Origin of the sequence: Acinetobacter sp. 1294243, assembly GCF_000588015.1 — a bacterium.
GTDB lineage: Bacteria > Pseudomonadota > Gammaproteobacteria > Pseudomonadales > Moraxellaceae > Acinetobacter > Acinetobacter pittii.
Genome location: NZ_JFXG01000025.1, coordinates 1 through 41145, shown reverse-complemented (window position 1 = coordinate 41145; position 41145 = coordinate 1). Strand labels below are relative to the sequence as shown.

Annotated in this window: 32 protein-coding genes, 4 tRNA genes, 6 rRNA genes and 1 pseudogene; 24 read left to right on the top strand and 19 right to left on the bottom strand. The window is 41.3% G+C overall.

Features of this window, described 5'->3' with window-relative positions:
* Positions 1–167: 167 nt before the first annotated feature.
* The 8 genes and pseudogenes from J655_RS22545 (at position 168) to J655_RS22515 (ending at position 8059) form a co-directional block, all read left to right on the top strand.
* Positions 168–1705: ribosomal RNA gene (locus J655_RS22545) — 16S ribosomal RNA — on the top strand.
* Positions 1706–1764: 59 nt separating this feature from the next.
* A tRNA-Ile gene (locus J655_RS22540) sits at positions 1765–1841 on the top strand.
* Positions 1842–1896: 55 nt separating this feature from the next.
* Positions 1897–1972, top strand: a tRNA-Ala gene (locus tag J655_RS22535).
* A gap of 352 nt (positions 1973–2324) precedes the next feature.
* Positions 2325–5215 (top strand): 23S ribosomal RNA (locus J655_RS22530).
* Positions 5216–5401: 186 nt separating this feature from the next.
* Positions 5402–5516 (top strand): 5S ribosomal RNA (rrf, locus tag J655_RS22525).
* Together the 16S, 23S and 5S rRNA genes with 2 tRNA genes alongside form the textbook arrangement of a ribosomal RNA operon.
* 146 nt (positions 5517–5662) lie before the next feature.
* Positions 5663–6058 (top strand): DUF2007 domain-containing protein, encoded by a 396-nt coding sequence (locus J655_RS22520; protein ID WP_017482434.1) that lies wholly within the window; start codon positions 5663–5665, stop codon positions 6056–6058.
* A gap of 132 nt (positions 6059–6190) precedes the next feature.
* Positions 6191–6754, top strand: a pseudogene (locus J655_RS0104835) (DUF4256 domain-containing protein).
* A gap of 141 nt (positions 6755–6895) precedes the next feature.
* A complete protein-coding gene (locus J655_RS22515) occupies positions 6896–8059 on the top strand; it encodes an acyl-CoA dehydrogenase family protein (protein WP_032053214.1) in 1164 nt (387 codons plus the stop codon).
* Between the two features lie 27 nt (positions 8060–8086).
* Here J655_RS22515 and J655_RS22510 read toward each other — a convergent pair whose 3' ends face one another.
* A complete protein-coding gene (locus tag J655_RS22510; protein WP_032053213.1) occupies positions 8087–8605 on the bottom strand; it encodes a GNAT family N-acetyltransferase in 519 nt (172 codons plus the stop codon).
* Positions 8602–9201: a TetR/AcrR family transcriptional regulator gene (locus J655_RS22505; protein ID WP_017482430.1), complete on the bottom strand. Its 600-nt coding sequence runs from the start codon at positions 9199–9201 to the stop codon at positions 8602–8604. Before J655_RS22505 ends, J655_RS22510 begins: the two co-directional genes overlap by 4 nt.
* 186 nt (positions 9202–9387) lie before the next feature.
* Here J655_RS22505 and J655_RS22500 point away from each other — a divergent pair, with 186 nt between their 5' ends.
* The 6 genes from J655_RS22500 to J655_RS22475 are packed head-to-tail and all read left to right on the top strand — an operon-like array spanning position 9388 to position 17729.
* The gene (locus J655_RS22500) at positions 9388–11193 is read left to right on the top strand and encodes an acyclic terpene utilization AtuA family protein (RefSeq protein WP_017482429.1); all 1806 of its coding nucleotides are present in this window, start codon (positions 9388–9390) and stop codon (positions 11191–11193) included.
* A gap of 20 nt (positions 11194–11213) precedes the next feature.
* Positions 11214–12101 carry an SDR family oxidoreductase gene (locus J655_RS22495; RefSeq protein WP_032007473.1) on the top strand — a complete coding sequence of 296 codons (888 nt, stop codon included), beginning with the start codon at positions 11214–11216 and terminating at the stop codon, positions 12099–12101.
* Positions 12102–12103: 2 nt separating this feature from the next.
* The gene (locus J655_RS22490) at positions 12104–13717 is read left to right on the top strand and encodes an acyl-CoA carboxylase subunit beta (RefSeq protein ID WP_032007474.1); all 1614 of its coding nucleotides are present in this window, start codon (positions 12104–12106) and stop codon (positions 13715–13717) included.
* 42 nt (positions 13718–13759) lie between these two features.
* Positions 13760–14917 carry an acyl-CoA dehydrogenase family protein gene (locus J655_RS22485; protein ID WP_017482427.1) on the top strand — a complete coding sequence of 386 codons (1158 nt, stop codon included), beginning with the start codon at positions 13760–13762 and terminating at the stop codon, positions 14915–14917.
* A gap of 16 nt (positions 14918–14933) precedes the next feature.
* The gene (locus tag J655_RS22480) at positions 14934–15770 is read left to right on the top strand and encodes an enoyl-CoA hydratase/isomerase family protein (protein WP_032007476.1); all 837 of its coding nucleotides are present in this window, start codon (positions 14934–14936) and stop codon (positions 15768–15770) included.
* A gap of 18 nt (positions 15771–15788) precedes the next feature.
* The gene (locus J655_RS22475; RefSeq protein WP_032007477.1) at positions 15789–17729 is read left to right on the top strand and encodes an acetyl/propionyl/methylcrotonyl-CoA carboxylase subunit alpha; all 1941 of its coding nucleotides are present in this window, start codon (positions 15789–15791) and stop codon (positions 17727–17729) included.
* A 54-nt stretch (positions 17730–17783) separates the two neighbouring features.
* On the opposite strand, the gene J655_RS22470 is transcribed toward J655_RS22475, so the two are convergent.
* The 9 genes from J655_RS22470 to rplM form a co-directional block, all read right to left on the bottom strand.
* Entirely contained in the window at positions 17784–18203 is a 420-nt protein-coding gene (locus tag J655_RS22470; RefSeq protein ID WP_002117819.1) for a roadblock/LC7 domain-containing protein, read from the bottom strand.
* Positions 18196–18756 (bottom strand): GTP-binding protein, encoded by a 561-nt coding sequence (locus tag J655_RS22465; protein WP_005065256.1) that lies wholly within the window; start codon positions 18754–18756, stop codon positions 18196–18198. Before J655_RS22465 ends, J655_RS22470 begins: the two co-directional genes overlap by 8 nt.
* Positions 18757–18764: 8 nt before the next feature.
* The gene (locus J655_RS22460) at positions 18765–19730 is read right to left on the bottom strand and encodes a hypothetical protein (protein ID WP_005074839.1); all 966 of its coding nucleotides are present in this window, start codon (positions 19728–19730) and stop codon (positions 18765–18767) included.
* A gap of 83 nt (positions 19731–19813) precedes the next feature.
* On the bottom strand, positions 19814–20173 hold the full coding sequence (locus J655_RS22455; RefSeq protein ID WP_032053208.1) for a hypothetical protein: 360 nt from the start codon (positions 20171–20173) through the stop codon (positions 19814–19816).
* 338 nt (positions 20174–20511) lie between these two features.
* Complete coding sequence (locus tag J655_RS22450; protein ID WP_002117870.1) at positions 20512–21168, bottom strand: hypothetical protein; 657 nt, start codon at positions 21166–21168, stop codon at positions 20512–20514.
* Positions 21169–21186: 18 nt separating this feature from the next.
* Entirely contained in the window at positions 21187–21621 is a 435-nt protein-coding gene (locus tag J655_RS22445) for a ClpXP protease specificity-enhancing factor (protein ID WP_002117840.1), read from the bottom strand.
* A gap of 6 nt (positions 21622–21627) precedes the next feature.
* Positions 21628–22281 (bottom strand): glutathione S-transferase N-terminal domain-containing protein, encoded by a 654-nt coding sequence (locus tag J655_RS22440; RefSeq protein WP_002117854.1) that lies wholly within the window; start codon positions 22279–22281, stop codon positions 21628–21630.
* A gap of 174 nt (positions 22282–22455) precedes the next feature.
* Positions 22456–22842 carry a 30S ribosomal protein S9 gene (gene rpsI / locus J655_RS22435; protein ID WP_002048725.1) on the bottom strand — a complete coding sequence of 129 codons (387 nt, stop codon included), beginning with the start codon at positions 22840–22842 and terminating at the stop codon, positions 22456–22458.
* A 12-nt stretch (positions 22843–22854) separates the two neighbouring features.
* The gene (rplM, locus tag J655_RS22430; RefSeq protein ID WP_002117832.1) at positions 22855–23283 is read right to left on the bottom strand and encodes a 50S ribosomal protein L13; all 429 of its coding nucleotides are present in this window, start codon (positions 23281–23283) and stop codon (positions 22855–22857) included.
* A gap of 173 nt (positions 23284–23456) precedes the next feature.
* Here rplM and pdxA point away from each other — a divergent pair, with 173 nt between their 5' ends.
* The 3 genes from pdxA to J655_RS22415 are packed head-to-tail and all read left to right on the top strand — an operon-like array spanning position 23457 to position 26119.
* A complete protein-coding gene (pdxA, locus tag J655_RS22425; RefSeq protein WP_081310842.1) occupies positions 23457–24440 on the top strand; it encodes a 4-hydroxythreonine-4-phosphate dehydrogenase PdxA in 984 nt (327 codons plus the stop codon).
* A gap of 23 nt (positions 24441–24463) precedes the next feature.
* Positions 24464–25276 carry a 16S rRNA (adenine(1518)-N(6)/adenine(1519)-N(6))-dimethyltransferase RsmA gene (gene rsmA, locus J655_RS22420; protein WP_005065242.1) on the top strand — a complete coding sequence of 271 codons (813 nt, stop codon included), beginning with the start codon at positions 24464–24466 and terminating at the stop codon, positions 25274–25276.
* Positions 25277–26119: a symmetrical bis(5'-nucleosyl)-tetraphosphatase gene (locus tag J655_RS22415; protein ID WP_032053205.1), complete on the top strand. Its 843-nt coding sequence runs from the start codon at positions 25277–25279 to the stop codon at positions 26117–26119. It begins immediately after the preceding gene.
* A gap of 92 nt (positions 26120–26211) precedes the next feature.
* Here J655_RS22415 and J655_RS22410 read toward each other — a convergent pair whose 3' ends face one another.
* From J655_RS22410 to hflX, 4 genes are all read right to left on the bottom strand, one after another.
* Positions 26212–26655 carry a DUF2147 domain-containing protein gene (locus J655_RS22410; RefSeq protein ID WP_032053203.1) on the bottom strand — a complete coding sequence of 148 codons (444 nt, stop codon included), beginning with the start codon at positions 26653–26655 and terminating at the stop codon, positions 26212–26214.
* A gap of 82 nt (positions 26656–26737) precedes the next feature.
* The gene (locus tag J655_RS22405) at positions 26738–27412 is read right to left on the bottom strand and encodes an LrgB family protein (RefSeq protein WP_005804924.1); all 675 of its coding nucleotides are present in this window, start codon (positions 27410–27412) and stop codon (positions 26738–26740) included.
* A gap of 10 nt (positions 27413–27422) precedes the next feature.
* Positions 27423–27794 (bottom strand): hypothetical protein, encoded by a 372-nt coding sequence (locus J655_RS22400; protein WP_002117849.1) that lies wholly within the window; start codon positions 27792–27794, stop codon positions 27423–27425.
* Between the two features lie 33 nt (positions 27795–27827).
* Positions 27828–29171: a ribosome rescue GTPase HflX gene (gene hflX / locus J655_RS22395; protein WP_002117825.1), complete on the bottom strand. Its 1344-nt coding sequence runs from the start codon at positions 29169–29171 to the stop codon at positions 27828–27830.
* Positions 29172–29389: 218 nt separating this feature from the next.
* On the opposite strand from hflX, the gene J655_RS22390 reads away from it, so the two are divergent.
* Positions 29390–30199 (top strand): lysophospholipid acyltransferase family protein, encoded by an 810-nt coding sequence (locus J655_RS22390; RefSeq protein ID WP_005065232.1) that lies wholly within the window; start codon positions 29390–29392, stop codon positions 30197–30199.
* Here J655_RS22390 and J655_RS22385 read toward each other — a convergent pair whose 3' ends face one another.
* A complete protein-coding gene (locus J655_RS22385) occupies positions 30200–31825 on the bottom strand; it encodes a phospholipase D family protein (RefSeq protein ID WP_032053202.1) in 1626 nt (541 codons plus the stop codon).
* A gap of 106 nt (positions 31826–31931) precedes the next feature.
* Here J655_RS22385 and J655_RS22380 point away from each other — a divergent pair, with 106 nt between their 5' ends.
* A complete protein-coding gene (locus J655_RS22380) occupies positions 31932–32942 on the top strand; it encodes a metallophosphoesterase (protein WP_032053200.1) in 1011 nt (336 codons plus the stop codon).
* Between the two features lie 50 nt (positions 32943–32992).
* Here the strand turns inward: J655_RS22380 and J655_RS22375 are convergent, their stop codons facing one another.
* From J655_RS22375 to J655_RS0104830, 3 genes are read right to left on the bottom strand one after another with little or no spacing between them, the layout of a single operon-like run.
* Entirely contained in the window at positions 32993–33472 is a 480-nt protein-coding gene (locus J655_RS22375) for an OmpA family protein (protein WP_002117846.1), read from the bottom strand.
* Between the two features lie 14 nt (positions 33473–33486).
* Entirely contained in the window at positions 33487–34710 is a 1224-nt protein-coding gene (locus tag J655_RS22370) for a diguanylate cyclase domain-containing protein (RefSeq protein ID WP_005065229.1), read from the bottom strand.
* Between the two features lie 5 nt (positions 34711–34715).
* A complete protein-coding gene (locus J655_RS0104830) occupies positions 34716–35219 on the bottom strand; it encodes a YfiR family protein (RefSeq protein ID WP_002117836.1) in 504 nt (167 codons plus the stop codon).
* A gap of 541 nt (positions 35220–35760) precedes the next feature.
* On the opposite strand from J655_RS0104830, the gene J655_RS22365 reads away from it, so the two are divergent.
* From J655_RS22365 to rrf (J655_RS22345), 5 genes are all read left to right on the top strand, one after another.
* Positions 35761–37298 (top strand): 16S ribosomal RNA (locus J655_RS22365).
* A 59-nt stretch (positions 37299–37357) separates the two neighbouring features.
* A tRNA-Ile gene (locus J655_RS22360) sits at positions 37358–37434 on the top strand.
* A gap of 55 nt (positions 37435–37489) precedes the next feature.
* Positions 37490–37565, top strand: a tRNA-Ala gene (locus J655_RS22355).
* A 352-nt stretch (positions 37566–37917) separates the two neighbouring features.
* Positions 37918–40808: ribosomal RNA gene (locus J655_RS22350) — 23S ribosomal RNA — on the top strand.
* Positions 40809–40994: 186 nt separating this feature from the next.
* A 5S ribosomal RNA gene (gene rrf / locus J655_RS22345) occupies positions 40995–41109 on the top strand.
* The last annotated feature ends 36 nt before the right edge of the window (positions 41110–41145 follow it).

Sequence of the window (41145 nt, the reverse complement as noted above, 5' to 3'; positions counted from 1 at the left end):
AGAGAATTGAAGAACAACTTGTGTGGATTTTTACTGGTTGATTAATCGAAATAATTTTCATTGATTGATTGGTTTAAATTACTCGAAGTTTATTTGAGCGAAATTTAAGTCAGTAATTGATGAGCCAGAATTGGTACCTTGTCTTTAAATAAGGTACAAAATGATTTTAACTGAAGAGTTTGATCATGGCTCAGATTGAACGCTGGCGGCAGGCTTAACACATGCAAGTCGAGCGGAGAGAGGTAGCTTGCTACTGATCTTAGCGGCGGACGGGTGAGTAATGCTTAGGAATCTGCCTATTAGTGGGGGACAACATTTCGAAAGGAATGCTAATACCGCATACGTCCTACGGGAGAAAGCAGGGGATCTTCGGACCTTGCGCTAATAGATGAGCCTAAGTCGGATTAGCTAGTTGGTGGGGTAAAGGCCTACCAAGGCGACGATCTGTAGCGGGTCTGAGAGGATGATCCGCCACACTGGGACTGAGACACGGCCCAGACTCCTACGGGAGGCAGCAGTGGGGAATATTGGACAATGGGCGCAAGCCTGATCCAGCCATGCCGCGTGTGTGAAGAAGGCCTTATGGTTGTAAAGCACTTTAAGCGAGGAGGAGGCTACTTTAGTTAATACCTAGAGATAGTGGACGTTACTCGCAGAATAAGCACCGGCTAACTCTGTGCCAGCAGCCGCGGTAATACAGAGGGTGCAAGCGTTAATCGGATTTACTGGGCGTAAAGCGCGCGTAGGCGGCTAATTAAGTCAAATGTGAAATCCCCGAGCTTAACTTGGGAATTGCATTCGATACTGGTTAGCTAGAGTGTGGGAGAGGATGGTAGAATTCCAGGTGTAGCGGTGAAATGCGTAGAGATCTGGAGGAATACCGATGGCGAAGGCAGCCATCTGGCCTAACACTGACGCTGAGGTGCGAAAGCATGGGGAGCAAACAGGATTAGATACCCTGGTAGTCCATGCCGTAAACGATGTCTACTAGCCGTTGGGGCCTTTGAGGCTTTAGTGGCGCAGCTAACGCGATAAGTAGACCGCCTGGGGAGTACGGTCGCAAGACTAAAACTCAAATGAATTGACGGGGGCCCGCACAAGCGGTGGAGCATGTGGTTTAATTCGATGCAACGCGAAGAACCTTACCTGGCCTTGACATAGTAAGAACTTTCCAGAGATGGATTGGTGCCTTCGGGAACTTACATACAGGTGCTGCATGGCTGTCGTCAGCTCGTGTCGTGAGATGTTGGGTTAAGTCCCGCAACGAGCGCAACCCTTTTCCTTATTTGCCAGCGAGTAATGTCGGGAACTTTAAGGATACTGCCAGTGACAAACTGGAGGAAGGCGGGGACGACGTCAAGTCATCATGGCCCTTACGGCCAGGGCTACACACGTGCTACAATGGTCGGTACAAAGGGTTGCTACCTAGCGATAGGATGCTAATCTCAAAAAGCCGATCGTAGTCCGGATTGGAGTCTGCAACTCGACTCCATGAAGTCGGAATCGCTAGTAATCGCGGATCAGAATGCCGCGGTGAATACGTTCCCGGGCCTTGTACACACCGCCCGTCACACCATGGGAGTTTGTTGCACCAGAAGTAGCTAGCCTAACTGCAAAGAGGGCGGTTACCACGGTGTGGCCGATGACTGGGGTGAAGTCGTAACAAGGTAGCCGTAGGGGAACCTGCGGCTGGATCACCTCCTTAACGAAAGATTGACGATTGGTAAGAATCCACAACAAGTTGTTCTTCATAGATGTATCTGAGGGTCTGTAGCTCAGTTGGTTAGAGCACACGCTTGATAAGCGTGGGGTCACAAGTTCAAGTCTTGTCAGACCCACCATGACTTTGACTGGTTGAAGTTATAGATAAAAGATACATGACTGATGATGTAAGCTGGGGACTTAGCTTAGTTGGTAGAGCGCCTGCTTTGCACGCAGGAGGTCAGGAGTTCGACTCTCCTAGTCTCCACCAGAACTTAAGAGAAGTTCGGATTACAGAAATTAGTAAATAGAGATTTCGGTCTTGGTTTATTAACTTCTGTGATTTAAGTATCACGGTATTAAGCATGACCTGACGAAGGCGTGTTTATTCATTAACAGATTGGCAAAATTGAGTCTGAAATAAATTGTTCACTCAAGAGTTTAGATTAAGCAATTAATCTAGATGAATTGAGAACTAGCAAATTAACTGAATCAAGCGTTTTGGTATATGAATTTAGATTGAAGCTGTACAGTGTTTAAGTACACAAACAACAGATAGTAGCGATGAAGAATCGCACGGACAACACTCACTTGTAGGTGTTGACGACTGTTTGGGGTTGTATAGTCAAGTAATTAAGTGCATGTGGTGGATGCCTTGGCAGTCAGAGGCGATGAAAGACGTGATAGCCTGCGAAAAGCTCCGGGGAGGCGGCAAATATCCTTTGATCCGGAGATTTCTGAATGGGGGAACCCACCTACTTTAAGGTAGGTATTGCAACATGAATACATAGTGTTGCAAGGCGAACGAGGGGAAGTGAAACATCTCAGTACCCTTAGGAAAAGAAATCAATTGAGATTCCCTCAGTAGCGGCGAGCGAACGGGGATCAGCCCATTAAGTTATGTGTGTTTTAGTGGAACGCTCTGGGAAGTGCGAACGTAGAGGGTGATATTCCCGTACACGAAAGGGCACACATAATGATGACGAGTAGGGCGAGGCACGTGAAACCTTGTCTGAATATGGGGGGACCATCCTCCAAGGCTAAATACTCCTGACTGACCGATAGTGAACCAGTACCGTGAGGGAAAGGCGAAAAGAACCCCTGTGAGGGGAGTGAAATAGATCCTGAAACCGCATGCATACAAGCAGTGGGAGCACCTTCGTGGTGTGACTGCGTACCTTTTGTATAATGGGTCAGCGACTTATATTCAGTAGCGAGGTTAACCGTATAGGGGAGCCGTAGAGAAATCGAGTCTTAATAGGGCGTTTAGTTGCTGGGTATAGACCCGAAACCAGGCGATCTATCCATGAGCAGGTTGAAGGTTGGGTAACACTAACTGGAGGACCGAACCCACTGTCGTTGAAAAGCCAGGGGATGACTTGTGGATAGGGGTGAAAGGCTAATCAAGCCTGGTGATAGCTGGTTCTCCCCGAAAGCTATTTAGGTAGCGCCTCGGACGAATACCATAGGGGGTAGAGCACTGTTTCGGCTAGGGGGTCATCCCGACTTACCAAACCGATGCAAACTCCGAATACCTATGAGTACTATCCGGGAGACAGACTGCGGGTGCTAACGTCCGTAGTCAAGAGGAAAACAATCCAGACCGCCAGCTAAGGCCCCAAAATCATAGTTAAGTGGGAAACGATGTGGGAAGGCATAGACAGCTAGGAGGTTGGCTTAGAAGCAGCCACCCTTTAAAGAAAGCGTAATAGCTCACTAGTCGAGTCGGCCTGCGCGGAAGATGTAACGGGGCTAAAACTATGTGCCGAAGCTGCGGATTTGACATTAGTCAAGTGGTAGGGGAGCGTTCTGTAAGCCGATGAAGGTGTATTGAGAAGTATGCTGGAGGTATCAGAAGTGCGAATGCTGACGTGAGTAACGACAAAACGGGTGAAAAACCCGTTCGCCGAAAGACCAAGGGTTCCAGTCCAACGTTAATCGGGGCTGGGTGAGTCGACCCCTAAGGCGAGGCCGAAAGGCGTAGTCGATGGGAAATTGGTTAATATTCCAATACTTCTGTGTAATGCGATGAGAGGACGGAGAAGGTTAAGTCAGCCTGGCGTTGGTTGTCCAGGTGGAAGGATGTAGGTATGTATCTTAGGCAAATCCGGGGTACTCTATACTGAGATCCGATAGCAAGCTGTACTTGTACAGTGAAGTGGCTGATACCATGCTTCCAGGAAAAGTCTCTAAGCTTCAGTTACACAGGAATCGTACCCGAAACCGACACAGGTGGTCAGGTCGAGTAGACCAAGGCGCTTGAGAGAACTCTGCTGAAGGAACTAGGCAAAATGGTACCGTAACTTCGGGAGAAGGTACGCTGTTGTTGGTGATGGAACTTGCTTCCTGAGCTGACGACAGCCGCAGAAACCAGGCCGCTGCAACTGTTTATTAAAAACATAGCACTCTGCAAACACGAAAGTGGACGTATAGGGTGTGATGCCTGCCCGGTGCTGGAAGGTTAATTGATGGGGTTAGCGTAAGCGAAGCTCTTGATCGAAGCCCCAGTAAACGGCGGCCGTAACTATAACGGTCCTAAGGTAGCGAAATTCCTTGTCGGGTAAGTTCCGACCTGCACGAATGGCATAATGATGGCGGCGCTGTCTCCAGCAGAGGCTCAGTGAAATCGAAATCGCTGTGAAGATGCAGTGTACCCGCGGCTAGACGGAAAGACCCCGTGAACCTTTACTGCAGCTTGACACTGAACTTTGACCTTACTTGTGTAGGATAGGTGGGAGGCTTTGAAGTTGGAACGCTAGTTCCAATGGAGCCGTCCTTGAAATACCACCCTGGTAATGTTGAGGTTCTAACTCTGTCCCGTTATCCGGGACGAGGACCGTGTCTGGTGGGTAGTTTGACTGGGGCGGTCTCCTCCTAAAGAGTAACGGAGGAGTACGAAGGTGCGCTCAGCGTGGTCGGAAATCACGCGTAGAGTATAAAGGCAAAAGCGCGCTTAACTGCGAGACCCACAAGTCGAGCAGGTACGAAAGTAGGTCTTAGTGATCCGGTGGTTCTGTATGGAAGGGCCATCGCTCAACGGATAAAAGGTACTCTGGGGATAACAGGCTGATACCGCCCAAGAGTTCATATCGACGGCGGTGTTTGGCACCTCGATGTCGGCTCATCTCATCCTGGGGCTGAAGCAGGTCCCAAGGGTATGGCTGTTCGCCATTTAAAGAGGTACGCGAGCTGGGTTTAGAACGTCGTGAGACAGTTCGGTCCCTATCTACCGTGGGCGCTGGAAATTTGAGAGGATCTGCTCCTAGTACGAGAGGACCAGAGTGGACGAACCTCTGGTGTACCGGTTGTGACGCCAGTCGCATCGCCGGGTAGCTATGTTCGGAAGGGATAACCGCTGAAAGCATCTAAGCGGGAAGCCTACCTCAAGATAAGATTTCCCTAGGAATTTATTCCTCTAAAGAGCCGTTCGAGACTAGGACGTTGATAGGTTGGATGTGGAAGCATAGTGATATGTGAAGCTGACCAATACTAATTGCTCGTGAGGCTTGACTATACAACACCCAAGCAGTTGTATATGAAGCATCAATCGATTCATAAACATGCAAAGCAACTTGATTTAGTTATACTACTAGCTAAAATGAACAACGAAAAATCAGACCAATCAGCCCATCTGTAAAGATTTGGAAAACGCAACGTATCACACAGTGAATAAAACGAAGCAAGTATCCATACCAGTTGTGCTGGCGACCATAGCAAGAGTGAACCACCTGATCCCTTCCCGAACTCAGAAGTGAAACCTCTTAGCGCTGATGGTAGTGTGGGGTTACCCATGTGAGAGTAAGTCATCGCCAGCTCATTATTCTAAACACCCCCGTTCTAATGAATGGGGGGGTTTTTTATTGGGGGGAATTTGTATCCTCAATCTTTAAACATTAAAACTTATTCAAATTATAAAGAAATAAATCTACTCTAAAATTATTTACCTAATTAGAAATTTAATATGCAATGGATCGTAATTAAAACTTTCTCGTTTCCTTATGAGGCACAAATTGCAAAGACTCAACTAGAAGCATTTGGAATTCCTGTTTATATTGAAAATGAGCATACAATTAATATGGATTGGTTTTATTCTAATGCTTTAGGTGGGGTTCGTTTATTAGTTCCAGAGAACTATGTTGATGAAGCGAAGTCATTTCTTGAAAAAGACTTTAGTGATGAGCTTGAACAAAAGTTCGGGGAGAGTAAAGAATGTTGCCCTGAGTGTGGAAGTTTGGATATAGAAGTTAATACTAAAGGAAAAAAATCTGCCTTTTTAGCGTTTATGTTTTTTGGCCTACCTTTATTTTCTTTTAAAAATGGTAATAGATGTAAGCGTTGTGGACACTTTTGGAATTAAATATATAGTAAACGATTATTGATTATCTTAATTATGGAGCCTAATGAAGAGATATAGGTATGAAAGCTATTGATATTAAAAAATAAATTATTTTGATGGCCATTCAATTTAATAAATATAAGGACTTATTTAATGGTAAATAAAAAACAGCTCACTCAAAAGCAAATAGAGTTACTCCTTGAATTATGAAGGAATAGATTTGAAAAAAATACACATCGTCATACAGAAATGGATTGGTCGGATGTGCAAAATAAACTAATTAAGGTTCCTGATAAACTTTGGTCATTGCAGGAAATGGAAAATACAGGAGGAGAGCCTGATGTTATTGTTTTTGACCAGCAGAAAGACGAATATTTATTTGTAGATTGCTCTCTTGAGACACCTAAAGGTCGTAGAAGCCTTTGCTATGATCGTGAGGCTTTAGAATCTAGAAAAGATCATCCTCCTAAAAATAGCGCAATAGATGTAGCTAAGGAAATGGGAGTTGAACTTTTAACAGAAGAGCAATATTACCAACTACAAGAAATTGAAGAGTTTGATCTTAAAACATCAAGTTGGCTCAAAACCCCAAATGAGATTCGTAAACTAGATGGAGCACTTTTTGCTGATCGTCGATATGGTCGTGTCTTTATTTATCATAATGGAGCGCAGTCTTATTATGCTGCTCGTGGTTTCCGTTGTTGCTTAAGAGTATAGGCATTGCATTGTATTTGAATAAAAAGAATAGGCTTTGATGTTTTATGCCAAGAAAATGGAGATTCTTGCAACTTTTGATTAATGGCAAACATGACAAGATATGTTCTGGAATTAAATAAAAACATCAGGACACCTGTAGAAATGCAACCCAACCCAATTTACTATAATGAACAACATATTGCTTTTGCTGATAATGTTCGTCGATTTGTACAAAAAGAAATGGCTCCTTTCGTTAATGAATGGGATGAGGCTGAGACATTCCCAAGAGAGCTATATAAAAAGGCTGCTGAAATTGGTCTATTAGGTTTAGGTTTTTCTGAGGAATATGGCGGTATTCCCGATGCAGATCCATTTTATTCATTACTGGCTGGGGTAGAAATGGCAAAAGCTGGTTCGGGGGGAGGACATATTTCACTCATGGTACATACAATTGGAGCACCACCGATTCAGCATTTTGGTAGCGAAGAATTAAAGTCAAAAGTTTTACCAGGGATTATTTCTGGTGAAAAGATTTCAGCATTGGCGATTACAGAACCAGGCGGTGGTTCTGATGTGGCTGCATTACAAACTAAAGCTGTTCGTGATGGTGACTATTATGTTGTCTCGGGTGAGAAAACATTTATCACATCGGGAATTCGTGCAGATTACTATACTGTTGCAGTGCGTACAGATCCAACCAAAACAGGTGCTGAAGGCATTTCAATGTTGCTCGTTGATGCGCACAGTGAGGGAATTACTAAAACACCTTTAAAGAAAATGGGATGGTGGGCTTCTGATACAGCTCATTTGCATTTTGATCAAGTGAGAGTACCTGCATCAAATCTGCTCGGTAAAGAAAATGCTGGTTTTAAAGTTATTATGAATAATTTTAATATGGAGCGTTTTTTCTTGGGTGTAGTGGCGTATGGCTATGCTTTAGTCTGTTATGAAGAAGCTTTAGATTGGGCACAGCAACGAAAAACTTTTGGTAAGCGATTAATAGATCATCAAGTGGTTCGTCATAAATTGGTAGATATGGCAACGCAATTAACCTCAACACGTGCTTTGCTTGAAGAAACTGCATGGAAAATGACACAGCCGCAATTACAAGGCCCTGAGTTAGTCGCACAGATTTCGATGCTTAAGAATGTGGCAACACGTGCTATGCAATTTTGTGCTGATGCTGCTGTGCAAACCTTAGGTGGTATGGGCTTTATGCGTGGGACAAAATCTGAGCGTATTTACCGTGAAGTGAAGGTGAATATGATTGGTGGCGGTGCTGAAGAAATTATGAAAGATTTGATTAGTAAGCAGCTCGGTTACTGATTTATGGATTAGGTGGTTTTGTACTACCTAATCTTCTTCGAGTATTAGTTGTAACGGATCAACCCATTGTTTGTTTAAAACTGCCCATCTCTCATGATCTTTCCAAGTTTTTCCGCCAATACGAAGATATTGGCGAGAAAAGCCTTCTTTTATGAAACCGGCATTGGCAACCAGTTGAATTGAGGCAATGTTATCAGGTTGTATATTTGCTTCTAGCCGATGCAAGTTTAGTTTTTCAAAGGCCTCTTTGATTAATAACTTTAGCCCTTGTTTCATGTAGCCATGACCTTGATAGGGGTGGAATGCTTCATAGCCCAAGTAAGCTGAATAGAAATGACCTCTAATGACATTAGAGATGTTAAAAGTTCCAACAATACTGTGGTCTTGAGTTAAGCAAACAAAATAGCGATGCTCTTGTTCTAGATATCTTTGAAAGTCGGCTGGTGGATATGTCCAAGGTTGGTGTAATTGAATACTACGTTCATAGGCTGCTTGAATCTCTACAAGGTCACCTTTCTTGGGTTTACGCAAATAGACTAAACTCATTTTAATGCCATCTCCCAAACCATTTCGGTTAACTCATCAATTTTGACTTTACCTTCAGATTTATACCAAGTGACAGTCCATGAAATCGCACCACCAACTAATCTTCGCCAAATAAAGGCATCATGTTTTATCTTGCTTTGAGTGCGTAACTTTTCAATGACATCTAACCAGATTTGTTCATATTCATTACGCATTTCTAAAAGATAATCTTGTTTTTCTTTTGACAGCGCAAACCACTCATAAACCAAAACAGCCATAGCTGCACCAGTATCTCCAGTAATTGAAATGAGTTCTGCTTTAATAAGAGCTCGTAATTGATGTTCTGGATCGGTAGATTGAGCTGCTGCCTCTTCTAAACGAGCAAGATTGTGAATGATAGTTTGCTCCATTACGTGAGCGAGGATGTCATCTTTACTTTTGAAGTGGTGGAACAAGCTACCTGATTGAATCCCAATAAATTGAGCAAGTTCGCGTACAGTAGTTTTGTCATAGCCTTGCTTGTGAAATAGATAGGCAGCCCCCTGTAATAAACGACCTCGTGGACTATCATCAAAGCAAGAAATATTTGGAATCTGTTCAATTGAAGTAGCAATCATACGAAAGCTGAATCCTTTATATAAAAATATTTACGGAAAAAATTTTGCTAAATCTCACCATGTTTTAGGCTAGTTGTCGAGTTTGGCAGTTTTAGTCAATTTCACAATAACATTTTGCTCTTTACAAACCAAGCGCTTGCTTGGTAATGTTGAGTGTAATTTTTAAACAAAATAATGAGAAATAAAATGGCAAGTGATCAGCAGGATGATAAGCGTGTCGTAAAAATAGGTTGTGCCTCAGGTTTTTGGGGGGATACCAATACTGCCGCTTTCCAATTAGTACATTTAGCCGATATTAATTATTTGGTTTTTGATTACTTGTCAGAAATCACCATGTCGATTATGGCAAAAGCGAAAATGGTAGAACCGAAACATGGTTATGCTTTGGACTTTGTCAGTCGGGTGATGGCGCCTCTACTTAAAAAAATTGCAGAAAAAAAGATTAAGGTCATTAGTAATGCAGGTGGTGTTAACCCATTGGCATGTCGAGATGCTTTGCAAAAAATAATTAAAGAATATGGACTAGAGCTAAAAGTTGCCGTGGTTTTAGGTGATGATCTTTTACCGCAACATGAGCACCTCAAACAGCAAAATATTCGGGAAATGTTTAGCGGGGAAGCTTTGCCAGAACAAGTGGCGAGTAGTAATGCTTATTTAGGGGCGGTGGCTATTCGTGACGCCTTAGACTTAGGCGCTGATATTGTAATTACTGGCCGTGTAGTTGACTCTGCTGTGGTACTTGCACCCTTAGTTCATGAATATCAATGGTCACTCGATGACTATGACAAATTGGCGCAAGGTTCGTTGGCAGGTCATGTGATTGAGTGTGGTGCCCAGTGTACGGGTGGTAATTTTACCGATTGGCAATTGGTGCAGGGCTTCGACAACATGGGTTTTCCAGTGGTTGAAGTGAGTGGAGATGGCTCATTTGTTGTAACTAAGCCTCAAGGTACAGGTGGTCTAGTTTCTACCGCTACGGTTGCAGAGCAAATTGTTTATGAAATAGGCAATCCTCAAGCGTATTTACTACCCGATGTAATTGCTGATTTCAGCCAAGTGCATTTAGAACAAGTTGGGGAGCATCGAGTCCGTGTGACGGGAGCGAAAGGACAAGCACCAACTACACAATATAAAGTCAGTGCGACCTATCCAGATGGTTATCGGGTTTTAGTGAGTTTTTTAATTGCAGGACGTGAGGCACCACAAAAAGCACAAGTCATTGCTGATGCGATTTTGACTAAGTGCGAACGTGTTTTAGCAATGCGTTCGGTACCACCTTTTAGTGAAAAGTCTGTTGAGATTTTAGGTATTGAAAGTACCTATGGCGAACATGCTCGAGCATTAAATAGCCGTGAAGTTGTGATCAAAATAGCTGTAAAACACATGTTTAAAGAAGCATGTATGTTCTTTGCATCGGAAATTGCTCAGGCTTCAACAGGCATGGCTCCGGCTTTGGCAGGGATAGTGGGGGGGCGTCCAAAAGCATCGCCAGTGATTAAACTATTTTCATTTTTAATAGATAAAAATCAAGTAAGTGTCGAAATCGATTTTGAAGGAAAACGCTACCCAGTTGAGATTCCACAAGGAGTTTCTACAGAGCAATTGCCTAATTTAAAGGCAGGTGAAAATGCAATTTATCAAGGAGATGAAATTGAAGTTCCTTTGATTGAAATTGCTCATGCCCGCAGTGGTGATAAAGGCAATCATAGCAATATTGGTGTGATTGCACGTAAAGCAGAATATTTGCCATGGATTCGTGCAGCACTGACGGAAGAGGCTGTTGCAAGCTATATGCAACATGTCTTAGATGCAGAGAAAGGGCGAGTAATCCGTTATGAGTTACCGGGTTTGAATGCACTAAATTTTATGCTAGAAAATGCCTTGGGTGGCGGTGGTGTTGCAAGTCTACGTATAGATCCGCAAGGGAAGGCCTTTGCACAACAATTATTGGATATGCCTGTAAAAGTTCCGGCACATCTTTTAGAAAAATAAAATAAATGGATGAAACAAAGATGAGTTATCAATCAATATTTAGACCAGATGCTTTCGCCAATAAAGTCATTATTGTGACAGGTGGTGGCTCTGGAATAGGGCGTTGTACGGCACATGAGCTTGCAGCCCTCGGCGCTCAAGTAGTGATTACAGGACGAAAAATTGAAAAATTAGAGAAAGTAAGCCAAGAAATTATAGAAGATGGGGGCTTAGTTCATTTCATTGTTTGTAATAACCGTGAAGAAGAACAAGTGAAAAATATGATTGCCGAAGTGATTGAGAAATTCGGCAAACTAGATGGCTTGGTAAATAATGCTGGCGGCCAGTTCCCCTCAGCTTTAGAGAATATTTCAGCGAATGGTTTCGATGCAGTCGTGCGTAATAATTTACACGCAACTTTCTATCTAATGCGTGAAGCTTATAACCAATGGATGGCTAAACATGGTGGCAGTATTGTAAATATGACTGCTGATATGTGGGGCGGCATGCCGGGAATGGGACATTCTGGTGCTGCGCGTTCAGGGGTTGATAACTTAACTAAAACAGCATCGGTTGAGTGGGGCAAATCTGGCGTTCGTGTAAATGCGGTTGCACCGGGGTGGATTGTGTCATCCGGTATGGATAATTATAGCGGTGATTTTGCCAAAGTAATTATTCCAAGTCTTGCTGGCAATGTACCGCTCAAACGTATGGGAACTGAGTCAGAAGTTTCATCGGCAATTTGTTATTTACTGTCCGATGCTGCGGCTTTTGTGTCAGGAGTAACTCTGCGTATTGATGGTGCCGCATCGCAAGGAACACGAATGTATCCACTAGCTGAAGCAACAAATAGTCAGTCTTATAATGGTTTCCATCGCGCGTTTATTCCTGAAATTTTTCAGAAAAAGACTGAGGCTGAGGAGGAATAACAGTGACTATTCTCCAATCCGAAATTGCTGTTGGTAGTGAACAGTATCAAAAGAATAAAGAGGCATTGCTTACTCAACTGAGTGAAGTCCGTGCAATTCAGCAAAAAAGTATTGATAAATCATATGCTGCCAAACCGAAATTCGATAAAAAGGGCAAGATTCTACCGCATGAGCGTGTACGGTTGTTACTCGATGCTGATTCACCTTTTGTTGAGCTTTGTGGCTTGGTTGGCTACAACATGCATGATGACAAGGACGGCTCCGAAGCAGGTGGTGGCGTAATTGCCGGCATTGGTTTTGTCAGTGGTGTGCGCTGTCTGGTCTCTGCAAGTAATAGTGCGATCAAGGGCGGGACCATGTCCCCTATGGGCGTACAAAAAACTTTGCGTTTGCAAAAAATTGCCTTAGAACAAAAACTCCCGCTGATTACGCTGACCGAAAGTGGCGGCGCTAACTTAAATTATGCTGCTGAAGTATTTACCTATGGTGGAATGACTTTTGCCAATCAGGCACGTCTTTCTGCGGCGGGGATTCCCCAACTTGCAGTGGTGCATGGTAATGCAACGGCAGGAGGTGCTTATCAGCCCGGTCTTTCAGATTATGTAATTGCTGTACGTAAACAGACTGAAATGTTACTTGCAGGCCCACCTTTACTTCTGGCTGCCACGGGTGAAGTCGCTACAGCGGAGGAATTGGGTGGGGCAGAAATGCATGCGCAGGTTGCTGGAACCGCAGAATATTTGGCTGAAAATGATGCTGACGGTATTCGGCTTGCACGTGAAATTTTTGAACACCTGAACTGGAAAGAGCAAATCAAACCAGTTGATGTGACTTATAAAGAGCCTCGTTACGATACCGAGGAACTGTTGGGTGTTATTCCAAGTGATCCTAAACAACCATTCAATATGAAAGAAGTGGTTGCCCGCATTATTGACGATTCAGATTTTCTAGAATTTAAGCAGGAATATGATGATTTAACGGTATGTGGCTGGGCAAAAATTGGAGGCTTGCATACCGGTATTATTACCAATAATGGTCCGATTACCCCTCAAGGGGCAGCTAAAGCAGCTCAGTTTATTCACTTATGTGAACAGACTAATCGCCCGTTATTATTCTTACATAACACTACTGGCTTTATGGTGGGAACCGATGCCGAGCAAAATGGCATTATTAAACATGGCTCAAAACTGATTCAAGCGGTTGCCAATTGTACTGTACCTAAAATTTCGATCGTTGTGGCAGGCTCATATGGTGCTGGTAACTACGCGATGTGTGGTCGAAGCTTATCACCAGACTTTATTTTTGCTTGGCCAAATTCGCATGTTGCCGTAATGGGTGCTGCTCAAGCTGGAAAAGTGCTACGCATTGTGGCTGAAGGGAAACAAAAAGCTTCCGGTCAGGAACCGAATCCGCAAATGCTCGATTTTCTTGAGCAAAGTACAGCGATGAAATTGGAACAGCAATCTACTGCGCTTTTTAATACGGCCATGTTACATGATGATGGCATTATCGATCCGCGAGATACCCGAAAATTATTAATTTTCCTTTTACAGACCATTTATGAAGCACAGCAACGAGAGCTAAATCCAACTCGTTTTGGTGTGTCCCGTTTTTAATCAACCTTTACCGCAATTAAAAAAATTAATAGGAATAACACAATGAAATTTACTGCCGAACATGAAGCATTACGTCGCACAGCGCGTCAATTTGTTGAAAATGAACTGAATCCGAATATTCCGGAATGGGAAGAAGTTGGACGTTTCCCGATCCACGATGTATTTAAAAAGATGGGGGATCTTGGCCTATTGGGGATTTGTAAGCCTGAGGAAAATGGTGGTCTGGCTTTAGATTATTCGTATAACCTTGTGGTCGCAGAAGAAATTGGCTATGCGACTTGTGGCGGGGTGCCTTTAGCTATTGGTGTACAAACCGATATGGCAACACCTGCTTTGGCACGTTTTGGAAGTAAAGAGTTACGCGATGAATTTTTAACACCAGCGATTGCTGGGGAATATGTTGCATCCATTGCAGTATCGGAAGTACATGCTGGTTCGGATGTTGCTGCCATTAAAACGACTGCTAAAAAAGATGGCGATGACTATGTCATTAACGGCAGCAAGATGTGGATTACCAACTCATTGCAGGCCGACTTCTTTTGTCTTTTAGCCAACACATCTGATGATAAACCTCATGTTAATAAGTCGATGATTATTGTGCCGGCAAAAACTAAAGGGATTAGTTTTTCAGAACCATTAAATAAATTAGGGATGCGTTCAACGACCACAGCACAAGTTTATTTAGACAATGTACGTGTGCCTCAGCGTAACTTGGTGGGTGTCGAAGGTATGGGCTTCATGATGCAAATGATGCAATTTCAGGAAGAGCGTTTATGGGCATGTGCTAATGCGATTGGCGGCTTGCAGCATTGTATTCAGCAAACGATTAATTACACCAAAGAGCGTACTACTTTTGGTCAACCACTCATTAATAATCAATATATTCATTTCCGCTTTGCTGAACTCATGACGGAAGTGGAAGCACTTAAAGCATTAACTTATCAAGCATGCGAACAGCATATTGCGGGCGAAGATGTCACGATGTTGGCATCTATGGCAAAACTCAAAGCTGGACGTTTAACTCGTGAAGTTGCTGATAGTTGTCTGCAATACTGGGGTGCCAATGGCTTCATGTGGGATAACCCTGCATCGCAGCTGTATCGTGATGGTCGTTTAGGCTCTATTGGCGGTGGTGCAGATGAGATTATGTTGGGGATTATCTGTAAGTTGATGGACATTCTGCCTAAAAAGCAGAAATAAAAATAAGGAATACACCATGACACTTTCGATATCTTTACAAGCTTTAGATCTTGATGACAGCATTCAATTAGAACAAGACAGCAGTATTTTATACCTTTGGTTAAATCGACCAGAGAGCCGTAATGCCATGAACTTGAATATGGTGAATGCCATTCAACAAGTTTTTGCTGCTATTCGCGATGACCTTTCGATTCGTGCGGTGATTATCCGTGGTGAAGGCGGGGCTTTTTGTGCAGGTGGGGATATTAAAGACATGGCTGCCTTACGAGTTGAAGCAACTCATGTCGGCAGTCTACAACCTTATGCTGACTTTAACCGCCGTTTTGGTGCCATGCTTGAGCAAGTTGAAGCTGCACCACAGACTGTTGTGGTCATTTTAGAGGGGGCAGTGTTAGGTGGGGGATTTGGTCTTGCATGTGTTTCCGATGTTGCCATTAGTCGTGACAATACCCAGTTTGGTTTACCTGAAACGGGTCTAGGTGTAATTCCTGCGCAAATTGCTCCTTTTGTGGTGAAACGTATTGGCCTGACTCAGGCACGCCGACTTGCTTTACTCGGCATGCGTTTTGAAGGACATACAGCACTAAGTGTCGGTGTGGTTCATCAAATTGCACATAATGAAATTGAGCTTGAACAAGCTTTACAGGAAACCATTCAACACATTAAACGTGCCGCACCCGAGGCTTCCCGCGTGACTAAAGCACTGTTACATCGAACGTTCAATGAGCCTTTGAGTGATTTATTAGATGATGCTGCACAGCAGTTTGCTCAAGCGGTTGGTGGTGCCGAAGGACAAGAAGGTACGATGGCTTTTATCCAGAAACGGTTGCCGAATTGGACCGATGAATCATAAGCGATAGGAATAAAAATAATGAAATTTTCAAAAGTACTGATTGCCAATCGTGGTGAAATTGCAGTTCGAGTCATGCAAACTGCTAAGGCAATGGGCTATCAAACTGTCGCAGTTTATTCCGATGCAGACCGTCATGCTCGCCATGTGCAAGAGGCCGATGAAGCTGTCTATATTGGTGCTTCAAAAGTATCTGAGTCATATCTTTCAATTACCAAGATAATAGATGCATGCAAAAAGACAGGTGCTGATGCAGTTCACCCTGGCTATGGTTTTTTGTCAGAAAATACTGATTTTGCTCAGGCATGTATCGACAACCAGATTACATTTATTGGGCCTACCGCTTCTGCAATTGAGTTAATGGGCAGTAAACGCCTTTCAAAAATCGCCATGATTGAGGCGGGCGTTCCTTGTGTGCCGGGGGATGAAGGTGACCGACAAGACCTTGAATATTTAGCAACTCAAGCTGAGCAGATTGGCTTTCCAATTATGGTCAAAGCTTCTGCGGGTGGTGGCGGTCGTGGCATGCGTTTGGTACAGCAAGCATCCGAGTTGTTTGAGGCATTACAAACCGCACGTTCAGAAGCTGAAAATGCTTTTGGTTCGGGGGAGTTGATTTTAGAAAAAGCAGTCATTGCTCCACGCCATGTCGAAATTCAGGTTTTTGGTGATACGCATGGTAATTATATGTATTTGTTTGAGCGCGATTGTTCAATCCAGCGCCGTCATCAGAAGGTTGTTGAAGAAGCTCCATGTCCGGTCATGACTCCCGTACTGCGTCAGCAAATGGGTGAGGCTGCGGTTGCTGCCGCTAAAGCATGTGCTTATGTCGGTGCGGGAACGGTTGAATTTTTACTTGATGCATCGGGTGCATTTTACTTTTTGGAAATGAATACCCGCTTACAGGTAGAACATCCTGTGACTGAGCTTATTACAGGATTGGACTTGGTTGAATGGCAGTTGCGTATTGCCAATGGTGAGCACTTACCACTGCAACAACATGAATTGACTTTAAACGGACATGCTATTGAAGTACGTTTGTATGCAGAAGATCCACGGCAAGATTTCTTACCCCAAACAGGACAAGTTCTGCGTTGGCAGCCAGCAACTTTGCCAAATGTACGGATTGATCATGGCATGTTGGCAACTGATGAGGTTAGCCCATTTTATGACCCGATGGTGGCGAAGGTGATTGCATATGGGAAAACCCGTGAGGATGCGATTCGCTTACTCGCTCGTGCAGTTGATGACTGTGTGTTGCTAGGTGTAAATAGTAATAAGCAGTTTTTGGTCAATTTACTGCGTCATCCAATCGTGGTTGCAGGGGATACTAATACTGCATTCATTCAACAGCATTTTCAAAACGACAGCAGTCTGCATAAGCAGGTTCTATCTTTAGAAACCTTAGCTATTGCTGCGGCATTATTTAGCCAAAGAAAAGGAACTGTGGCATGGCAAACGGGTCTTGGCGTGTCGTTACCATTAAAACTTAAATATGATGATCAGCAAATTCAATTACAGCTTTCATCTGTAAATAACACGTTTACGGTAGAGCTCTGTGATCAATCAGTTTGTATTGAAGTGCTTGAGAGAATGCCAGAGCAATTAGTTTATTTAATTGATGGTGTACGTCGCCGTGTGCAATATGTATTAAATGATGATCAGCTTTATTTAGATCAAAATAATGGCAATGTCGCAATTCGCAATGTAACTTATGCTGCACCAGAAGCTGCCGATGTTGCCGGAGATGGTAAAATTCGTGCACCAATGGATGGTACTGTGGTGAATATTCTGGTCAATAAAGGTGATCAAGTCATAAAAGGCCAAACTTTATTAGTGCTTGAAGCCATGAAAATCCAACAGCAGATTAAATCGGATGTTGATGGAATAGTTGATGATGTTTTAGGTCAGCAAGGGCAGCAAGTAAAAAAACGGCAGATGTTATTTACTATTCAAATCTAGTAAAAAATACCGCTCTATATGAGCGGTATTTTACTTTAAATGAGGAGTCCTGATTTATTCTCCATCGGCCTCTGCAATTGTCTGACTTGCTTTTTTTAGGCTATATAGTAGTTGACCTAAAAGGACTTCTTTATTACTTAGCGTAACCATGACCATTGGGTGATGAACAGCAGGAATAGCAGTTAAAATGGCCTTGCCATTATCTGCATCTAAAGTAATGTTGTTACAGCCCGTCAGTTGAATCTCTTTTAAAAATGCAGTGACCATTGCCAAAATTGAGCTACTTACGGCTGCTAACTTAGTAGTGTTATGGTGGTTCTTGTGGCTCACTGTTGCTAATTCAAAACCATCAGAAGAGCAAATCATGACAAAATCTACACCACGCGTATTCATCAAAATATTATGAGCTTCGGCTTTTGCAAGTTGTAGTAACTGTGTTGGAGCGGTTCGTTTTTGAGTTGGGATACTAAGCATGATCATTCCCTTGAGATGTTGAGCCTACCTTGACTTCAAGTGATGCAATTAATGATTCAACCATCATTAAAATTTGTTCTTGCTCACGTGCATCAATAAAAAAAAGAGGGTATGGTAGTGCATTTGCTTTTATCCAATGACGATATTGTTGAAGTGATGACTCTTTATTTTCGTCAACATGAGTAATACCAATCGCAATATTGTCGTTATAATTTTTAAAGGTTTCTAAATAGCTTTCTAACTCGGCAATTGGATTAGAGCTATTATGATCTAATAATAAAATAACACCGATTGCACCTTCACAAATGACCGACCATATAAAATCAAAACGGCTTTGTCCCGGGGTGCCATAGAGTCCGATTTTGATTCCATCATCTAAAGTAATTTCACCATAATCAATACCTACAGTGGTCTGGGTTTTCTGGTGGCTCTGTACATCAGTGTTGAATGCTTCTGTTTCCAGAATTGGAATTTCAGATAGCGATTTAATCGCTTCTGTTTTACCTGCCCCCATACTACCTGCAAAGACAATTTTATATTGCTGTATAATCATAACTTCCCTTAAAGACCAAAACGCCGTCTAATTTTCCCTATAAAATTTTTAAAAAAATGATTGTCTGTATTTGAATTTTCTAAATAAAAATTTGGTGTGTAAGCACATTTATTTGCAGAAATAAATTTTCCATTATTTGCCATTAAACAAGCGGTAACGAAGCGTAAGACGTCATTGATTGATAAGTTAAGCTGTTTAGCCACATCAGTAATTTTTGCGCCTTGTATAAAGCATGCGGAGAGTTGTAGGCTCACTTTTCTATATTCTTTTTGATAGGGCTGTGGCCAATAGTCAATTTTAAAATAACTATCCTTCGAGGCTAGATTCTCAAAATTGTTTGAAGTCCAAATCAGATTCCATAACCAGTCTTGTACATAATAATCTTTTTTACGAGAAACCTTAGTAAAATCAGATGTTTTTGCAAAAGCAAAGTTAAAGCTCATATTAGTTTGTGTTTTTTGACGAGAGGGCTCCAACCAAGCAATTTGAGTTCTATTATCAATAATCGCTAAAGTGCCTTTATCATCAAAGATGTGTAGCCTAGGGTTTTCTGAACTGTGCAAATTCCTTATAAATTTATTATCAATGAATGGAGGCTCATTTGATAAATCAGAAACTACAGCAAAGTTTGTCTGATCTAAAGAGGACAATAAATTGTCCTCTAGCCATTCTAATAGAGGTTCTGTTTTTTCTACTGGTAGATGTAAGGTGTGTTCATAAATAGAATTTCTATTTTCTGAAGCTGTTTTCGTAACTTTTAAATAAAGAAATTTTTTCTTGTGAAGAATATTTTGAATATTATCTGCATCAAAAAAGTTTTCGTTAATGATTAATAAATCAATATGATTACTGGAAATATTAACCCAGTTAATACCATATTGATTTGATATTAGATTGCGGATTAATATTTTTAATTCATCTGAAACTTTTAAGCTTAAACCTGAAACTGCAATATTTATGCAATGACTATCCATAGTATCATTTTAATTTTTTATAAATTGATGTAATGATTTTTTATGCTCTTTATAATGAATATAAAGAGCATAAACTAAATCACTTAACTGAAATCGAGCTCTTTTTCAAATGACTTTAACTCATGACGAGCCATAGCCAAATTTGATTTGCTACGGTCGAGTACTAAGTAAAGGAACAAATTATTATTACTTTCTAAAGGTCGAATTAAATGGTAAGCCTTACCTAAGGTAATTAACATATCCTCAATATTGTCATTTAACTTCAATGCATTAGCTACATTTCGCTTTGCGCGAATGACTTCTGTATTACCAGCAGCAGCCAATTCTAAATCAATTTCCCCACCACCTTGTGTTGCAAGTGACAATCCACTTTCTGAATCAACAAGTGCAGAAGCAATAAAACCATCAATTGTCGTTAAGCTATCTAAAGAAAGTTTAGCCATTTTTTATCTCTCAGGATTCTAAAATTATATTTACTACTTTTTCCTAAAAGTAGCTGAAATTCATTATATTTTTGCTCAATTTGAAGTCAATAAATTAAATAAAAAGTAAAATTGTTGTTTTGGGAAATAAGTGACACAAAATGTCAGACCATAGAAAATATTATAAGATTGTTTTTACGTTTTAATTTTAATACTGTGCTGAGTTTAACATTATATATTTTAAAATCTGGATAAAATAATTGTAATAGAATATTAATAAAATACTTGTAGATAAAATGTTCCAATTTTAATAATAAAAAAGGGGAAATAATGAATTCCCCTTTATAGCAATAAGTGAACTAAACGAGCTGCGTATAAATACAATATAAGTAACCCAAAATTGCTAAAGCAACGATAGGGGCAATAATCTTTGACCATGTAGGTACAGAAATCTCGGTAGTTTGTTCTTCAATATGCAAGTCTTCGTGATGAGGTTGGGCTTGATGAACCATTTGATTGAACTCCTTCATTGTTGTATCCAATGATAGCTCTTCTTGTTCCACAGGTTTAGAACCAATTAATTCATTTAGGTTGTTTGTTAACCAAACCCAATCTTCAGCTTGACCTGATAAGTGTTCGATCTGACCTAGAATTAATTCTTTTAAGCCGTTATGCCCAAAACCACCTGTTTCATCGAGCTGATTAAGTTCTGCTAATTGCAAAGTTAAAATTTCAGAAATACTCTGTTCTAGTTCTGAATTTTTTAAAGTCGACTGATTATGTTTAGAAGTTGTTAAATGACGAGCAACTTCTTGAATATAGAGTGGGTCTGAGGTTTTAATTTCTTGATAAATCTTATTGTCATTCTGACGCCATAAACTAATTAATTTTCCAAGCGCAAGAATATTCACCTCATCAATCAGTTTATTTTTTTCATTAACTGGATATTGATTTAAAAGCTGAGGCTTTTGAATTTTTATCTGCTCAGCAAAGTATTGGACTAAATCAAATGCCATGCTTTCTTCCTCTAATATTTAATCTAAAATTCGTAACGATGGTTTTTTCTTGGTTGATGTTGTTTCAGTTGCTTCTTGTACTTCAGACTCTACTGTATTTTCTACAGGTGTTACATTGGCATATTCTTCAGGATCAAAGAATAAACCTTGCCCATTCTCACGTGCGTAAATCCCTAAAACTGCTTGAATAGGGACATAAATATCTTTTGACGCCCCACCAAAACGAGCAGAAAAAGTAATGGCTTCATTGGCAATAAGCAATTGATGAACAGCATGAGGGACAATATTTAAAACAATTTGTCCATCTTTAACAAATTGTTGCGGAACGTCGGTATGCGGTTGTGTCGCATCAACTAATAGATAAGGAGTCAGTTGGTTATCACAAATCCATTCATAGATTGCACGAGCAAGATAAGGACGTGTAGGGGTTAAATCAATAGTTTGCTCAGACATATCACGCTATTCCATATTTAATAGTTCATTGTAACGGTTTTTCTCTTGAGGCGTCATTGATTTAGCAAAAGAAGGCCGTTCAAAGATACGTTTACAGTACAAAAATATAGGTCGACAGTGCTGTTTTGGTAAATCAATTCCCATGCTATTTAATCTTAAAAAGATAGGGGCAAGCATGCAGTCCAAGATTGTAAAACTCTCAGACATGAAATACGGAAAATGCTGAAATAGGGGAGTAAGTGAAATCAATGTTTCACGTAGTTCTTTTTGAGCTTTTTGCTTTTGTTCGAGATTTAGAGAGTCTGCATGTTTTAACATGTGATCTGCTAATTTGAACCAGTCATTTTCAAGTCTCCAAATATACTGCCGCTGTTCTGCACGCATCATAGGAGCATCGGCATAAAGCTTGCTTTGACGATAACGATCATCTAAATATTCAGCAATGATAGGGGCTGAAAATAATTTAAGATTTTGTTCGACCAACATTGGTAATTGATTATAAGGATTTAAGCTGGCCAAATCCTCGTCTTCATGGTCAGTTATGATCAATTGATATTTGATTTGTTTTTCTGCTAATAAGAAACGAATCCAGTGAGAACGGAAATCATCAGCATGACTGTAAAGGGTAATCCCCTGAATAGAGGTGTTTTCGACCGACATATCACAAGACGACGTGGTTGAGTGAATCGATTAGGATACTAAAAATGCTCTAGGAAATCACGGTTCTAAAGAGATAGTTTGTTTATATTTATAAGTTTGCATTTTATGGTTCTATTTTTATAATAAAAAAGCCTTGGAAAAATCCAAGGCTTTTTGTCCAACTCGATAAACGAATTAACGTTTAGAGAATTGAGGACGCTTACGAGCTTTACGTAAACCAAGTTTCTTACGTTCAACTTCACGAGCATCACGAGTAACGAAACCAGCTTGACGTAAAACAGGTTTTAAAGTTTCGTCAGCAGCGATAAGCGCACGAGTAATACCGTGACGGATCGCGCCAGCTTGACCACCGATACCACCACCTTTAACAGTGATGTAAAGGTCAAACTTTTCAGTAACTTCTAAAAGTTCTAAAGGTTGACGAACAACCATACGAGCAGTTTCACGACCGAAATATTGCTCTAAAGTACGGTTGTTAATAACGAGTTTACCTGTACCAGCTGACAAGAAAACACGTGCAGTTGCGGTCTTACGGCGACCTGTACCATAATTAGTAGCCATGTGCTGTATCCCTTAGATGTCCAAAACTTGTGGCTGTTGAGCAGCATGCGGATGCTCAGTACCAGCGTACACTTTCATTTTTTTGATCATTGCATAACCAAGAGGACCTTTTGGTAACATGCCTTTAACCGCTTTTTCAAGAACAGCTTCAGGTTTGTGAGCAATTAACTTCTCGAAGTTAGTCTCACGGATACCACCAGGGAAACCAGTATGGCGATAATATTTCTTATCAAGTGATTTTTTACCAGTCACTTGAACTTGTTCAGCATTAATCACAACGATGTAATCGCCAGTGTCAACGTGAGGAGTATAAGAAGTTTTGTGCTTACCGCGTAAACGACGAGCGATTTCAGTCGCAAGGCGACCTAAAGTTTTGCCAGAAGCATCAACAACATACCAGTCATGTTGAACTTCAGCTGGCTTAGCGCTGAGAGTTTTCATTAAACCACTACCTATTATAGTTGGTTTGGACTATGGAATCTGTCCAAACAAAAGGAGCGAGCATTCTAAACGAGTTTGTCCAAACTCACAAGAAAAATCCAGTTTAAGCCATATAATTTAATCCATAAACTGATAAATATTAGATATGTTAAAATCAAACAAATTCTTGTTATGTGTCTGGAGTGATTGTGCTGCCATTATATGTCACTTCCGGTGAGCCGGCTGGTATTGGTCCAGATATCTGTTTGAGCTTGGCTAAGCGGGTTGATGAACGCCCTGTTGTTGTTTTGGGTGACCAAAATTTATTAGAACAACGTGCCCAAAAACTTGGGATCGATATTCAATTTATAGAATATACCGGACAGCCTGAGTCATCATCTCTGAATGAACTCTATATAGAACATGTGCCTTTAGAAGCAACTGTCATTGATGGGCAATTAAACCCAGCTAATGCAGCCTACGTATTAGAACAACTGCGTCGTTCAGCAGATTATGCAATGTCTGGTAAAAGTGTGGGAGTAGCCACGGCACCCGTGCAAAAATCGGTTATTAATGATGCTGGAATTTTGTTTAGTGGTCACACTGAATACTATCAAGAGTTTGCAGGTGTAGAGCGTGTCGTAATGATGCTTGCAACCAAAACCTTGCGTGTCGCCTTAGCAACTACACATTTACCCTTAAGAGATGTAGCGGATGCAATTACCAAAGAGCGATTGCATCAGGTTATTGATATTTTACTGCATGACTTAAAAACTAAATTTAAGATTACAGACCCACGTGTACTCGTGTGTGGCTTAAACCCTCATGCAGGTGAAGATGGTTATTTGGGTCGTGAAGAGATTGAGACCATTAATCCGGTACTTGAAAGTTATCGAGCGAAAGGGATTAAAATGAGTTTAAGCTTGCCGGCAGATACCTTATTTACTCCAGAACATCTTAAAAATGCAGACGCTGTACTTGCCATGTACCATGATCAAGGTTTACCTGTGTTAAAATCACAAGGGTTTGGTGAAGCCATCAATATTACATTGGGTTTGCCTTTCATTCGAACTTCGGTTGACCATGGCACTGCGATGTCTTTAGCTGGGACTGGTTTGGCAAAAAGCTCAAGTTTAAATGTCGCTGTTGATTTAGCTTTATCTTTAGCAGCGAGCTAAATTTTTCATGTTGGAAATGTTCTATGTATCAAATTAATGCCCTAAACCCGAAAGATGAAGGGCATAAAGCTCGTAAACGTTTTGGTCAAAACTTCTTACATGATCAACGAGTCATTGCCAAAATTGTGCGCTCTGTAAGTCCGCGTACAGGCGACAATATTGTCGAGATTGGACCTGGTTTAGCCGCCTTAACATCTCCTTTAATTGGGGAATGTGATGCATTAACAGTAGTGGAGCTAGATCGTGACTTAGCTGCTGGGCTACCGGAACGTGTTCCACATCCTGAACGTTTGACGATTATAGAAGCTGACGCATTAAAATATGACTTTAGCGAACTGGTAAAAGATGGCCGACCATTACGTGTAGTCGGTAACTTACCTTATAACATTTCAACCCCATTACTCTTTCATCTCTTGGAATTTGGCAGCAAAGTTAAAGATATGCACTTTATGCTGCAAAAAGAGGTGGTTGACCGTATTACTGCTGAACCGAATACAAAAGAATATGGACGCTTGTCGGTAATGATTCAATATTACTGTCAACCAACATTTTTATTTGAAGTGCCGGCTGGGGCATTTAACCCACCCCCTAAAGTAACGAGTGCGGTTTTCCGCCTTGTTCCTTATGATCAAAAGCCAATTACAGCAAAAGATGAAAAAGCTTTAGCTCGACTGGTTGCCCATGTATTTACTCAGCGCCGCAAAACATTAAGAAACAGTCTTAAAGGTATGATTGCAGAAGATGGCTTTGAAAAAGCTGGTGTTGATCCGATGGCTCGTCCAGAGACCTTAACACTTGCCCAATTTGTTGCTTTGGCCGATCAAATGGTGGCGTAAATGACTAAGCGTTTTAACTATGTTATTGGCGATGTGCAGGGGTGTTTTGAAGCTCTAAAAGCCTTGCTTAAAGAAATACGTTTTGATCCAGATCAAGACTTTTTATGGTTTGCTGGTGATTTAGTCGCACGTGGTGAAAACTCGGTAGGGGCATTACGTTTTATTAAAAAGCTTGCTGATCGTGGAGCTGCTGCAACTGTACTTGGAAATCATGACCTGACTTTAATTGCGGGTGCGCGTGGTTTAAAAGAGATTAAAGCAAAAGATCGTACCCAAGACGTTATTGATGCTATTGATGGTGATGAGTTAATCGATTGGTTACGTAAACAGCCATTATGTTTATTGCCAAACGAGCATACGATCCTTACTCATGCTGGCATACCTTGTATTTGGGATGCGCAAAAAACTGTAATGTTGGCAAAAGAGGTTGAGGCTGTACTCGCAAACGAAGATTTATCTGTATTGGATGCTTTTTTAGCAGACATGTATGGTTCTAAACCAGATTTGTGGGAAGATAACCTAACTGGTTCTGCGCGTTTACGTTGTATTACCAATTATTTGACTCGCATGCGTTTAACGAATGCCGAAGGGGCTTTAGAGTTTAGTTTTAAAGATTCTTTGGATGCACCAATGCCGGATGGTTATTTACCTTGGTTTGAATTTCCGAGCAAAGCCGCACAAACTCATCAGATTATTTTTGGTCATTGGGCTGCGCTCGAGGGCCGAACTATTAATGAGCAGATCCAGAATGTTGATGGTGGCTATGTTTGGGGCAGAAAATTAATGGCTTATCGACTTGAAGACAAAGAAATTTTTTCTGTTGAAAATCCTGTGCAAATATAAGAAAAGCAATGTTTCTCTATGAGTGCAAGATGAAGCTTGTAGCTGAGCTAAAAATAAAAAAGCCGCAGAAGCGGCTTTTTTATTAGGAACTATTATTCTACTCGAATCCAGATTTGATTACGCCCTAAAGCTGAAACTCCGAGATAACCGCGCATATGTAAGCGTTTGCCAGTTGAACTAAGTTTTGCTTTAAGTCCGTAAACTTTGCCAGTATTTGGATCTAAAATTTTACCGCCTGTATAGTTCAGTCCATCTACCTGTTTTAAACCAGTTGCGATATCCAGACCTAAAATCGGTTTATTGGTATATGGCACAGGACAATTATCACAAATTTCTTTAGGCGTATAACCTGGGCGTGGCGTTACTTTGATAATTTTCCCGGCATATGTCCCGTTCGCTTCTTTTCGTATTTCTACCTGTGCTTTAGGAGCACCTGTCTTATCATCAATTGTTTGCCAGAGACCTGTAATATCTGCTGCGAATGTAGCAGTATTAATCCCCAATAAGAGCAGAGCTCCAATAAAAATTTTCCCCATAATTAAAAATCCTTTTAACTTTGAAAGGTCATCTTATTTGGAATTGATAGACCGTTCAATGTTTATTTAATCAACTTCTTAATTATGGTGTTCCAAAAGATAACATTAATGTTGGTAGCCAAATTGCAGTAAATACACCGTTCAATGCCATACCAAATGCAGCGTAACGGCCTGCAACAGGCCCACGTTGCCAAGCTTGAGCTGTTCCGATGGCGTGTGCAGCTAAACCTAAGGCTAAACCTGATGCTCTCTCATCATGAATATGTTTAAGTAAGAATGGTGAGAATGCTGCGCCAATTACCCCAGACAAAATAACAATAAGGGTTACGAGTGTTTCAGGAGCATGTAATAAAGTTGCGATGTTCAGAGCAATTGGAGTGGTTACTGCACGGGTGGCAAATGCAAGAATGGTAGGTTCAGACATATGTAACAAATAAGCCAGCCCCATAGGTAGAGCAACGGCGCTAATACTTGCAAAAAGTAAAATACCAATGACCGATTTAATTGGAAGATCATCGTAACGCATTGCAGCTAAAGGAATGGCTAAGGCTACAGTGACATAACCTAATAGATGGCCAAATAAGTCATTCACATAAAGACGATACTGCTCATATGGCACATGCAAAACTGAAAGTAAGCCAATCACAATGAACATGCCGAAAACTAAAAGTGGAACTTGCGGAAAACGTCGGTTTAAAGGCTTTGCACACAGATAACCAATGAGTGTGATCAAAAATCCGTAGAAAATCGTAAACATTTTATTCTCCTTATAACCAACGTTTTGCCATTTTTGCATAGACCCACAAAGGTATAAGGGTACTGACCACTAAAACGAAAAGAAATAATGGAATTTCCTTACCCATATGTACGAGCATAATTAATGAACCTGCACAGATAGGTAAAAACGCGAATCCACTTTCTTTCATGATTTTATTATTGGTATCGACTATTCGAAGTGGAATTTTTTTAAACTTTCTCCAAATCAGTAAAATAATAAGTAAGCTGATTAAACCGACCAGATTACCTAATTCTGGATGACCAAAAGCACGCATGACAACGACAGAGCCTTCACGAAAACCAATAATGAGTAGTAATGTAATTACCCATGCTGTCCAGTCTATACTTTTGATCTTATCCATATTTTTTATCTCTAAAAGTTTACTTATCAAGTTTTAACTGATATCGCCCTTGATTTCAAACTCTTCCAAGGGTCGCTTAAATTGACTCGCGTGTTCTCTCAAGATTTCATCCAATGGAAGTTTTGCTTGGCGAATCAGCTTTTCTAACTTATGTGGTGCAATCTTCACGTCAATATGTAATAAGCCTGCATCATCATAATGTTCAGACTCAATAACATTTAAGGCATAAAGTTGAGTACGTAATTTGCCATAAGCAGGCTTAAGCACGAGTGAAAACTTTTGAATTTGGCCCATTAAGCATTCTTGTACTGCTTTTTGGAGCAACTCTAGACCTTGACCAGAATGAGCTGAAACATAAACTCGATCTGGGACGTGTGGCTCAGCATAAATAATTTTGGCCTCTTCACCACTTAGATCAATTTTGTTGTACACCCGAAGTACGGGAGCATCAGCACCAATGTCTTTTAATACGCCTTCAACCGCTTCAATTTGGTCAAGCATGTCGTGGCTACTACTATCAATAACATGCAGTAAAAGGGTCGCTTCTAGTGTTTCTTCAAGTGTTGCTTTAAATGATTCAACCAAATCATGCTGTAAGTTTCGTACAAAACCTACTGTGTCTGCTAGCACAACAGTACCGATACCATCCCAGTCTAAACGGCGTAGGGTTGGATCAAGTGTTGCAAATAGTTGATCAGCTGCGTAGACATCACTATTAGCTAAAATATTAAATAAAGTCGATTTACCAGCGTTGGTATAACCTACTAATGAAACCGTTGGAATAGCTGCTTTTTGTCTTGCAGCACGCCCTTGCATACGAGTCTGTTGTACTTTGTCTAATTTATCTTTTAATTGGGTAATACGAACACGAATGAGACGGCGATCTGTCTCTAGTTGTGTTTCACCGGGACCGCGTAAGCCGATACCACCTTTTTGTTGTTCAAAGTCGGCAGACCAACCACGAATAAGACGAGTAGATAAATGTTTAAGCTGGGCAAGTTCGACTTGTAACTTACCTTCATGCGTACGGGCACGCAGCGCAAAAATATCTAAAATTAAGCCTGTGCGGTCAATAACTCGGCATTTTAATATTCTTTCTAAATTTCGTTCTTGAGCAGGTGATAACGCATGGTCAAAGATAACCAGACTCGCTTCTAGCTCCTGAACTTGCTCTGCAATTTCTTCGACTTTTCCGGAGCCAATAAAAAATTTAGGATTAGGCTTATTACGCTGAACCTTAATATGTTCAAGGATATCTGCACCAGCAGACTGTGCAAGTAGAGCAAACTCTTCGGCATCCAGATCATCTAATAATTGTACAGAAACACTCACTAAGATTGTGCGTTCACCGCCTTGATGCCGATCAACATATTCCACGTGGCTATAAATCCTGAAAATGGGAAAACTTTATTCTAGAGGAAACTTAAGCAAAAGGGGAAAGCGTTTGTTCTCATCCTTTAGATTAGTTATATGAGATTAGTCTAATGTTCAGATTTATTTTATTTGCCGTTCTCTATCGTCAATGCAAGTTTATTACGAAACGTATAGAATGACTCGAGATGGGTATAACAATGATTAATCGTTAGTGAAATTTTATGGCTCAAACGCAAAGTATAGTTAATTCAACGTTAAAGAAATTATCAAAAATAGGTTTATACGGAAAAAAGGTCACTTCTGCCACGGCCGCAATTAGTGAAGGTTTTTATCTAGTTTATCGACATGGGCTTTATAAAGATCCTAATAATCCTGTTAATACACGTTATGTCCAATACTTTTGCCGTCGTTTATGTCAGGTTTTCAATTTAGATATAGAAGTACATGGCACAATTCCTAGAGAACCAGCTTTATGGGTAAGTAATCATATTTCTTGGCTAGATGTTGCGGTTCTAGGTTCAGGTGCGCGAGTTTTCTTTCTGGCTAAAGCTGAAATTGAAAATTGGCCTATTCTTGGAAATTTAGCCAAAAGTGGTGGAACGTTATTTATTAAGCGTGGATCTGGCGATTCTGTCAGAATTCGTGAGCAAATTGCTGAATTTTTAAAACAGAATATTCCAGTATTATTTTTCCCTGAAGCCACAACTACAGATGGACATTCTGTTAAAAAAGTACATGGACGATTACTAGGAGCAGCGATTGAAGCACAGCGTCCAGTACAGGTTTGTTTGATTTGTTATGTAAATCGTGATGGGCAATTAGATACAGTTGCGCCATTCATTGGTGACATGACATTTGCCGAACATATTCAACGTGTACTTGAAATGCCTAAAGTAACAGCTCATCTGTTAACTTTGCCTCCTATTTCAGTGGAAGGGCATGACGTCAAAAGTTTAACGCGCGAAGTTCAAGAAAAAATGGTGGAAGGTTTGGCTCAATTACATCAGAAAGTACTTAAGCCAAATAACTAATTACATAAATCCTTCAAGTGGCAGCCATGAAAGAAACTTCATGCCTGCTTTTTGCCACCATTTCATCTCAGGTTCCTGTCTATAAATTACAGGACCATTTGGAGTTTCTTGCTGCCAATAAATATGGTTGTTAGTGTCGAGCTTTAATTTATAAGCATACTTATTTAAATTTTCATCCATTGTATGGTGAATCGTCTTAGCCAGCGATGGGCTATCTAAAATCACACCAATTTCAGTATTTAAGTAAGCCGAGCGCGGATCAAAGTTAAATGAACCAATAAAAACCTGCTCATCTAATGCCATGAGTTTAGTATGCAAACTTGATCGGCTTAGCCCTTTCATATTTACTTTAGCTTTAGTGGCAAGCTCATCTGTATTTTTATTTAAATCTCTTTTATCAGGTGTTGGTAAAAATTCATAAAGTTGTACGCCGTTTTTAAGCAGTTCTTTACGATATTTCCCATAAAAGGCATGTACAACAGCAACGTCATTCGCTTTGAAAGAGTTCGTTAAAACTCGAACTTCAACACCCTCTTTGGCAAGCGTGCTTAAAATCTTGGCACCTTGTTTTTCAGGAATAAAATAAGCAGAGATTAAGTCAACGTTACTTTCTGGTTTTTCCAAATGATTAATTAACTGGAAATTGAGGTGTTCTTCTTTCTTAGCTTTCGATTTGATTTTATCAGGTGAGTCTTTTACGACTTCTGCTTTGACCCAATCAAATTGAATATTGTGATTTAGCCATTGATCAAATGCATGAGATTTTGCGGTTAAGTTTAAAAAGTTTTGGACGGTAGCTTGTTGATAGTGTGCTTCAAGCTGTTCTTTTAAGCCTTCATAGCGTAAACGGTGCTGCTCAGGACTTACGATACTTTGAACTGAATATGCATATTCATGATTCCAGTAATCATCAAACGAATTTACGATATCATCAACAGCAGCGCCTACCAACATTACATCGACATCAGAAAACTGATAGCTATCGCTTACATTGTAATATTGATTGGTCATGTTACGCCCGCCAATAAGAGCAACCTCATTGTCGGCAATAAAACTTTTATTGTGCATACGACGATTGATACGTTTTAAATCAAGCACCATATCCATCGCACGATATTTGCGGAAACGGTAGGGATTGAAAAGCTTAACTTCAATATTTTTATGCTGAGAAAGGGCCAGTAAAATCCCTTCCATTTTTTTTGCATTATTGTCATCAATAAGAAGTCGGGCTTTTACACCTCGATCAGCTGCACGAATAATCGCGTGCAAGGCTAAAGCACCAACTTTGTCATTATCCCAAATGTAATATTGTAAATCTAAAGTCTTTTCAGCTTTATCAATTAATCTAAGTCGAGCCGCGAGAGCCTCCAGCGGATCATTTAGAACATGGAAACCCGTTAACTTTGGATTTTGCTGACGTAAAGGTGTAATAATTTTGGCAAGTGAAGTCTCAGAGGTATCAATATCTTTTGCATATTGTACTGGCTCAACACCATGTTTTGGCAGAGTACTACATCCTGTCAAACCCACAGCAAAACTTGAACATAGGACTATAGAGGCTTTTATCAAAAAGCGTTTAGCTTGTTGATTCGTTTGAAGCTGTTTGGAAGGAAAGGATTGTGCCATAATCAGTACATACGATAAGGTGAGCTAGAGTATAATTCGTGCATATTGAAAGATAAATATTGAATTTGATTACTAGCAATCAATATAAGATAAGTCGAGAGTCGTAATGTGGAATCCAAATTCAATCATTTTTTGTTTTTACTTTATTTTTTCAATACTTGCTTTATGGGGAATTTCTGAGGCTTGGATTCATCAATCACGAACCGAGACGATTCATCCATTTAAAGCTTTTGTACATCTACTTGCATTTTATCTCTCTTATCTACTTATTCCTCTCTGGTTTTTTAATTTATATGCTGCTTGGATTGGTTACTACTCAATTCATCAAGGTATTTTCATCTTTTTCTTAAGTGGCGTGTTAATTTACGCCCGATTTATCGAACCTCATTTAGTGCGTGTCGATACTCATCAATATCGCTTAAATCCGGATCGTAGTTTTGATAAACCAGTAAAAGTAGCCTTAATTGCAGATTTACATATTGGTTTATTTTCAGGACATGAACGTCAGCTCAAAACCATCGTTAGAAAATTAAATGAACAGCAACCTGATTTAGTGGTAGTCGCTGGTGATTGGACATATGAGCCGGAAGATAGACTGATTGAAGAATTAAGTGTTTTAAAAGAAATTCAGGCGCCTGTATATTCGGTTCCTGGAAATCATGATGAGCAATATCCTGGCCCACCGATTCAGCAACTATTAAAAGATGCCCTGTTTTATAATGAAATTGTTGATATTGAAGGGAAAATAGTTGATTTTGATGAGTTTCGTTTGATTGGTATTGGTGACCTCTGGGCAGGCAAAACCGATATGCGCTCTATGCCAGATTTACCGCAAGACAAGCCTTGGTTAATTTTATCTCATAACCCCGATACGGTAGATATGGTACCTAAATTACCGAATCGACCATTAATGTTATCTGGGCATACACATGGAGGGCAGGTAGAGCTTCCATGGTTGACTAACTATATTATGAAAAAAGTATCAATTTTAGGTCATAAGCGCGGTTTCTACTCTCATGAGCATGCGGATGTCTTTGTTACTGTTGGCACAGGAATGGTTGGAATTCCTTTGCGTTTCAGAGTGCCACCAACCATTGATATTATTGAGTTAGTTTAAAATAAAAAAGCCAATCACAGAGGATTGGCTTTTTTATGAATTAAATTTACTTATGGAATAACGACAATCGCAACACGTCGGTTAATCGCACGGTTTTCATTGGTTGTATTTGGCACATAAGGTTGTGTTGAACCACGACCAATTACGTAGATGTTTTCTTTTTTAAATCCACGTGTTAAGAAAAGGTTTGCCACACTTTGAGCACGCTCTTCAGATAACTTTTGGTTATATGTAGCATCACCAACATCATCAGTATGACCAACAATTTTCAATTTATTCAGGTCATATTTATTCAGTTGATTTGCCAGACGTACTAACTCAGCTTCATGACTTTGTTTTAACTGTGCATTATTAAAGTCAAATAACAAGCGTTCTGGTAAACCTAAAGTCCAGCCTTCATCAGTAAGAACGAAACCTTCTTTTTTGAGCAATTTTACTTGACGATATTTTAATGGACCAAAACTCAGGCACCCTGCAAGAGTAATGCATAGCAATGCAATAAAAGAGAGTTTTAAAGATCTTGTATTCATAGATTAGCCTAAATTTAATTTTCAGGTTTATAGATAAACCAGTGTTCATCCGAATTTTTAGCCTTATACATTGCTTGATCTGCTTGCATAATGAAATCTTCGGGGCTAGATGCAAATTGTGATAAAGCAATACCTACACTGAAACTGAAGTAAATGGTTTGACCATTTAGATGCAAAGGTTCTTTACAGCTTTCGAGTAAATTTTCAGCAATAGATATTAAATGATCAGCATGACTAATGGAATGCAAAATGACAGCAAATTCATCACCACCTAACCTTGCAATAAAATCTTGATGACGCAAACGAGTTTGCAGGCGATTCGCCATTTCTTTTAAAACTTCATCGCCAGCTAAATGGCCAAATTGGTCATTAATTGCTTTGAAGTTATTGTTATCTATAAATAATAATGCAGACTTATTATCAAACCCTTTATCTTCAAACATGTCTAAAAGGATTTGGTAAAAATAATGTCTATTAGGTAATAAGGTGAGTTGGTCGTGATGAGCCTGAAAGGATAATTTACGATTTTCCTTTTGCAGCTGATTATCCCATATCTGAATTTCTTCAAGTAACTCGTTAAAAACGGTATTTAAATCTTGAAATTCTTTAATTCGGTTATAAGGGAAACGAAGATTATAAGCTTTTTGTTCACTTACAATTTGAGCAATATTAGTAAGTGGGTAAATAGCCTGCATAATTTGACGATAAGTTAGATTTACTGACCACCATAAAGCGCAAACAATAAACAACATTGCAATCGCAAGTCCTACCATAATCATTTTTAGGAACTGCAATATTTTTTCAGAGCTACCAAAAAGTGTAAGTTCACCTACATTTTGCTCGTGATGATAAATTGTAAGATGAACAGGCTCATTTAAAAACCAGTGATCAAACCAGCCTTCTAAAATTGAAGTTTGACTTGATAATTTAAAACTTTGGGCGATCAGATGATGTTCTGAATCGTAAATATGAATAGTACGAATTGAATGATCATTCGTGTACTCATTCAAAATCTGCTCTATTGTAATTTTATCATTAAACACGACTGCGGGCTGAATACGCTCTAATAGAGTATGACTAAGCAATTGCAAATTCTGTTTGGCATAAGTTTCCATAGTAAAAACAGAAATTGAGACAAACGTAAAAGAGCAAATGAAAAAAGTAATAGCAAAAATAGTAAATTGAGATTTTCTAAATAATGCGTGTAGTGAAGTGGACTGATACAACTTTGATATCATGATCCTTACTCCGCATTCTTAGCCAAGAGCAATACTCTCGGATCAATATGGACTTTGGAGTGACTTAAAGCATCTAAGTTAACTTTAAAGGTAGTGTAATTATTCTGAGTATATAAACAAAAGATACTTCCTATCTCGCACTCTGAATTATTAATACTTAAAGAAAGTAAAGAATGATAAGGATAGTTTTGAATAAGGTTTTGTTGTTGCTGCGGAGAAGTACTAGAAAAATAGACAGCCTGACAATGTGACCGAGCAAAATCTTTCGCATTTACAGTTTGAACACGATAATTATAAGACATTTGCTGGATATAAGATTGAAAAGTAGATGTAATAGAAGGGTTATCAATTACACAAAGAGTAGGAGTATTTACATTCTCCCACTTACTGTAGCTTAGGATAGATAAAGTAAGTACATAGAAATTATGTTTTGAATTGGCATAACAAGGCCCACTCGTAGCAAGCACTACAAGTATGCAAACAAATACTTTTTTAGCGAACTGCCACATGGTGAGTTAATGCCAAACTATTGCACGAATAATCTATTCTACATGAAGTTGATAACGTAAAAAAAGTTTAATATCTCATCTAAAAGCGACCAAAAAGCTTAAAAAGTATCCAGTTGATGATATTGATTTAAAAAAAGGGTTGCAAAGGGGATGAGATGGTCTATAATGCACATCCATCGGCGGTGATGCAGATAGAAACTTGTTGAAAAACAGTTACTTGAGATTAGATTGGTTGCTTTAAGTGATGAATTTGATGGTAAGTTGGTTTGAGAGATAAGTTTTAAAAATATCGAAATTACCTGTTGACTTTTAAGAGATTAAGAGTAATATAGCCGACCTAGCTTGCTGGTGACGAACCAGGAAGAAGATCATTAAGAGAATTGAAGAACAACTTGTGTGGATTTTTACTGGTTGATTAATCGAAATAATTTTCATTGATTGATTGGTTTAAATTACTCGAAGTTTATTTGAGCGAAATTTAAGTCAGTAATTGATGAGCCAGAATTGGTACCTTGTCTTTAAATAAGGTACAAAATGATTTTAACTGAAGAGTTTGATCATGGCTCAGATTGAACGCTGGCGGCAGGCTTAACACATGCAAGTCGAGCGGAGAGAGGTAGCTTGCTACTGATCTTAGCGGCGGACGGGTGAGTAATGCTTAGGAATCTGCCTATTAGTGGGGGACAACATTTCGAAAGGAATGCTAATACCGCATACGTCCTACGGGAGAAAGCAGGGGATCTTCGGACCTTGCGCTAATAGATGAGCCTAAGTCGGATTAGCTAGTTGGTGGGGTAAAGGCCTACCAAGGCGACGATCTGTAGCGGGTCTGAGAGGATGATCCGCCACACTGGGACTGAGACACGGCCCAGACTCCTACGGGAGGCAGCAGTGGGGAATATTGGACAATGGGCGCAAGCCTGATCCAGCCATGCCGCGTGTGTGAAGAAGGCCTTATGGTTGTAAAGCACTTTAAGCGAGGAGGAGGCTACTTTAGTTAATACCTAGAGATAGTGGACGTTACTCGCAGAATAAGCACCGGCTAACTCTGTGCCAGCAGCCGCGGTAATACAGAGGGTGCAAGCGTTAATCGGATTTACTGGGCGTAAAGCGCGCGTAGGCGGCTAATTAAGTCAAATGTGAAATCCCCGAGCTTAACTTGGGAATTGCATTCGATACTGGTTAGCTAGAGTGTGGGAGAGGATGGTAGAATTCCAGGTGTAGCGGTGAAATGCGTAGAGATCTGGAGGAATACCGATGGCGAAGGCAGCCATCTGGCCTAACACTGACGCTGAGGTGCGAAAGCATGGGGAGCAAACAGGATTAGATACCCTGGTAGTCCATGCCGTAAACGATGTCTACTAGCCGTTGGGGCCTTTGAGGCTTTAGTGGCGCAGCTAACGCGATAAGTAGACCGCCTGGGGAGTACGGTCGCAAGACTAAAACTCAAATGAATTGACGGGGGCCCGCACAAGCGGTGGAGCATGTGGTTTAATTCGATGCAACGCGAAGAACCTTACCTGGCCTTGACATAGTAAGAACTTTCCAGAGATGGATTGGTGCCTTCGGGAACTTACATACAGGTGCTGCATGGCTGTCGTCAGCTCGTGTCGTGAGATGTTGGGTTAAGTCCCGCAACGAGCGCAACCCTTTTCCTTATTTGCCAGCGAGTAATGTCGGGAACTTTAAGGATACTGCCAGTGACAAACTGGAGGAAGGCGGGGACGACGTCAAGTCATCATGGCCCTTACGGCCAGGGCTACACACGTGCTACAATGGTCGGTACAAAGGGTTGCTACCTAGCGATAGGATGCTAATCTCAAAAAGCCGATCGTAGTCCGGATTGGAGTCTGCAACTCGACTCCATGAAGTCGGAATCGCTAGTAATCGCGGATCAGAATGCCGCGGTGAATACGTTCCCGGGCCTTGTACACACCGCCCGTCACACCATGGGAGTTTGTTGCACCAGAAGTAGCTAGCCTAACTGCAAAGAGGGCGGTTACCACGGTGTGGCCGATGACTGGGGTGAAGTCGTAACAAGGTAGCCGTAGGGGAACCTGCGGCTGGATCACCTCCTTAACGAAAGATTGACGATTGGTAAGAATCCACAACAAGTTGTTCTTCATAGATGTATCTGAGGGTCTGTAGCTCAGTTGGTTAGAGCACACGCTTGATAAGCGTGGGGTCACAAGTTCAAGTCTTGTCAGACCCACCATGACTTTGACTGGTTGAAGTTATAGATAAAAGATACATGACTGATGATGTAAGCTGGGGACTTAGCTTAGTTGGTAGAGCGCCTGCTTTGCACGCAGGAGGTCAGGAGTTCGACTCTCCTAGTCTCCACCAGAACTTAAGAGAAGTTCGGATTACAGAAATTAGTAAATAGAGATTTCGGTCTTGGTTTATTAACTTCTGTGATTTAAGTATCACGGTATTAAGCATGACCTGACGAAGGCGTGTTTATTCATTAACAGATTGGCAAAATTGAGTCTGAAATAAATTGTTCACTCAAGAGTTTAGATTAAGCAATTAATCTAGATGAATTGAGAACTAGCAAATTAACTGAATCAAGCGTTTTGGTATATGAATTTAGATTGAAGCTGTACAGTGTTTAAGTACACAAACAACAGATAGTAGCGATGAAGAATCGCACGGACAACACTCACTTGTAGGTGTTGACGACTGTTTGGGGTTGTATAGTCAAGTAATTAAGTGCATGTGGTGGATGCCTTGGCAGTCAGAGGCGATGAAAGACGTGATAGCCTGCGAAAAGCTCCGGGGAGGCGGCAAATATCCTTTGATCCGGAGATTTCTGAATGGGGGAACCCACCTACTTTAAGGTAGGTATTGCAACATGAATACATAGTGTTGCAAGGCGAACGAGGGGAAGTGAAACATCTCAGTACCCTTAGGAAAAGAAATCAATTGAGATTCCCTCAGTAGCGGCGAGCGAACGGGGATCAGCCCATTAAGTTATGTGTGTTTTAGTGGAACGCTCTGGGAAGTGCGAACGTAGAGGGTGATATTCCCGTACACGAAAGGGCACACATAATGATGACGAGTAGGGCGAGGCACGTGAAACCTTGTCTGAATATGGGGGGACCATCCTCCAAGGCTAAATACTCCTGACTGACCGATAGTGAACCAGTACCGTGAGGGAAAGGCGAAAAGAACCCCTGTGAGGGGAGTGAAATAGATCCTGAAACCGCATGCATACAAGCAGTGGGAGCACCTTCGTGGTGTGACTGCGTACCTTTTGTATAATGGGTCAGCGACTTATATTCAGTAGCGAGGTTAACCGTATAGGGGAGCCGTAGAGAAATCGAGTCTTAATAGGGCGTTTAGTTGCTGGGTATAGACCCGAAACCAGGCGATCTATCCATGAGCAGGTTGAAGGTTGGGTAACACTAACTGGAGGACCGAACCCACTGTCGTTGAAAAGCCAGGGGATGACTTGTGGATAGGGGTGAAAGGCTAATCAAGCCTGGTGATAGCTGGTTCTCCCCGAAAGCTATTTAGGTAGCGCCTCGGACGAATACCATAGGGGGTAGAGCACTGTTTCGGCTAGGGGGTCATCCCGACTTACCAAACCGATGCAAACTCCGAATACCTATGAGTACTATCCGGGAGACAGACTGCGGGTGCTAACGTCCGTAGTCAAGAGGAAAACAATCCAGACCGCCAGCTAAGGCCCCAAAATCATAGTTAAGTGGGAAACGATGTGGGAAGGCATAGACAGCTAGGAGGTTGGCTTAGAAGCAGCCACCCTTTAAAGAAAGCGTAATAGCTCACTAGTCGAGTCGGCCTGCGCGGAAGATGTAACGGGGCTAAAACTATGTGCCGAAGCTGCGGATTTGACATTAGTCAAGTGGTAGGGGAGCGTTCTGTAAGCCGATGAAGGTGTATTGAGAAGTATGCTGGAGGTATCAGAAGTGCGAATGCTGACGTGAGTAACGACAAAACGGGTGAAAAACCCGTTCGCCGAAAGACCAAGGGTTCCAGTCCAACGTTAATCGGGGCTGGGTGAGTCGACCCCTAAGGCGAGGCCGAAAGGCGTAGTCGATGGGAAATTGGTTAATATTCCAATACTTCTGTGTAATGCGATGAGAGGACGGAGAAGGTTAAGTCAGCCTGGCGTTGGTTGTCCAGGTGGAAGGATGTAGGTATGTATCTTAGGCAAATCCGGGGTACTCTATACTGAGATCCGATAGCAAGCTGTACTTGTACAGTGAAGTGGCTGATACCATGCTTCCAGGAAAAGTCTCTAAGCTTCAGTTACACAGGAATCGTACCCGAAACCGACACAGGTGGTCAGGTCGAGTAGACCAAGGCGCTTGAGAGAACTCTGCTGAAGGAACTAGGCAAAATGGTACCGTAACTTCGGGAGAAGGTACGCTGTTGTTGGTGATGGAACTTGCTTCCTGAGCTGACGACAGCCGCAGAAACCAGGCCGCTGCAACTGTTTATTAAAAACATAGCACTCTGCAAACACGAAAGTGGACGTATAGGGTGTGATGCCTGCCCGGTGCTGGAAGGTTAATTGATGGGGTTAGCGTAAGCGAAGCTCTTGATCGAAGCCCCAGTAAACGGCGGCCGTAACTATAACGGTCCTAAGGTAGCGAAATTCCTTGTCGGGTAAGTTCCGACCTGCACGAATGGCATAATGATGGCGGCGCTGTCTCCAGCAGAGGCTCAGTGAAATCGAAATCGCTGTGAAGATGCAGTGTACCCGCGGCTAGACGGAAAGACCCCGTGAACCTTTACTGCAGCTTGACACTGAACTTTGACCTTACTTGTGTAGGATAGGTGGGAGGCTTTGAAGTTGGAACGCTAGTTCCAATGGAGCCGTCCTTGAAATACCACCCTGGTAATGTTGAGGTTCTAACTCTGTCCCGTTATCCGGGACGAGGACCGTGTCTGGTGGGTAGTTTGACTGGGGCGGTCTCCTCCTAAAGAGTAACGGAGGAGTACGAAGGTGCGCTCAGCGTGGTCGGAAATCACGCGTAGAGTATAAAGGCAAAAGCGCGCTTAACTGCGAGACCCACAAGTCGAGCAGGTACGAAAGTAGGTCTTAGTGATCCGGTGGTTCTGTATGGAAGGGCCATCGCTCAACGGATAAAAGGTACTCTGGGGATAACAGGCTGATACCGCCCAAGAGTTCATATCGACGGCGGTGTTTGGCACCTCGATGTCGGCTCATCTCATCCTGGGGCTGAAGCAGGTCCCAAGGGTATGGCTGTTCGCCATTTAAAGAGGTACGCGAGCTGGGTTTAGAACGTCGTGAGACAGTTCGGTCCCTATCTACCGTGGGCGCTGGAAATTTGAGAGGATCTGCTCCTAGTACGAGAGGACCAGAGTGGACGAACCTCTGGTGTACCGGTTGTGACGCCAGTCGCATCGCCGGGTAGCTATGTTCGGAAGGGATAACCGCTGAAAGCATCTAAGCGGGAAGCCTACCTCAAGATAAGATTTCCCTAGGAATTTATTCCTCTAAAGAGCCGTTCGAGACTAGGACGTTGATAGGTTGGATGTGGAAGCATAGTGATATGTGAAGCTGACCAATACTAATTGCTCGTGAGGCTTGACTATACAACACCCAAGCAGTTGTATATGAAGCATCAATCGATTCATAAACATGCAAAGCAACTTGATTTAGTTATACTACTAGCTAAAATGAACAACGAAAAATCAGACCAATCAGCCCATCTGTAAAGATTTGGAAAACGCAACGTATCACACAGTGAATAAAACGAAGCAAGTATCCATACCAGTTGTGCTGGCGACCATAGCAAGAGTGAACCACCTGATCCCTTCCCGAACTCAGAAGTGAAACCTCTTAGCGCTGATGGTAGTGTGGGGTTACCCATGTGAGAGTAAGTCATCGCCAGCTCATTATTCTAAACACCCCCGTTCTAACGAATGGGGG

What these genes read in the sequence shown, in the direction of transcription:
- J655_RS22460 (WP_005074839.1), bottom strand. Translation starts at nt 19,730, where the DNA reads ATGGATAGTCATTGCATAAATATTGCAGTTTCAGGTTTAAGCTTAAAA.
- J655_RS22470 (WP_002117819.1), bottom strand. Translation starts at nt 18,203, where the DNA reads ATGCTTAGTATCCCAACTCAAAAACGAACCGCTCCAACACAGTTACTA.
- J655_RS22390 (WP_005065232.1), top strand. Translation starts at nt 29,390, where the DNA reads ATGGCTCAAACGCAAAGTATAGTTAATTCAACGTTAAAGAAATTATCA.
- J655_RS22415 (WP_032053205.1), top strand. Translation starts at nt 25,277, where the DNA reads ATGACTAAGCGTTTTAACTATGTTATTGGCGATGTGCAGGGGTGTTTT.
- J655_RS22520 (WP_017482434.1), top strand. Translation starts at nt 5,663, where the DNA reads ATGCAATGGATCGTAATTAAAACTTTCTCGTTTCCTTATGAGGCACAA.
- J655_RS22500 (WP_017482429.1), top strand. Translation starts at nt 9,388, where the DNA reads ATGGCAAGTGATCAGCAGGATGATAAGCGTGTCGTAAAAATAGGTTGT.
- J655_RS22410 (WP_032053203.1), bottom strand. Translation starts at nt 26,655, where the DNA reads ATGGGGAAAATTTTTATTGGAGCTCTGCTCTTATTGGGGATTAATACT.
- J655_RS22455 (WP_032053208.1), bottom strand. Translation starts at nt 20,173, where the DNA reads ATGGCTAAACTTTCTTTAGATAGCTTAACGACAATTGATGGTTTTATT.
- J655_RS22370 (WP_005065229.1), bottom strand. Translation starts at nt 34,710, where the DNA reads ATGATATCAAAGTTGTATCAGTCCACTTCACTACACGCATTATTTAGA.
- J655_RS22400 (WP_002117849.1), bottom strand. Translation starts at nt 27,794, where the DNA reads ATGGATAAGATCAAAAGTATAGACTGGACAGCATGGGTAATTACATTA.
- J655_RS22405 (WP_005804924.1), bottom strand. Translation starts at nt 27,412, where the DNA reads ATGTTTACGATTTTCTACGGATTTTTGATCACACTCATTGGTTATCTG.
- J655_RS22385 (WP_032053202.1), bottom strand. Translation starts at nt 31,825, where the DNA reads ATGGCACAATCCTTTCCTTCCAAACAGCTTCAAACGAATCAACAAGCT.
- J655_RS22440 (WP_002117854.1), bottom strand. Translation starts at nt 22,281, where the DNA reads ATGTCGGTCGAAAACACCTCTATTCAGGGGATTACCCTTTACAGTCAT.
- J655_RS22465 (WP_005065256.1), bottom strand. Translation starts at nt 18,756, where the DNA reads ATGATTATACAGCAATATAAAATTGTCTTTGCAGGTAGTATGGGGGCA.
- J655_RS22450 (WP_002117870.1), bottom strand. Translation starts at nt 21,168, where the DNA reads ATGGCATTTGATTTAGTCCAATACTTTGCTGAGCAGATAAAAATTCAA.
- J655_RS22505 (WP_017482430.1), bottom strand. Translation starts at nt 9,201, where the DNA reads ATGATTGCTACTTCAATTGAACAGATTCCAAATATTTCTTGCTTTGAT.
- J655_RS22495 (WP_032007473.1), top strand. Translation starts at nt 11,214, where the DNA reads ATGAGTTATCAATCAATATTTAGACCAGATGCTTTCGCCAATAAAGTC.
- rsmA (WP_005065242.1), top strand. Translation starts at nt 24,464, where the DNA reads ATGTATCAAATTAATGCCCTAAACCCGAAAGATGAAGGGCATAAAGCT.
- rplM (WP_002117832.1), bottom strand. Translation starts at nt 23,283, where the DNA reads ATGAAAACTCTCAGCGCTAAGCCAGCTGAAGTTCAACATGACTGGTAT.
- J655_RS22475 (WP_032007477.1), top strand. Translation starts at nt 15,789, where the DNA reads ATGAAATTTTCAAAAGTACTGATTGCCAATCGTGGTGAAATTGCAGTT.
- J655_RS22515 (WP_032053214.1), top strand. Translation starts at nt 6,896, where the DNA reads ATGCAACCCAACCCAATTTACTATAATGAACAACATATTGCTTTTGCT.
- rpsI (WP_002048725.1), bottom strand. Translation starts at nt 22,842, where the DNA reads ATGGCTACTAATTATGGTACAGGTCGCCGTAAGACCGCAACTGCACGT.
- J655_RS22375 (WP_002117846.1), bottom strand. Translation starts at nt 33,472, where the DNA reads ATGAATACAAGATCTTTAAAACTCTCTTTTATTGCATTGCTATGCATT.
- J655_RS0104830 (WP_002117836.1), bottom strand. Translation starts at nt 35,219, where the DNA reads ATGTGGCAGTTCGCTAAAAAAGTATTTGTTTGCATACTTGTAGTGCTT.
- J655_RS22485 (WP_017482427.1), top strand. Translation starts at nt 13,760, where the DNA reads ATGAAATTTACTGCCGAACATGAAGCATTACGTCGCACAGCGCGTCAA.
- J655_RS22380 (WP_032053200.1), top strand. Translation starts at nt 31,932, where the DNA reads ATGTGGAATCCAAATTCAATCATTTTTTGTTTTTACTTTATTTTTTCA.
- J655_RS22510 (WP_032053213.1), bottom strand. Translation starts at nt 8,605, where the DNA reads ATGAGTTTAGTCTATTTGCGTAAACCCAAGAAAGGTGACCTTGTAGAG.
- J655_RS22445 (WP_002117840.1), bottom strand. Translation starts at nt 21,621, where the DNA reads ATGTCTGAGCAAACTATTGATTTAACCCCTACACGTCCTTATCTTGCT.
- J655_RS22480 (WP_032007476.1), top strand. Translation starts at nt 14,934, where the DNA reads ATGACACTTTCGATATCTTTACAAGCTTTAGATCTTGATGACAGCATT.